The sequence below is a fragment of the Bacillus cereus group sp. MYBK227-1 genome, from assembly GCF_051916325.1.
GTDB lineage: Bacteria > Bacillota > Bacilli > Bacillales > Bacillaceae_G > Bacillus_A > Bacillus_A cereus.
In genome coordinates, this window is sequence record NZ_JBQAGK010000005.1 from 230,685 (window position 1) to 288,355 (window position 57,671).

Consider the following 57,671-nt stretch of genomic DNA (forward strand, 5'->3'; position numbering starts at 1 on the left):
ATTTATCTAGAAAACAGGATAAGTGATAAAGGTAATAAAGAAATAAAGAAATAAGGGCATTGTCATATTGTTAAGGTACTTAAATAAGACAAAGTAGGATGTTATTGATTATGATGAAATGTGGGGAACTCAGCAAGAATATTAATTAGACGTATGAAATCGAGCATAAGAGAGAGAAAAGGGAAATGTCGCATTTCACAAAAGGAGATTATGAATATGTTCGGGAGAAAGAAAAGAAAACCATTACGACAATTAATTACACATAAAGAGCCTAAATCGCGTATTACAGAACAATACCGTAACATTCGCACAAATATTGAGTTTACATCTGTAGATAATCATGTTCGTTCTATTATTGTTACTTCAGCCGATCCAGGTGATGGGAAAACAACAACAATCTCAAACTTAGCAGTTGTTTTCGGACAACAAGGAAAGAAAGTTTTATTAATTGGAGCTGACTTGCGTAAGCCGACGATACAAAACTTATTTGCCATTCATAGTTCAAATGGGCTAACGAACTTATTATCAGGACAAGCAAAACTTATGCAATGCATTCAAAAAACAGATATAGAGAACGTATACTTAATGGCAGCAGGTCCAATCCCGCCAAACCCAGCAGAACTATTAGGAAGCCGGGCAATGGACGAGGCGTTGCTAGAAGCATATAACATGTTTGATATTATATTAATTGACACACCACCTGTCCTTGCGGTTACGGATGCACAAATACTTGCAAATAAATGTGATGGAATAGTACTCGTTGTACGAAGTGAAAAGACGGAAAAAGATAAAATCGTAAAAGCGAAACAAATATTAGATAAAGCATCAGGCAAACTACTTGGAGTCGTTCTAAACGATAAAAGAGAAGAAAAAGAGCAGTATGGTTATTACTAAAATATAAAAAGCCAACAAAATTTTTGTTGGCTTTTTTGTTTTCTGAAAATTATTTATCAAGTTATACAGTGTAAAAAGCATGATATGATAAAATTTTTGGGAAATCATTGGAATGTGTTGTCATATTTAAGATTATTTTGTAAGATTAAACTTGTTTCTTGTGAACAAATATAGAACTGAATTATTAAAAATAAAAAATGTAAGATTTATATGTTATAATTTTTCCTATGTGTAAATTTTAGAAAGTTGGAGGAACTTATGGAAGAAACAATTAGTTTAAAAGAGTTATTTCATATCTTAAAAAAACGTTTAGCAATGATCCTCGTAATCGCCTTTGGTGCAGCTATTGTAAGTGCTATCATTAGCTTCTTCTTTATGACACCAATCTATCAATCTTCGACGCAAATTCTTGTTAATCAGAAGAAGCAAGAGGGATCGATGTTTCAAGCTGGTGAAGTTCAAACGAATATTCAATTAACGAATACATATAAGGTTATTATTAAAAGCCCAGTAATCTTAGAACAAGTGAATGAAAAATTAAATTTAAATATGACAGCGCAAGAGTTAACGAAAAAAGTTAATGTTGCGAATGAAAAGGATTCACAAGTAATCGCTGTAACAGCTGAGGATAAAGATCCTAAAATAGCTCGTGATATTGCGAATGCAACTGCAGATGTGTTTAAAGGTGAAGTTGCAAAAATTATGAATGTTGATAACGTAACAGTAATATCTAAAGCAGAAGTTGCAGAAAATCAATCTCCGATTAAACCAGCGCCAATGCTTAATGTAGCAATTGCTTTCATTGTTGGTTTAATGGCTTCAGTTGGCCTTGCATTCTTACTAGAATACTTAGATAATACGGTGAAAAAAGAAGAAGATGTAGAAACCTTACTTGGCTTACCAGTGTTAGGAATTGTAGCTCGTATGGATGAAGAAACAATGAACGTGAAATCACACGCTCCATCATCAAGAAAAGTGAGGGGACAAACAATTGGCTCTTAATTTATTTAAAAAGAAAAAGAATCATCGTCAACGCCGTCAATTAATTGCTCATCAACAACCGAAATCACCGATTTCAGAACAATATCGTAATATTCGAACGAATATTGAATTTGCAGCTGTTGATACGAATTTACATTCATTAATGGTCACGTCTGCAAACCCAAGTGAAGGGAAAACGACAACGACAGCGAATATGGCAGTTGTGTTTGCTCAACAAGGAAAAAAAGTATTATTAATTGATGCAGATATGCGTAAACCAGCAATGCATCAAATGTTCCAAGTAGATAACATTTTTGGACTTACGAATGTACTAACACATAGTGAACGTTTAGAAAAATGTGTACAGACGACATCTGTAGATAATCTACACTTTTTAGCTTGTGGCCCAATCCCACCAAATCCAGCAGAATTATTAGGTTCAAGATCAATGAAAGAACTTCTTGGACAAGCATACAGCATGTACGATTTAGTTATTTTTGATATGCCTCCAATTTTAGCTGTTACCGATGCACAAATCATGGCAAATGTATGTGATGCTTCTGTTCTTGTTGTTCGTAGTGAATCAACAGAGAAAGAAACAGCAGTAAAAGCAAAAGGGTTATTGGAGTCTGCAAAAGGTAAATTGTTAGGTGTTGTTTTAAATGACCGTGAACGTGAAAACGGCTTATATTATTATTATGGCGCAAACTAATTAAAAGGATGAGATATGTTTCAACCATATCTCCTTTTTTCCCTTGAATATGAGATGTCTCATATTCAAGGGAAAAAAGACTGATAGGAGAAAGGAAGGTTGAAAGAATGATTGATTTACATTGTCACATTTTACATGGTATCGATGACGGTGCACAAACAGTAACAGATAGTTTAGCAATGGCACAACAAGCCGTATCAGAAGGAATACATACAATTGTCGCAACGCCGCACCATCAAAATGGCAAATATGTAAATGAACGTACCTCAATTATTCATCACGTAAAACAACTAAATGATGAACTACAACAACATAATATCCCACTTACCATTTTACCGGGGCAGGAGATTAGGTTATATGGTGATTTATTAGAAGACTATGAAGCTGGTAAAATCGTTACTTTAAACGAAACCAATAAATATATATTCATTGAATTCCCATCTAATCACGTACCGCGTTATGCGGAACACCTATTATATGAATTGCGTGTTAAGGGAATGATTCCAATTATTGTTCATCCGGAACGTAATGCCGAGTTAATCGAGCGGCCAGATAAGTTATATAACCTTGTAAATAAAGGTGCACTGACGCAAGTAACGGCAGGTAGTTTATTAGGGAAATTCGGTAAAAAAATCAAAAAGTTTTCACTTCAACTTGTAGAACACAACTTAACACATATGGTTGCTTCAGATGCACATAACATAACGTCAAGAGGATTTCATTTAGCGGAAAGCTATGAATTAATTGAGAAAGAATTCGGAATGAATGTTATGAGTGATTTGAAAGAAAATCCGTACTTATTAATTAGCGGGAAGGCAATTTACAAAGAAGATCCAGAACAAATTCGTCGTAAAAAATTGTTCGGTATTTTTTAAATAAATAATTGGTGATGTCTCCTAACCGTTATCAACGGGGGCACTCGGTCGTGCTGTGGGTAGAAATTTTATTTCATGCCTACCTTAGACGCTTGTCGTCGGGAGTATGGCGTGAGGATGGGTTAGATGCCCATAATTTATTTGTAATAGAAACTCTACCTATGGAGTTATAAAAATGACTCTATAGGTAGGGTTTTTGTTATTGTTACATACAAATAAATAGATTTATAGGGGGAGTATAATTGAAAAAAGTAAGAAAAGCGATTATCCCAGCTGCTGGTCTTGGGACAAGATTTTTACCAGCAACAAAGGCAATGCCGAAAGAAATGCTACCTATCGTCGATAAACCGACAATTCAATACATAATAGAAGAAGCGATTGAATCAGGAATTGAAGACATTATTATTGTTACTGGAAAAGGAAAACGTGCCATTGAAGATCATTTCGATCACTCTTTCGAATTAGAACAAAGCCTTTTAGAAAAAGGGAAGTATGAAATGCTTGAAAAAGTACAAGCTTCTTCAAAAATTAACATTCATTACATAAGACAGAAAGAACCAAAAGGTTTAGGGCATGCAGTATGGTGTGCACGTAAATTTATTGGAAATGAGCCATTTGCGGTATTACTTGGTGATGATATAGTACAAGCTGATACACCATGTTTACGTCAATTAATGGATCAATATGAAGGTACACAATCATCCGTTATTGGTGTACAAACAGTGCCAGAAAATGAAACACATCGTTACGGTATTATCGATCCAGTTGAACAAAATGAACGTCGTTATCAGGTGCGTCAATTTGTAGAAAAGCCAGTTCAAGGAACAGCGCCATCTAATTTGGCAATTATGGGACGTTACATATTAACACCAGAAATCTTTATGTTCCTAGAGAATCAGCAGACAGGTGCAGGTGGCGAAATTCAATTAACAGATGCGATTCAACGTTTAAATGAAATTCAGCGTGTATTTGCTTATGATTTTGAGGGAACTCGTTATGATGTTGGTGAGAAGTTTGGGTTTATTAAAACGACAATTGAGATGGCGTTACAACATAAAGAATTAAAAGATGAATTATTGGAGTATATGACTGAACTTATAAAAATAGAAAATATACATGTGTAAAGGTGAGGTGAAAAGGTTGGAAGAAAGAGGATTAATACATAAATCTGTGGAGAAAGAAATAAGTGTAGTGAAAAAAACATCAATTTTACATGCATTTTTTAAAAGGACACTGGATATTATAGGTGCTATTGTGGGTTTGATAGTATTTTCTCCATTTTTTATTATAATTCCTATCCTTTACATGCGTGGGGATGCGAAAGGACCAGTTTTCTTTAAACAATCCAGAATTGGTAAAGATGGTAAAGTATTTGGTATTTATAAATTTCGTTCTATGGTAGTTAATGCAGAAGAGAAATTAGAAAAAAATGAAGTTTTATATAAGAAATATGTAGATAATAACTATAAGCTTGAGCCAGAGGAAGATCCACGTATTACAAATATAGGGCGCTTTTTACGAAGAACAAGTTTAGATGAACTACCACAGTTTATCAATGTCCTTAAAGGTGATATGAGTTTAGTTGGTCCAAGACCAGTAATTCAGGAGGAATTAAAAGAATACGGCTCTAAAACTTCAGACTTTTTATCTGTGAGTCCTGGTTTAACAGGTTATTGGCAAGTGAGTGGTAGAAGTGATGTAGGATACCCAGAAAGGGTGGATATAGAATTATATTATGTATACAATCAATCTTTAAAATTAGATATTATTATCTTATTTAAAACAGTTTTATTGGTCGTATTACGTAAGGGTGCTTATTAAACATAATAATCACGTTTTTGAGATTATTCATAAATAGATTCCTTGAGAGAGTTATAGCTTGTTCTATCTGAGGGATCTATTTATTTTTTTATGTCAAATTTTTAGAAAGCTGAATAATATTAGATATATCATTATAAATATTAAATCTGATACATTTAATGGAATTAAGAGGTAATGTAAAATATGAACGGAAAATATTTTCTTATAGGTCCTTATCCTCCTCCATTGGGGGGCGTGAGTATATATATATATAGGTATAGTAAATTTTTAGAAAAACAAGGTGAAGAAGTAGAATTTATCGATTTTGATAAAATGGGGCGTTTAGAAAAGTTTAAATTTTTAATGCGTTATTGTTTAATATCACCACAAAAGCATACTTTCCACCTTAATGAATTTAATACATTAACTATGATCGCTTTATTGTTACGGCCATTTCAATGTAGGATTATTTTACAAAATCATTCTATAAGAATTTTAGATAATTTTCGTAATATAAAAAAAATAATGACTAAATTATTTATAAAAAAAGTAGATTATTGTGTGTTGGTTGGAGAACATTTAAAAGATGGATATAGAAAGAATAACATACAACTACCAAAACGAGTCGTGGTAAAATCACCCTTTATACCACCTCCATTAGAGGATGAAGAACATATTTTATCGACGTATAGTGAAGAGGTTATAAGTTTTTTAAATAACCACGAACAAATATTAATAGGCAATGCCTCAAAGATTACATTTTATAAGAATATAGATTTGTATGGAATTGATATGTGTATAGAAGTAATAAGAATTTTAAAAAACAAGTATCCCAAAATAGGATTGATTTTTGCTTTGGCAGAAATAGGCGATGAAGAGTACTTCAAAAGTATTTTAGAAAAAATTAAAGAATATAAAATAGAGGGAAATATATTATTTCTTACAGGACAAAAAGAATTATGGCCTCTATTTAAAAAATCAGATATAATGATTCGACCAACTTATAGTGATGCTTACGGTATAAGTATTGAAGAAGCAATTTACTTTAATTGTAGAGCTATTGCAAGTAATGTTTGCAATCGACCAGAGGGTACGATATTGTTCGAAAATCGAAATATAAATGATTTGGTATGTAATATTGAAAAGTGTATTGAAGATATGGATTTTAAGGAGAAATCATTATGATGCAGCCATTAGCAAAGCTGAAAGGGAAAATCCATAATAATATAATTCAACTAAGAAAAAAAGGTTTTTTTAGTTTATTATTAACAAAATTTTTAGTACAGTTTGTTGGGTTTGGAAGTGTTATTTTAGTTGCAAAATTTATTTCTCCTGAAAGTATGGCACAGATAAAAAGTTTGCAGACTTATTTAATACTAGCTGTTCTAATAGGTACTTTTGGACTCGATACGGCAATATTGAAATATTGTTCGGAACCTAGGGAGGACAGCGAAAAAAATTATCTCCTCTCATATGCGATTCGGAAAAGTATAATTTTTTGTGTGATTTCTGTAATATTATTTAACTTGTTTTTAATTTTTTCTCCGAAATACTCTGTATTTCAGTGGGGTGTATATACACTGTGTATTCCAATGCTTACTATGACAAATCTTTTGATGAATTATTTGTTAGCCCTGAAAAGGGTAAAAAGAATGGCTGTTATACAATCAATAATAAAAATTCAAAATGCAATATTTATTATTATAGGTACGTGGTTTTTCGGTATTAAAGGATTTATAATCGCAACAGTTCTAGGTTTAATAGTAGGATTATTTCCGCTGTTTAAAGAAGTAAATTCCATAAAAGTGACTTATAATATGTCTGAGAAAATACCGTTTACATTTTGGAATGTTGCATTTTTTAGTTTTTTGGCGAATTTTACTAACAGTATAGGGAATTATACAGATATTATTATTATGGATAGTTTTATTACAAATCGAGTTGAGATGGGATACTATGCAATAGCAACTATATTTTTGTTAGGGGCAACGCAAGTTACCGCTACTTTACAGAATATCTATACACCTTATCTGACTGAAAGTAATAAAGATATTAGTAAGTTAAAACAGATGACTTTTAATATACAAAAAAAGACTTTAGTAGTGAGTATTTTTGTAGGGATTACAGTTTATTTAGGGGCAAAAATATTTGTTCCTATTTTTTATGGGAACTCTTATATAAATACTGTTACATATACTGGAATATTAATGATTAAATACGTAATATATTCATCCTATGCAATTGTAGCAATTATGTTAATTGCCCTAGGAAGAATGAAAGAGAATTTTTTAGTAAACCTTATTTCTGTTCCCATCATTTTGTTAATTAATTATTTTATTGGAAACCATTTTTCTATCATTGGAATAGCATGGGCGCAAGTATTTAATGCTCTATTGGTATTGGTTATACAATATGCTTTTGTTTTTATAGTGATAAAGAAAGAGAGAAGATACGTTTAAGTTGTTTCTAGAAAAAATAGAGAGTTTTTATAGTAAAGAGGCAGGTGATAGCATATTGAACTATTTCAAAAAAATAGAAGGGTTGTCTGTAAAAGAAGTCCTAGAGAAAGCGAAAAGAAAAGTAGTTTATAAATCGTCAAGAAAGGCCGAATGTTGGAAAGATAGTATAGCTTCTAGTTACTCAAAAGAATTTTTTAATTATGAACTAGAGGAGATTTTATCAAAAACCTTGGAATATGAATTTGACAAAAATGAAGTGTTACAAATTAGGGATTTAACTTCACTGTATATGAACCATTATTTTGATTTATTAGGATCAGGTTGGTTAAATGTTAAATATAACATGAAGTGCCGGGGATTGGAAAAATATCAGTATACTTCAAAGAAAATTGAAGTTGATAAGAATAGTGATTGGATAAAAAACTTAATTAATAAAGGAAACCAAAATTATAGTGAGTATGTTAGGAGTCATATATCTAGTAGTTATGTACCTATAGATTGGCGAATTGATTTTAAATCGGGGTATACGTGGGACTCAAAAAAACATTATTCAGAGTTGGCTCTTAATACAGTACCAGGGATTGATGTGAAAGTTCCTTGGGAACTTTCTAGAATGCAACATTTAATTCAATTTGTTTGGGCCTATATGCTAGCAGGTAAAGGAAACAAAGAATTTGAAAATCCTAAAGTATATGAAAGAGAATTTCAAGATGAAATTCTTGATTTTATATCTGCAAATCCTCCTAAATTTGGAGTGAATTGGACATGTACTATGGACGTTGCAATTCGAGCCGCTAATTGGATTTTAGTTTATGATTTATTTAAAGTACAGGGGGTAGAATTTAATAAGGAATTTAAAAAAATATTTGTACTTTCTATATATGATCATGGGAAATTTATTTTTAACCATCTAGAACGTAATAAAGGTATAAGAAATAATCATTATTTATCTAATATTGTAGGATTATTCTTTATTTCTGCATACCTTCCTGTTACAAAAGAGGTATCGACATGGTTAAACTTTTCATTCCAAGAATTAATTCAAGAGATGGGCTTCCAATTTTATGAAGAAGGTTCAAACTTTGAAAATTCTACTACTTATCATCGCTTATCTGGCGAACTTATGCTTTATGCAACAGCGGTAGCTCTAGCGTTGCCTAGAGAGAAAATAAAGATATTACATAGTTATAAATTGCAAGATCATATTGGGGTTTGTAAAAAACTAGGTTTTGAAATTGATCCGGATAAATTTTGGGATTTTCATAGCGGGAAAGTATTTCCTGAATGGTACATGGAGAGATTAGAAAAAATGGCTGAATTTACAGTTGATATTACTAAGCCTAACGGAGAAGTTGCGCAGTTTGGTGATAATGATAGTGGGAGATTCTTTAAGACACAGCCAACGTATAATTTATTAACAGTTGAGGAGGCTAAGCAAAAATATTTAAATTTAAGTACTTATAATGAATTAAGTGATACAGAAAAGTACTGGGATGAAGACTTTTTAGAACACCGCTCTTTAGTCGCGGGAATTAACGCTTTATTTAAAAAGAAGAAATTTTTTAGCTTTGTAAATAAACCTTCTATAGAACATACATTAATTAAAAATATAGTGAAAAATAACATTAAACGATATGAAGAATCTATTTCACAGAATTTAAAATATAATGTGTTAGAAGTTTCCATAAATGAGCACGAGAAAAATGAAATAAATAAATTAGAGCAACAAGAAAAATTTGTTCAATATATTTTTAATTCTAAATCAAATTTAGTTGAAGGTTTAAAAAAGATAGCATATCCTGAATTTGGTATGTATATCTTTAAATCTCAAGATTTTTATTTAGCTATTAGGTGCGGGAAATTAGGTACTAATGGAAAAGGAAGTCATGATCATAATGATCAGCTCAGCATTGAATTAGTAATTGATGGGGAAGATATTATAAAAGATCCTGGAACATACTTATACACCCCAATACCAGAGAAAAGAAATTTATTTAGGTCAACAAAAGCACATTTTACAATTCAATTAGGTGATATAGAACAAAATAACTTTTATGATGGATTGAGTGGCTTATTTAACTTAGAGCATAATACAAATAGTCAGTGCCTGGAATTTAAAAATAATAGTTTTATAGGGTGCCATAGTGGTTATGGTCAGAAAGTGTACAGGAAAATAGTGATATCTGACAAACAGATAGTGATAACCGATTTTGGAACGAGTATTGTTAATCAAGAATTCATTTACTATTCAAACGGCTATGGGCGGATTATGGAAAATAAATAAAGAGCATTTAAAATTAACATTTATAGGGCATAACCCTAGTGGATTAATGGGCTAGGGAGAAAAATATTATGTTATATGATGTATATTAAATGAATTTTAGAAGGGATTTATTACAAGAATATGAAGAGAGTAATGGTAATTAGTTATTGGTATTATCCGGAAAATGTGGCCCGTGCTTTCCATGTGAAGGGTATTGTATCTTCTTTGATACAAGAGGGTTATCATGTTGAGTTAATAATTCCTAGAAATAATATGTATCAAGAAATCGATGCTAGAGAATCAGATAATATAACTGTACATCAAGTGAAACCGGGCATTTTACTTCATAAAGAAAAAAATAGATGGGATGTGAATAAAAATATACTAAATAATTCCCAAAGTAATTTCCTTATTAAAGGTTTGAAAAAACTGTATGATGTACTTGTTTGGCCAGATCGAACAGTTGAGTGGGCAATAAATGCATACCGTTATGTGAAAAAAAATAAACTGCATATTAATAGTGAAGCTATGGTGACTGTTGGATTGCCGGTTTCTACTCATATTACAGGACATCTATTAAAAAAAGATGCTTCACATTTAAAGTGGATAGCTGATTACGGAGATCCATTCTCTTATAATCCAGATCGAGAAATAAGAAAATATGATAAGTTTTTAGAATCAAAGATACTTAAGAATGTCGATTCCATAGTAATCCCAACAGAAAATGCGGTAGATTGCTATACTAATTTAGGTGTCAATAGGTCGGAAATTCATGTTATTCCTCAATTATTTGAAGAACAACAAGGTGAAAGTAGCTATAAGATAGATAAGGAAAAATTTAATATAATGTATGCAGGATCTTTTTATAGAGGGATTAGAAGTCCAGTGGAGTTTATCCATGGTCTAGTATTAGCTAGTAAAAAGAATCCAAAGCTACATTTTCATTATTTTGGAAATGTCAATGCGCTAGAGGAATTTTTGGAGATGGAAGGGCTTGATATAAAAACAATTCCCATTACAGTCAACACCTTTAAAGATAGAAGTGAAATTATTAGTATTATGAAGAATATGGATTTATTAATTAATTTAAATAATAAAAGTACAAGTCAAATACCTAGTAAAATTATTGATTACTTGTACGCAGATACGAGAATTTTGAATGTAGGATCAAATTTAACTGAGCTATTTGATAATGTTGATAATGAAAAAGAAAAAATCGCAAAAAAATTAGTGGAGATCAGTAAAGCCCCATCTAATTTTGATTACTCTGAATTGAAGAGGTTTTATAGTTATAATGTTAATTCAAGTAAATATAATAGTATTCTTCAAAAGGGAAATTCTTGATTTATGAAGAATTTATCAATTTTATATAAGGTGTTTGAGAAAATATGAATGTAAAAATCAATAATTTATTACTAGTTTATGTAGCAGTATTAGTTTTGGCGATTTTTGTAAGCGGCGTGGCGCAGAATATAACAATAATTTTTAGTTTATTAGTGTTGAATATACTGGTATACAGACGTTTGAAATTGAATAAACCAATAATTTGTTTATTAGGGATAATGTTGACGATTATATTTGTAATTATAGTATATATTCAATACTATAATGCCATCAACTTAGGCTTTAGCGATGGGAATTTATTTGGGAAAATCGGGGAGAATTATTATGCTGATACAAAAAATTATTATGATGAATCCCAACAACTTGTACAGATACTTTTTAGTCAGAACTTTAAATATTGGTTAACAGGTGATTTTCCTCATTTTGGATTTTATGGCCCGTATAATGCCTATAATATACTTAATGCTGTCTTAATTAGTATATTTGGACCTAACCTTTTAACTTTGATATTATTAAAATTAAAAGTAAGTATTTTAGGTTATTACGTATTATATAAGATAGTAATTAAATACTTAAATGATAAATGGGCTATTTTCTCAATAATGTTATATGAATTATACCCAGCCAATTTACTTGTCGTATCCACTCTTTCTAGAGACAATATAAACTCTTTTTTAGTGATACTAGTATGTTATTACTGTATATATTTTGTTGGAAATAACTTTGAAAATAAAGTAAAGTATACTATTAAAATTTTAATTACATTAATATTTCTGTTTTTATTTAGGGCATATGCCGCTCCTATTACTATTATTTCGTTGAGTTGTGCGTATTTTTTCTCAAAAAAGCAGCCTGTTAAAAATTATTTATTGGTAGCTATGTTGATGGTTGTTGTAGTTATAGGATGCTATGTTTATGGATTCGAAAATGTACAAAATAAATTTACACTAAATGATGGAACTCAGCCATGGATAGCAGAGCGTTCTAAAGGATGGAACTTAGTTATATATAGTGTACTGTATAGCTTTTTGGGACAAACAACAATTTTAAATAATTATGATTTATCTGCGTTTTCTGAGTTTTTGAATCTATCTTCTTTTTATTATCAAAATTTCATTTTGATGTTCAGCTCTGTAGGTATAATTATTCTTATGATTATTAGAAAAAAACAAAAGGATACTTGGATTTGGCTGTTATGCTTTATAATGCCTATTTTGTTTATCCTTTTAATTACAAGTGTATATGGACTTCCAATACCTAGATTATATAATATGTGGATATGGTTAAATTGCTTGTTAATAGGAATCATAATCAACAGATTTAGGGAGAAGTTATTGTTCTTAGGCTTAGTTAGTTTTAGTCTTATTGTTATGTTGATAGTTTTTTTGGTTAAATAATCTATACGTTAAATACAATTAAAGCATTTGTTTATATAAAAATTTAAAATGCTCAAACATAGATAATTATTACATGTGTTTTATATAATGATTATCTATGTTTTTTATTATTATACGAAGTATGAATTGGAGAGGTCTTATGTCAGAAATAGCGTTATTAATTCCTGTATATAACGATCAGGTTGGTTTAAATCAAACCTTAGAATCTTTATTAAAGGAAACAAAAGAGAAAGTAGATGTAGTAGTTGTTGATGACGGTAGTAAGGAACCAATCTATGTTCCTGAGACTGTGGGGATTCACCATATTATTTTTATAAAATCCGAAGTCAATAAAGGAATTGAGCATGTCTTAAATTTAGGATTAAAGTATATTTGTGATAATGGCTATACATTTGTTGCCAGGATAGATGCAGGAGATACAATTGAACCTAATCGATTTTATAAACAGAAACAATATATGTTAGATAATCCAAATTATATGTTGATAGGATCGAACGTAAGGCATACAGATATGGATGGTAAAGAAGTGTTTATAGAGCGTGTGCCGCTTTCAACAGAAGAGATAAAAAAGAAGATGCATATTAATAGTTGTTTCCCACACCCATCTGTTATGTTTAGAACAGTGATTATTGAGGATATTGGTGTATATCATACGGATTTTCCGGCAGCAGAAGATTACGAATTTTTCTTTAGGATAATGAATAAGTATGAGGTTTCAAATTTAGATGAAGTTCTCATTTGTAAAGAAATTAATCCTAATAGTATCTCATTAAGTAGGCGAAAGAGACAGTTATATAGCAGAATTAAAATTCAAAAAAAATATTTTAACCCCCTAGTTTTAGAAAGTTATATGGGATTAGTAAAATCTTTTATCTTGCTAATAGCTCCTAATAAACTAATTATTGGTATTAAGTCTTTACTAAGTAGATCTTCTAACTAATGATAAAAGGGGTCATGAGCAATGAAAAAGGTTGTTTTTATATGTGAGGCGTTAGGTGGAGGAGTTAGGAGACATTTAGTGGACATACTCTCCAATCTAGATTTAGATGAATATGAGGTACATGTTGTACATGGTACTCAGCGGGTAGATGATGTATTTCTATCGGCAAAAAATAAGCTTATGAAAAAAGGGCTTTATTTTTATGAAGTCACAGAAATGGTAAGGGAATTATCAATTAATAATGACATAAGAGCTACAAAATCAATTATAAAAATACTAAGAGAAATTAGGCCACAAATTGTTCATTGTCATAGCTCTAAAGCAGGTGCAATAGGCAGGATAGCGGCAAAAATATGTGGGATAAAAAGGGTATACTATACACCACATGCATATGTATTTCAAAACCCAAATTTATCCCTAAAGAAAAAATTTGCATATAAAAATATTGAAAAACTATTAGGCTTCTTAACAACAAAAGTTCTTCATGTTTCAAAAGGTGAAGAAACATTTGCCTTGGAGCATAAAGTCATTTCGTTAAATAAGTCAATGGTAGTATATAATGGTATTTCATTTCCCGCTATAGATAGTAAATTTCCTTTAAAAGATTGTGAAGAGAAATTGATAGTAGGAACGATTGCGAGAATGGATTATCAAAAAAATCCATGGTTATTTATTCGTATAGCTGAACAGGTAATTAGGGAAAATCAAAACGTTGAGTTTGTGTATATTGGGGACGGAGAGTATTTTAAAGAAGTTTTCGATTATGTTCAAAAAAATAATTTAGATAAATTTATTAAATTAAAAGGATTTCATTCGAATCCAGATATAGAATTAAATCGCTTTGATATATTCCTATCTACCTCCTTATATGAAGGTATGCCTTACTCATTAATAGAGGCGTTATCATATAAAAAACCTATTATTGCGACGGATGTTGTAGGTAATAATGAAATAGTGCTTGATAATTATAATGGTTATCTTTTTGATAAAGATAATGCTGAAGAGGGAACACAAAAAATATTAGAAATTATAAAAGATCCTATATTATATGACAAGCTATCTAAAAATAGTCTTAGGACATTTGAAGAAACCTTTACAATTGAAAAAATGCTATCTTCAATAGAAGAGTTATATTCCAAATGAAAAAATTATAGGTAGTGCAATGAGTCTTTATAATTAAAGAATTAATCATCATTAATACGTAATAATAGGATTTGATTAATTGAAAGAATAATAAAGTATAGTATTTTTATATGAAATGTTCTAGTAAGTATAAGTTTGTATGATTTTATATTTATTATAATTTTAATATATGAGCTAAATAATAAAAAGATAAGGATTGGTGAAAATGAATAAGAAAGTTTGTGTAGTAGGTTTAGGTTACATTGGTTTACCAACTTCAGCTATTTTTGCAAAAGCGGGATATGATGTTATAGGGGTAGATGTAAACCCTGTTGCAATTGAAATGATTAATCAAGGTAAAGTTCATATTGAAGAGGTTGGATTAGGAGAATTAGTTAAAGATGTAGTAGAAAAGGGGAAATTGAGCGCTAGTGTAGAACCAACCAAAGCCGATGTGTTTATTATTGCTGTTCCTACACCACACAATGCTGATCATACTGCAAATTTAGACTATGTCGTAGAAGCTACTAAGTCTATTTTACCATTCTTACAGAAGGAAAGTATTGTAATTGTAGAATCTACGATTCCACCAAGAACTATTGATGATATAGTGGCTCCAATTATTGAGGAACAGGGATGGAAAGTAGGGGAAGAAATTTACCTTGCACATTGTCCGGAACGTGTGTTACCTGGACGTATTTTAATTGAATTAGTAGAGAATACAAGAATAGTTGGTGGGATTAATAAAAAATCTACGCAAAAAGCAGCCGAAGTTTACGGTTGTTTTGTAAAAGGAGAAATCCTTGAAACTACTGCTGTAACAGCAGAAATGTCTAAGCTTATGGAAAACACATTCCGCGATGTAAATATTGCATTAGCAAATGAATTAGCAAAAATCTCTGAAAAACTTGGCGTAAATGCTTTAGAAGTTATTAAATTAGCTAACCATCATCCTCGAGTAAATTTACATCTTCCAGGACCAGGGGTTGGAGGACATTGTTTAGCAGTGGACCCGTATTTTATTATTGAAAAGGCACCCGAAGAGTCTCAATTAATTTCTAATGCGCGCTTTATAAATAATTCTATGCCTGTATTTGTTGTAGAGCAATTAGCAAAAATTATTCCAGATAAAAATGCAAAAGTTGCAGTTTTAGGAATTACATATAAAGGTAATATCGATGATGTCAGAGAAAGTCCAGCTATGACAATTGTAGATTTACTTAAAGAACAGGGTTATGAAGTTGCTGTACATGATCCTCATGTTCATGAAAATCAGGTCCATTTTAATTTATATAGTCTAGAGAATGCTGTAAAAAATGCAGAATGTATTTTAGTACTAACAGACCATAATGAGTTTAAACAAATAGATGAACAAGTCATTATTGATAACGCAAGAAAGGCTATTATATTTGATACACGTAATTGTATGAATATAAGCAGTAAACAAATTTCTTATTACAATTTTAATAATCTATATGAACTAAGAAGTTTAGCAAGCATAAGAGTATAATGAACTAATTGCAAATGGTTGGTTAAAAATATGTTTATTAAATTAGATATTTTATACGAATTGTATATAAAAATTTGAATTATTGCAATTGAATGCATAAAGGAATTTGATTATTTATGATGACTATAGATATTTTGAATGTATTTAGGCTATAATTGTAACTATGTTTTTTGAGAAATGATTTCGATTTTCGAAAGAAGGTTAAAAAATGAAAAAGAAAATTTTATTCTGGGTTCTAGGTATTATTGGAATTCTTATTGTCGGTGGTGGAGTATATGCTTATACTGTTTATTCTAACGTTTCTAATACATTAGATGCTGTTCATAAACCATTAGATCGTGAGAAATCTGAAAAACGAGAAAAGAAGGTAGATATTTCAGATCAAAAACCAATATCTATTTTAATGATGGGGGTAGACCAACGTGGTGAAGACCAAGGAAGGTCGGATTCATTAATGCTATTTACATTAAATCCTACGACGAAATCTATGAAAATTGTTAGTATTCCACGTGATTCTTATACAGAAATCGTTGGAAAAGGTACAAAAGATAAAATTAATCATGCTTATGCTTTTGGCGGAATTGATATGGCTGTAAAAACAGTAGAGAATTTTCTTAATGTACCAGTTGATCATTATATTGAAGTAAATATGGATGGATTTAAAGATATTGTAGATGCTGTTGGTGGTGTAGATGTAAATAATGATTTAGATTTCACATATGAAGGAATTCATTTTGAAAAAGGAAACATTCATTTAGATGGTAGAAAGGCATTACATTATTCTAGGATGAGAAAGCTTGACCCACGTGGTGATTTCGGACGTCAAATGCGCCAACGTCAAGTAATTCAAGGAGTAATTAAACAGGGTGCTACAGTTTCTTCTCTAGCAAGTTACGGGGATGTATTAAAAGCAATTGAGAAAAACGTTAAAACAAGTTTAACGCAAGACCAAATGTTTGATATTCAAAAGAATTATAAAGATTGCATGCAGAATAGTGAAGAAATCCAAATTCCAGGTGATGGCCACAAAGCTGCTGATGGTATTTGGTACTATTATGTTCCAGATGCAGCGAAACAAGATTTAACGAATAAGTTAAGAGCGCATCTTGAATTGACTAAGTAATATGTAATAACCCAACTCCTTTGGAAGGAGTTGGGTTTATTTTTGCATGGATTTATATTAGTATTATATATTGTGAGATTAATAGATGAGGTGAATCGATGAATAAGAAAGCAGTACTTGTCCTTGTTATTTTTGTATTGTTTGTAGCTTCGATTGTGAGCGGTAAATTGTACTGGAATAAGAAGATTGCAAATGCAACAGGACAAACGAGTGAAGTAACGAAAACAAAAGCTGAAGTAAAAGATAGCGGAGCAAAGAAAGAAGAGAAAAAAGAGGAGAAAAAACAAGATGCAAAGTCATCTTTTAATGAGGCATACGCGAAGAACTTGCCAGATGCAGTGAAAGAGAAGTTAAAGAAAGCTGCTGAGGATAAAAAGGCAGTAAATCTTGTTATTGTTGGTGATGAAGCTTCTTCATCTGAAAAAGGTGCTTGGGCAGCTAAGCTAACGGCTAATTTAGAAACTGCTTATGGTAAAGGTTTATGGAATGTGACTGTAAAGGAATATAAGGGTGAAAGCACAGAAGAGTTAATTACGAATAAACGTGATAAAGAGATTGCAAAAGATAATCCAGATGTGATCTTATTTGAGCCACCATTTATTACTGATAACGGTAAAACTGGTAATGGGAACTCTGTTGTGAATACACAGAAGTTCGTTCAAGCACTTTCTACTAGTGCAAAAGGTGCTACGATTATGATTCAACCATCAAATCCAGTTTATGGTGCGAAAAATTATCCGAAATCGATTGAAGCATTAAAACAATTTGCGACGCAAAATAATTATACATATATTGATCATTGGGGAGCATGGCCGGATGCTTCAACGAAAGCAATTTTACCATACCTACAAGAAGAATTCGGTTTCCCAAGTGCAAAAGGACATGATGTTTGGGCGAAACATGTAACTGATTATTTTGTAGCTAAGTAATAAAGGAGAGATAAAAGGTGTACGAGTTCCCGTATACCTTTTCCTTTTATAATTAAGATATCTGAAAATAGTAGGAGGAAAACAATGAATTCAATTTTAATCTGTGGCGGAGCTGGCTACATCGGTTCTCACGCTGTGAAAAAATTAGTAGACGAAGGTTTATCTGTAGTAGTAGTAGATAACTTACAAACTGGTCATGAAGATGCAATTACGGAAGGCGCGAAGTTTTATAATGGCGACCTTCGTGATAAATCATTTTTAAGGGATGTTTTTAAACAAGAAAATATTGAGGCGGTTATGCACTTTGCAGCTGATTCTTTAGTTGGAGTTAGTATGGAAAAGCCCCTTCAATATTATAATAACAATGTGTATGGTGCACTTTGTTTATTAGAGGTAATGGATGAGTTTAAGGTAGATAAGTTCATTTTCTCTTCTACTGCGGCAACGTATGGTGAGGTAGATGTTGATCTTATTACTGAAGAAACGATGACGAATCCAACGAATACGTATGGAGAAACGAAGTTAGCAATCGAGAAGATGCTTCATTGGTATAGCCAAGCTTCAAATTTACGTTATAAGATCTTTAGATACTTTAATGTGGCTGGTGCAACTCCAAGTGGTATTATTGGAGAAGATCATCGCCCAGAGACACATTTAATTCCTCTTGTGTTGCAAGTGGCTTTAGGTCAACGTGAGAAGATTATGATGTTTGGTGATGATTATAATACACCAGACGGTACTTGTATCCGTGATTATATTCATGTTGAAGATTTAGTAGCGGCTCATTTCTTAGGGCTTAAAGACTTGCAGAACGGCGGAGAGAGTGATTTCTATAACTTAGGAAATGGTAATGGTTTTAGTGTAAAGGAAATTGTTGATGCAGTTCGTGAGGTTACAAATCATGAAATTCCTGCTGAGGTAGCACCGCGCCGTGCGGGCGATCCAGCGCGTTTAGTTGCTTCTTCTCAGAAAGCGAAAGAGAAGTTAGGATGGGATCCTAATTATGTAAATGTGAAAACAATTATTGAGCATGCTTGGAATTGGCATCAAAAGCAACCGAATGGATATGCTAAATAAATATAATAAGTGAAAGAGAGGGTATCGTCGACAAAATATGTTCGACAATACCTTCTCTTTTTTTATAGGATTTTTGCTATACTAAACTGTACTATAATACATGATGGAAGGAGGAGAATGATGAAAATACTTGTGGTTGATGATGAATCGAGTATTCGTAATTTGATTCGGATGCAGTTGGAGATGGAAGGTTATGAAGTATTGGCAGCGGCTGATGGGAGGGAAGCTTTGGAGCGATGGAATGAAGGGCCAGATGTATTGATTTTGGATGTTATGCTTCCGGATACGGATGGGTATGAGTTGCTTCGTTTGTTCCGTGAGAGAGATAGGGATATTCCGGTGCTTATGTTAACGGCAAAGAGTCAGATGAATGATAAGTTGCTTGGATTGCAGCTTGGTGCTGATGATTATGTGACGAAGCCGTTTAATTATGCGGAGCTTATTCTTCGGGTTAAGAATATGGCGCGGCGTGTAAAGAAGACGGAGGCGGCTGTAAGTCATGAAGTAATTGAGGCTGGAGAGATAGTGATTTGTCCTAAGGAAAGAAAGGTACATGTGAGTGGACAAGAGATTCAGTTAACGTACCGAGAGTTTAATTTATGTCAGTTGTTTGTTTCAAATCCGCAGCGTGTATTTATGAGGGATGAGTTGCTTGAGAAAGTATGGGGGTTTGAGTATATCGGAAATACGAGAGCAGTTGATATTATGGTGCAGAGACTTCGAAAGAAGCTTGGGACGAGCGGAGAATATATTAAGACAATTTATGGCGTTGGCTATAAACTGGATTGTTAAGTGGTGATGGTATGTCTTTAAAGCGAAATATGGTGTTTGGAATAGTTGGGCTGTTAATTCCGATTTTTGTTCTTTTATATGCAGTTGTTTATATTACGTTAGAAAAGAATATGTATCATAACGCAGCAGATTCTTTAGAAAAGTTAAGTGTAGAAGCACAAATTTATACGATGAATTATTTAGAGAAGGAAGCAGAAGTGGATACGCTTGGTCCGAATTCACTTTTAATTGCGTCGTATTTAGCGAAGCGTATGGATGTCCGTGTGCAGATGATTGGGAAGAATGGCGATGTTGTTGCAGATACACAAAAAGGAGCATTGCTTCACCGTAACATCGACATTGAGAGTTCCTTGAAGGGGAAAAAGTCTTATGTTTTCGAGGAGGCGGATCCCGCTCCCATTCTTTTGTTTTCAAGCCCAGTATATTATGGAAACGATGTCATTGGAAGTATTCGTTTTATAAATGAGTTAACGGGTGAGAAGGAAGTTTTAACAAATGTGAGTTGGACGTTCTTAATGACATCTCTTTGCCTAGTTGCTACCGGTATTTTCTTTGCAATTCGTTTGGCAAAGTCTCTTCATAAACCAATTGATCAGTTGAGACAAATGGCACAGAGGCTCGCGAATGGTGATTATAAGAGTAAGATTGAGTTAAATGAGTACGTGGAAATCGCTCAGCTTTCAGCATCTTTTAACGCGATGGCCGATGGAATTGAGCTGCATATTAAGCAATTGCAGGAGGAGAAAGAGAAGCAGAAAGATTTCCTAGACCGCATTACGCATGAGCTAAAAACACCGCTAACGGCAATTATCGGTTATGTTGATTTAATTCCGAAGTTACAATCGAAAGAAGATGTACAGGAAAGTCTTCGTTATGTGGCTGTGGAAAGTGAGCGGTTATTATCACTTGTAGAGGAACTGCTTAAGTCCTCGAAATATGGAACGAGTACGTTTGAAGTGTCTCCTACAGTTGTGAATATAAAGGAATTGGCAGAAGAAGCAGTTTCAATTGTGAAACCCCGTCTAAATCAGTTTGAAATTGAAGTGATAAATGAGTTAACAGATGTACATGTTGTGGCGGATTTTGATAAGACGAAGCAAATTTTCTTAAATGTACTTGATAATGCAATTAAGTATAGTGATGCTTCGCACATTCGTATGAATGTAATTGTGAATGAGCAGGAGGCGAAGGTTTTTGTTCATGATGATGGGATCGGTATAGATGAAATGGTGCTTGCAGAGTGGAATGAGTCTCCGAAAGGAAAAGCACTTCCTTCTAGTTACGGGAATGGGTATGGTTTGTATATTTGTCAGGAGATTATGAATAAGCAGGGCGGAAGCATGCGGATTGAGAGTAATGAAGAAATAGGTACTACAATATTCATTACATTTTTGCTTCCGAGAAGGATGGAAGATATAAAAAACTTGAAAGCGGTTAAATGATACATTTATGAAACAATTATGCGGTATTTTCGAAACAACGTTTTTTTATCTTGGAGGTAGGCAGAAATGAAAAGGCTATCATTTCAAATTCTTATGTTTGTCATTTGTATGATTGTTTCTCTTGTTTTGTTTTATGTTATGGAGAAGCAAATATATAATCGAATCAACATTGTAAATGATAAACAAGCCGTTTTACAAAGGGTGAATGAATCTCTTCCAATTGAAGTGAAAGTAAGACATGAAAAGTGGGGAGAAATCGTTGTAACGGATGAAGTTCGTTTGCATACAATTGTTTCATTCTTTGACCGAATTCGAATAGAGCCTGGGGACGTTAAGAGCCAAGAACAAGTATTTACTGGAGAAGTAACGTACTTGAATGGACATAAGCGTACTTTTGCAGTAGGTGACTTGTTCCAGTATGGGGAAAATGTATACGGAAAGAATGGCATGGATCCGATGATTTCAGCACTTCAAACGTATTTATTAAGCCTGTATTACACACCAGAGCGTATTAGTGATTTCTTTGCTTCAGCAAAGGATGTCGTAGTACGTCAAGGTGATGTGGTACGTACTATCAATCTTACGCACATACTTGATTCTATTCGATACGCAAAGCAAATTACAGATTACGGAGAAATTCAGAAGTTATTACAATCGCAGAATGAACCGATTGCTTATATTACAGCTTATAAAACAGGTAAGCGTGTAAAGAATGATCGTGAAGATATTCTTACGATTTCTGTGTATCCATCGTACTTTGTTGTGCAATATCTCGGTGATAATAACGGAAATGTCATGTATATGAAAAGCTCTCTAGCAGAGTTATTCGTAAAGGAGAATGCGTCATGAGAAAGATAGCCTTTTTCTTCTTTTTGCTAGTAATTGGAGGAGCGATGTCTAGTTGCTCTCGAGATACAACCTCTATTAAATATAGTAAAAATGGTCTCCCTATTTTGGATGATCGTCATATTGTTGCGTATGTGGCGGCTCGTGAGGAAGTTGGTGAAGCGTTACTTTCATCATTTTGTAAGCCGCGCGGATGTACGTATGAATTTATTCGTCTTTCAACAGAAGAACTTCTTCGTAGAGTGGAAGAAGAAGCTGGAAATCCGAAGGCGGATATTATTATTGGCGGTACAGTAGATGCGCATCAAATGATGAAGCAAAAAAATCTTTCTATTCCTGTGATAAGCCAACATGCAAATCGTATTTCAAAAACTGTTAAAGATAAAGATGGTTATTGGTACGGTTATGAAGTGGAGAAGCTGGCAATTGCGATTAATAAAGAGCGGTGGAACGAGGAAATAGCGCCGCTCGGTCTCTCGTATCCGTTAAGATGGAAAGATTTATTGAATCCAGTATATAAGGGAAAGATTGTCATGCCCGATCCAAATGTTTCAGGTACAGCATATACGTTTTTCCAGTCACTTATTGATACGTTAGGTGAAGAGGAAGCGAAGGAATATGTGAAGAGTCTGGCAGAACAAGTTGGAGAAGTAACAGTGAATGGTTACATCCCAGCAGAACTTGTTGCGAGCGGTGAATATATGATAGGCATCAACTTTATGGGAGATCAGAGAATGCTTCAAAAACAAGGTTTTCCGATTTTAAGTAACGAACCTGAGCAAACAGGGTTATCTGTTAATGCGATTTCTAAACTAAAACGTGCACCGAGTGGTATTATTGCGGATTTATTTATTGATTATTGTTTATCAGAAGAAGCGGGGCATATTTTAGAAAAAGTGTCGTTTGGCGTACCAACGATGTTTGCGAAGAATGAGAAAGAAATAGAAGGACAGCCGGTTAGAAGGACGAACCAAAATATATCAAATAGCGGAATAATCGAGATATGGAATAGACAGCGTCTCTCTCTGAAGTGAGAAAAGGAGACGGAAATATATGTTTAAATGGCTCAAGCCAGCACCTGCAATTGAAAGATTGCCAGCGGATATGATCGATCGTGTATATCGATTACTACGTATTCGTGTGTTAATCGGGATTTCAGTTGGATATGCTGCTTATTATTTAGTTCGTAGTAACTTTACGTTATCAAGTACGTATTTAGTACAAGAATATGGTTTTAGTACAGCTGAAATTGGTCTACTAGGCTCAGTAATGGCAATTGTTTATGGATTTAGTAAGTTCTTTATGGGGAATTTATCAGATAAAGCTTTCGCCCAGCGCTTTATCGCAGTCGGTTTATTCTTATCAGGGCTTGTAAATATTTGTTTCGGCTTTGCATCATCATTTGGGATGATTGTTACATTACTTGTTGTTAACGGTATTGTACAAGGTATGGGAGCACCACCTTGTAGTATTGTTATGACGAAATGGTTCTCGAAGAAAGAACGTGGTACGAAAACAGGTCTTTGGAATATTTCACATAACGTTGGTGGAATGCTTGTGCCACCACTTGTCGGAATTGGTGTAGGTATTTTCGGTGAAAATCATTGGCAAGGCGGCGTGTTTATTTTCCCTGCGATTATCGCAATGGTAATTGCAGTTCTTGTTTGGATCAATGCGAAGGATACACCAGAATCTGAAGGTCTTCCTCCAATTGATGAGTATCGTAATGACTATGAAAATCTTGAAAAAGCAGATAATGCTAACAAGATGTCACCAAAAGAAATTTTAATGAAGTATGTAGTGAAAAATAAATTTGTATGGTTCTTATGTATTGCGAATGCTTTTGTTTATTTAATTCGTTTCGGTGTTATTAACTGGGTTCCACTTTATTTAACGACAGTTAAAGGATTTTCAAAAGCAGAAGCGCATGCGGCATATGCAATCTTTGAAGGTATGGCAATTCCAAGTTCATTAATCGTTGGTTTTTTAAGTGATAAATTATTTAAAGGAAAACGTATGCCATTATGTATTATTAGTATGGTTGGAGTTGTTATTGGTACGTTTATATATTGGCAAGCAACTAGCGTACTTGTTGTAAGTATTGCAGTTTCTATTATCGGTTGTTTAATTTATGTACCACAGTTCTTAATCGGTTTAAGTGCGATGGAATTAGTACCGAAATTTGCAGTAGGTACGACAGTTGGTATGTGTGGTCTATTCGGTTATGTAGGCGGAAGTCTTGTAGCTAACGCAGCAATTGGTGTTATTGTTGATAGTTCTGGCTGGGATGGTTGTTTCATCTTACTATTAACAGGAGCAATTTTATCAACAGTCTTCTTATTTATTGTTCAACGTGGACATGAGAGAAAAGATCCTAAAGTAGCGTAATATTTTGTTTGAAAAGCTATCCAATTGTGATTGGATAGCTTTTATATTAGAAAAAACAAACAGTATGTAAAATTGCAGTTTAATATGTAAAAGACTTTTGTTACTTAATATAATTTTTTTAGATTCCATAAACCAAATAGATACATGGTTGTACCGAAAAATCCGCCGGCGCAGCCCCAAAGCATAACATCAAATAAAGAAATAGAGATTTCTTCTGAACCTACATAGGGAAGGATATAATTCATAAAAACAAACATTTGAAAGCCCCAAAGCACACCTGCTTTTAAGCCAGCTTTTCTTAATTTTTTCTTGTGTTGTAAATATTCTTCTTTTGTTGCACATTCAGTATCACTTAAACCTTTTTTCTTGAATTTAAAGACTAAATAATTAGCATAAATCATATTAGATAGAAAAATGAATATTGTTCCTATAGATATTGTGTGGTTCATAGTATCAACAAGTAACATAATAAGCATTACCAACATATTTAGCCACCATAAACCAATTCCAGCTACAGATAATTCTTTATTGATTTCTTGTTTTTGATATTCATCTCTCTCACTCAGTGTTCCAACAAAACTATTATAAACTCTTTCTTTCCATTCAATTTTCATCATTTAATCTCCCTCCCAAAATAGACTGTTTAAATCTGTTTTTAGTGCTTTTGCTAATTCGATACATAAGGCTAAAGAAGGGTTATATTTATTATTTTCAATTAAATTTATTGTCTGTCTCGCCACGTTAACTTTTTTAGCTAACTCTAGCTGCGATAGCCCTTCAGATTTTCGATATTGTTTAACGTTATTCAAATATAACCCTCCCATTTATGGTTGTAGACCTCGTGTACCAAAATGTCATTTATATGTGACATTTTATAATTGAATAAATGAAATGTCAAATATATATGACAAAAATGATAGTAGTACAATTAGGAAAATGATTTTAATAATTTATCTTGGTAAGAAGTTTATTAATAAAAGATGGCTTACATTCATATAAAAAGTACTTGAAAATTCAATTTAAATTATCCTTTTTCCTTTCCTTAAATCTATCTTAAAAGATATAATGTCATATTTCTAATCATTGGAATTTTTGTTACAATATAATTGGATGTGTAAAACTTTGTAAAAATAATGTAATAATATGTAATATATTTTCAGAAAGTTTTATACAATTTTATATTAAACTATTAAGTTGTAAAAAGGAGAGAGACTATGTTACCAAATACGGTTCGTACTCCAAACAAGAAGAAGAAATGGATTATTATTGGGGTTATTGCACTAATTGTTATTGTAGCGGCAATTAATATTTTTGTTATGCAAGGTAAGAAGAAGGGTGCATCAACAAATGCTGATGCTGTAAGTTTTGAGAAAGTGACAGAGCGTAAGCTGAATAATACGAAGTTAATTTCTGGTCAGGTGAAGCCTGGTAATATTGAAAGCTTCTATGCAGATCCGGCCAAAGGGAAAGTGAAAGATATTGAGGTAAAAGAAGGGCAAGAGGTAGAGAAAGGCACGAAGTTATTCTCTTATGATAATGAAGAGATTAACCTTCAAATGAAGCAAGCTGAGCTTGATCAGAAGATGGCGGATATGCGTTATGATCAAGGAAAAAAGAAGATTGATTCGTTAAAGAAAGAAATTAAGAAGGCGAAAGATAACGGAGCTGGGAAAGAAGTAACAGATCCGATGGAAGAGCAAGTAAACGAGTTAGAGATAGGACAAAAAACAATTGACCTTGAGAAAGAAAAAGGAAAGTTGCAGAAAGAAGAGTTAAGTAAGAAGCAGAAAGAACTTACGATTTATAGCAATTTCGCTGGTGTTGTTCAAAAGTTAGATAAAGATGCGGCACAAAGTTCATCTCAAGCGTTAGGTGGTCAAGGAAAAGCGTTTTTACAAGTAGCTTCTAAAGATCCATTCCAAGTTCAAGGTACGTTAACTGAGCTTCAAAAGTCACAAATTCAAAAAGATCAAACATTCACTGTAACTGCAAAAGCAAATAATAAGAAGAAGTGGACAGGTAAGATTACAGAGGTAAGTGAGTTCCCAACAAGTGCAGAGATGGCGCAAGCTGGCGGCATGGGTGAAGCAACTCAAAATATGTCTCAGTATACATATAAAGCTAGCCTTGATAGTCAAGATGGTTTATCTCCAGGTTATCACGTTTCTCTGCAAGTAAACTTAGAGAATAAGACGATGGTTGCTGTTCCAAGTAAAAGCATTGTAGAAAAAGGCGATGATGCATTTGTTTATGTTGAGGATAAAGGAAAGCTTCGTAAACAAAATGTGAAAAAAGGTTCTACTGATGGAGACTGGACAGAGATTACTGAAGGCGTAACAGTGGGGCAAAAGGTGGTTAAAAATCCTTCCGACGATGTGTATGACGGAATGGAAGTGAAAGAGAAATGATTACGTTAAACCATATTGCTAAAACGTATTATCAAGGAAAATTGGCAGTGCCGATTTTGCATGGTATTAGTTTAACAATTCAGAGCGGTGAGTTCGTTTCGATTATGGGACCGTCTGGTTCTGGTAAATCAACGCTTATGAATATTATCGGTTGTTTAGATCGTCCAACAGAAGGCGAATATATGCTGAACGATGTGAATATCTTAACAGCAGACGAGTCAAAGCTTGCTTTAATTCGTAATGAATATATTGGCTTTGTATTCCAGCACTTTAATTTGCTTCCGCGTCTTTCGGCAGTGGAAAATGTTGAGCTTCCGCTCGTATATGGTGGCGTGAAGAAAGCGGAGCGTCGCAAGCGTGCTTTGGAGGCACTAGGTAAAGTTGGATTGGCAGATCGCGTGCATCATTTACCAAATGAGTTATCAGGTGGACAGAAGCAGCGTGTAGCGATTGCAAGAGCGATTGCGAATAATCCAACGTTCATTATGGCCGATGAACCGACTGGTGCACTTGATACGAAGTCTGGTGAGCAAGTTATGGATATTTTCACGAAGCTTAATGCAGAAGGTACGACGATTGTTATGGTTACGCATGAAGAGGAAGTAGCAGCTTATTCTTCCCGCCGCATTGTACTGCGAGACGGGAAAGTTACAGAAGATAGAAGGTGTGCGGTATGAGTTTACTAGATAGTATAAAAATTGCCCTGTCTTCTATTTTAGCTCATAAACTGCGTTCAGCTCTTACGATGCTCGGTATTATTATCGGGGTAGGTTCGATTATTACTGTCGTTGCAATTGGGCAAGGCGGGGAAGCGATGCTGAAGTCGAAAATCGCTGGTTCTGGTAATAATCTTATGCCAATTCAATTTAAACCGGATATTAATGATGAGTTCAGTATGGGGGGGCATCAAGTACCGAAATTAACAGAAGAAGATATTATGGAAGTAAAGCAAGTTAAAGATGTTTCTCATGTTATTACGACGAATAATACGATGGAAACAATGGATATTAATGATAAAAAATCAATGATTAATGTTATTGGACTTGATAGTGAATATTTTGAAGTAAATAAAGTGAAAGTGGTTAAAGGTCGTTCATTAAATGAATCTGATATTTCACAAGGAAATAACGTTGTTATGATTAGTACGAAATCAGAAGAGACGTTATTTAAAGATGAAAATCCAGTAGGGAAAATTATTGAAATGAAAGGACAACCGATGCAAATTATTGGTGTCTATAAATCAGATAATGAATTTATGGGGTTCGAGGCTGAGGAAATGTTAATTCCTCTTACTTTATGGCCTGTTTTATACGGAACGGATGAAATTCAAAGTATCGCCATTCAATCTAAAAACGTAGATAATTTAGAAACGGCAGGGAAAAAAGCTGTTGATGTATTAAATAGTCGTAAACCAAGCGATATTCCAGGTAAATATGAATTGGTGAATTTAAAAGAATTCCAAGAAGGTGTTTCTAAAGTTACTAACATTATGACGATGATCATTGGTGGTATCGCGGGTATTTCATTAGTCGTTGGTGGTATTGGTGTTATGAATATTATGCTTGTATCTGTAACGGAGCGTACACGCGAAATTGGGATACGTAAAGCACTTGGAGCAACACGTAGTAAAATTTTATTACAGTTTTTAATTGAAGCCGTTATGTTAACACTTCTAGGTGGTTTAATCGGAATTGGTCTTGGGTATGGCGGAGCATATATCGTTTCTACATTCGCAAAATGGCCGCCACTCGTTTCATGGGAAGTTGTCGTTGGAGGCGTACTGTTCTCGATGACACTCGGTATTATTTTTGGATTAATTCCAGCAAATAAAGCTGCGAAATTAGATCCAATTGAAGCATTGCGTTATGAGTAATTAATAGTGTAGTAGAACTACACATTACCGTTCTAGTGGGCGGTTCGTAGCCTCTATATGAGGAAGTGAACCGCCCACTAGAACGGGTTATATAAATAGAAGGAGGCGTTATAATGGGAGCAAATATTAATACGCAAGATGTAGGTGCGAAGAAGCCATCATTATTAGGAATGATTACTTCTCCAGGTGAGCAGTTTGAGAGAATGAAGACGAAAAGTCCGGTTTGGGGGGCATTTGTCTTATTTGTTATATTAGGAACGATTATAGCAACAGCAGTGTCTTACTTAACATTAATTAGTACTCCAGAATTGGCAAAAGAATTAAATGGTGAAGCAGGGGCAATGGTAAAAGGATTTACCCTTGGTGGAGGCGCACTTGTTGGTCTATTAGGAACACCTATAGGTCTCTTTATTGCGGCAGGTTTTTATAAAATTATTATGATGTTTATGAGCAATGATACACCATACATGAAAATATTATCGATTTACTTATATGCTAATCTTGTTTATTATATCGGCGGATTGTTAAATGCAGGATTAGGCTTTATTTTTGATGGAAATGGCACTGATGTTTATACAAGTTTAGCTCCTTTATTTGAACAAGGGACAGTAGCACATGGAATTGCCTCTTCAATTGAAATTTTTAATATTTGGAGCCTCATTCTAACAGGACTAGGCTTACACATTGTAGCTGGTTTAAGTAAGAAACAAGCTACGATTTTAATTGTAATCTTCTTTATCCTAACAATTGCATTAGGCGTTGTAAGAGGTTTAGTAAGCGGCTTTGGTGCATAACATATTATTTTAAAAAGGTGACTCTTCAAGAGAGTCACCTTTTTTATTTTTACCCCTATTTCAAATACCACCAACAAAATTTCAAATACTATCTAGTGTAATTTCAAATTCTGTCGGTAGTATTTGAAATTACTCACAGTGAAATCTTTTCTTTATTTTTATATTGTGAAGGTACCGCGGAATACTAGAAAGGTATACCTTTTAGAAACGGGTACTGTGTGAAGCCAGCGACTTTTACAGAGGCAGTTGTTTTGTATGAAGGGATGATTGTAAATCAAATAAAGAAATTAGGTATTCGTAAAGATTATGAAGAGTATTATCAATGTGGTTTAATTGGTCTTTGGCATGCGTATGAAAGATTTGATGCAAAGAAGGGGTATTTCCCTGCATATGCAGTTGTAACGGTGCGTGGTTATATATTAGAGAGATTGAAGAAAGAGTTCGCAGTGCAGGAGAGATGTGTATGTGTAGGTGAGTATGAGGATATCTTTCATTTTGAGGATGTTGAAATAAGAGTGAAGGATTTTATGAGCGTGTTAGATGAGAAGGAGAAGTATATTATTTTTGAACGTTTTTTTGTAGGGAAGACGATGGGAGAAATCGCTTTAGAGACGGAAATGACATATTATCAAGTAAGATGGATGTATCGGCAAGCACTCGAGAAAATGCGAGATAGTGTAAAAGGATAAAAATAGAAAATAGAATGGAAGGTAAGGAAATACTACCTTCCATTCCATTTATTATTAAGGTGATGAATCTTGCATGTTCATTTGGGATAATACATATCCAGCTTTCCATAATTGCTGGCTTAACTTATGGGGACTAATTTGTATCGTTACGGTAGCTCCATTTGAAAAATGAATTTTAGCTTGTTTAGCTTTTTTGAAAAACTCTATTGTATGAACATGTTTGAAGAAAAGCCAAATGCAATTTGGAGAAGCAGGAGATTCTGTTGGGAAAGCACAAATATATTCTCTATGATTGATCGGAATTGGAACGTTTTGTTTAAATTTAAATTTTGTTTTTACGGCATTACGTCTCCCTTGATAAGTAGAATGAATATTTGTTAGACAAGATTTCTGTATAAGTTGGAGAGCAGTTTGACAGGAGTAAAGATGGTTCCCGCTACTGTCGATAATTTTTGTGCGGTAATAAGGGTGTTTACATGGTTCAAGCATCATTGTAGAACTAGAAATAAAAATGTTGTTTTCATTATCCATAATTCTATATCCTCCCTTATAATTTTCATTCCGAATATAATTATATATAAATTAAGTAAATTTACTGTTAATATTCTATTTCATATTGTAAATTTTGGCTATTCGTTTACAATCAATAGGTGATAGTCTTTCTAATTTGCATCGCTTGTACATATATATGAAAATAGAAAAGAGTAGGCGGTGATATAGTATGAAGAAAAAGTATATTATTATGGCTTTAGTTGTCGTTCTCCTAGTATATTTAGCAAACAGTAATCCGAGTAAAGGAGAATATACAGAATGGGCAGCGAAGCAGTTTATGAAGCGTAATGATGTGAGTAAGAAGCTAGATGAAGTTCAAAAAGAGAATGAAGAGGGTCTCCTTGGCGACTTGGCATCGGCCGGTAAAAAGTTAGCGAAAAAGTATGTTGAGCCACAAGTTGGGTTATTAATCAATCATTATACGAAGCGAAATGATTATATATTCTTCTCAACATATACGACTGAGTTTGATATAGGGGAAGAACATTATAAGTATGTATGTGTCGGTTTTTCAAAGATTTTTATCCCGATTGAAATGCCGAAGAAAAAAGACGAATCTGCAAAATGATGCAGATTCGTCTTTTTTATTTTATAAAGTAATTTGAACTTCAGATACATTTTTTTCTATAAGGCGAGCTCCCTTTTTTCTTGTATTTTCATCAATGGATGAAAATACAGATGAGGCGAGGATTGTATCCATTACTTGATTTACGACTTGTGCATCGATTGGTGTGATGGGCGTATCGATAGAAAAAACGACTGTTTTTCCATCTTCTTTTGCGAAAATCAACTCTAGTACTTGCATGTGTTATTCCCTCCTTTGTATTTATCAAGCTATTTATGGGATTCGGGTCTGCCGGTTAAATTGCGGTCTAATAATCAGCGGGGATGAATAAAATCCCCACTGATCCGAGTTTTACTTTATAGTTTAGAAAGATCTGATGTGCTTACAAGTTGTACAGCGTGAAGTGGTGATGCTTGTAAGGAAGCTAGAGCATGAGCTACATTGTGTACTTGATCTAAGCTCGCATTTGTTTTAACACGTTTAAATTGTTTGCTCTTGAAAACTGTTTTTCCGTTCTTATCTAATCCGTTGTTTAAGACAAGACGTAAAGTTAAATCCATTACGATTGTTTCAATTGCCATGTGTATCACCTCCTTTCACTTTATAAATAGGGTACAAATGTCATGTTTTGGCGTGAAATTTTTTCTTTTTTTTGGTACCCTTAAAAGATTAAGAGAGGAGAATTCTGGATAATGAATCGTAAATGGTTATTTTGGATTCCTGTATTACTATGGATGGGGCTGATTTTCTATTCTTCGGCACAACCATATAAAAAGCAGGATATGCGTTCAGATATTGAACAATATGTAAATGTTGAATTTGTGAAAGAGCATTTTTCATGGGTATCTATCGATTATGGTGGAGGAACCCCTGTTAGTATTGCGAATAAAGGTGTAGGCGGATTTATTGAGTTTTTCCTTCGTAAAGGTGCTCATTTTATGGTGTTCTTTATGCTAGGTTCATTGATTTATTACGCTTTTCATCGATCAGGTCATTCGAGGAAAAGATGCTTTATATATGCCCTTCTTTTCGTTGCGGGTTATGCAACATTTGATGAAATTCACCAATGGTATACGGGAGACCGTACACCAATGTGGCAAGATTCATTGCTTGATACGTGCGGCGGATTAACGGGAATTATAATAAGTAATTGGTTTTGGAATAGAAAGAAGCGCTAATCTCAAATAAGATTAGCGCTTCTTTTGCGGGGAGTAAAACCTCCACTGATTAAAGTTTCACTTTATACACCAAGTAATTCTTTTAGTTCGTCTGTTGATAGTTCAGTCATCCAGCTATCGCTTGTGATGACCGCATTGTTTAGAGATTGTTTTCTTTCTAGCATTTCATCAATTTTTTCTTCTAATGTTCCTGTTGTAATGAGTTTGTGAACATGAACAAATCGTTTTTGACCAATGCGATATGCTCGGTCTGTTGCTTGATTTTCCACAGCTGGGTTCCACCAACGATCGTAGTGAATGACATGGTTGGCAGCGGTTAAGTTTAATCCTGTTCCGCCAGCTTTTAAGGATAAGATGAAAATATCATACGTTCCGTTTTGGAACTCCTCAATCATCTTGTCGCGATCTTTTTTCGGTACACTACCGTTTAAGAAGAGGACACGCTGGCCGAATTTTTCTTCTAGCACACGTTTTAGCATGTTCCCCATGCCGATATATTGAGTGAAGATGAGGCAACTTTCATTTTGATCTTTTATATTTTCGATGAGCTCCATTAACGTTTTTGTTTTCATAGAGCGTTCAACGACATTTTGTGGCTCTTCTTCTTTTAAATAAAGAGCTGGATGATTACAAATTTGTTTTAGCTTGTTCAGCATAAGTAATATAAAGCCGCGTCTTTCAATTCCACTTAATCCTTCGACATTTTGCAGTGTATCTTGAACAAGTTGTTCATATAAGGAAGCTTGTTCACCAGTAAGAGGACAGTAAGCTTTTTGTTCTTGTTTATCTGGTAAATTTAATGCGACCGTTTGATCTTTCTTCGTTCGGCGCAGTAAAAATGGTGAGATAAACCGTTGAACTTGCTGAATTTTTCCTTCATCACGATCTTTTTCAATCGGTGTGACGAAGCGACGTTGGAATTGCCCTAAGCTTCCGAGATATCCATGATTAATAAAGTCGAAAATGGACCAAAGTTCAGCGAGGCGATTTTCCATCGGCGTACCAGTTAAAGCGATTTTGTGATTTGCTTGTAAGTTTCGTACTGCTTTCGACTGTTTCGTATGTGGGTTCTTAATATTTTGTGCTTCATCCAAAATAACAGCATCCCAGCATAATGAAGTTAGTTCTTCCTCATCGAGCTGAGCCAATGCATAAGATGTTAATACAACATCTGCCGATTGAAGGAAACCTTCAAATGAATTGCCTTTATCCCTATTACTTCCGTAATGTAATTGAACACGTAAATTCGGTGCGAAACGCTCAAATTCTTTTTGCCAATTTCCAAGAACAGATGTCGGCGCAACGATTAATGCAGGGCCTGTTTTGAGATTGTTTTCTTTTATATATAGTAAGTAAGAGATTGTTTGAATACTTTTCCCGAGTCCCATATCGTCAGCTAGCAATGCTCCAAATCCAAGCTTTCGTAAATATAATAACCATTCAATGCCGTGTTGTTGATACGGACGAAGTGCTGCGTTTAGTGAAGTAGGGACATCTACTTTTGGAATATCTCCAATATGAAGCAGCTTTTGGAATAGTTCCTCATAATATCCATCTAGTTCGATTTCAATATCAGTAAACGGACTATCATCTTCTACAATTTCTGTTTCAGCCGTATTTGATAAATGTTGTTGCAGGACATCTTTCATCTCTAGTCCGTATTTATCGGCACGGTTCATGAGTTTCCTTACTTCTTCGATAAAGGCTGGATCTAGTCGCATCCATTGACCGTTTATATTAAATAGACGTTTGTTTTGTTCAACGAGTTCAAAAAACTCGCTTTCTGATAAATCAATGCCGTTCGTCGAAATGCGCCAGTCAAAATTAACGAGCGTATTCATACCGAAGAACGATTGTGTTTGTACTGCATTTTGCTTCAGCTGGACACGTAATTTCGGTTTTGTTGCTTTTAAATTTTGCCACCATGATGGTAGTAAAATTGTAATGCCGGCTGCAAGTAATTCATTGCTTGCTTCTGTTAAGAAGTTCCAAGCTTCTGTTTCAAAGAGCTCATTTCGGAACGTATCTCCTTCTTTTAACCACGGTATGAGCTTACTAAAACCTTCTTGTGTTTCTGTAATACGTTCTTCGTAATCGTGCCATCTTTTCGGTAAGGAATCGATGTTTTCGTATACATATATGCGATGCGCCCCGCGCTTTGGTGTCACGATTGTTTCAAGCTTCCACATTTCAAATTCTTCTTGTGGTTCTTGCAGTCTTAGTCCGATTGTAAACGGAAGATCATCTTCAATATAACCAATTTTTCGAAGCCAATCTTCTTCATGTAGTGCTGTTTCCAATTGTCTTTTCGTAAAGTCGTAATGTTCATATAGTCTTTTAGCATCTTCCCAGCCGTCATTTGAGCGATTATCTTGTAATATGCTTTCATTAACTGCTGCTGAGAAAAGAGATGCTAATGTGTCATCTTCAATTGGCGTATTTTGAACTTTCCAAGATGGTTGCTTGGGCCAGTGCTCCATATCTGGTACGAAGCTACCACTCGTAAAGGCATCCCATAATTCATTTGCATCTTTTGTAAGTGCTGTAATAGGGCCGTTCAGTTGAATATGTGCAAAGGAATTCATCGGTTTGTTTGCAATGTATTCAAAGGCTTGTGCATTTGTTAGTAGCACACCTTGTTTTCCTTCGAAGGTTGCTTCTTTTAGAAACGTACCGTAGAAAGAAGTGGAGTGCCATGTGAATGCATTTCGTTTCCAACTTGTTACGGATAATGGAGTACCGCTGTCATCTTCTCCCCAAAGGAACCAACCTTGACTAACATGCTGGAGCCTAATTGTTACTTCAGTTTGATTGATCATCGATTAATTTTCCTTTCCGTAATTCCTCTTGTAGTGCACGCAGACGTGAATGGAGATTGGCGATGTGAATAATGAAAGCATCCCATTCATCGGTGCGTTTTAATCGTTTATATAATGTACGTAATTTCTTTAAGTAACGAACTGCGCGTCTATATGATTTACGATTTCGTTCTTCAATTGCCTCTACAGCAGCAAGATGATAAAGAGGAAGTGCTGCTTCTGGTGCTTCTTTCTCAATATCTTTCAGTGGTTCTTTTAACAGTTCAATTGCTTCAAACCCATATAAGAGATGAAGCTCTGCCCATGTGTGATACTGTTTTTTCGCGAGTACGTACTGTTCATAGTTTGTGAAACTATACGGTAATAGTTCTTGTAAAATCATTTCAAAACCAGCTTGTTCATTTGTATGTGTTGCATATGTTTCATACATGATTACAAATAGCCGAACGATATCTTTTATGAAAATCGTATTTTCGTGATCTTGGATCGTTTTCTTTACTTGTTTATACGTAAAGGAAAGCCAGTTTTTTGCACGATCCCACTGCATGGCACTTAATAGTTCTTCTAACCAATAGAAGTATAGACTCACAACAGAAGCAGGTTGTTTCTTTAGTAAGTCCATCGCTAGTAGATCTTCTTCATTTAAAAAGAGAAGGTGAGAAGACGCTAATGCTTTAGATAGTGGATTAATTTTCGTATCGATTCGTTTTTCTTCCTCTTGCATTTTCTCTTTATTGTTTAAAAGTTCACTCCATATGTGGCGATAAATGAAAAATCGCTCTTGCGTATAAGCGTCGGTAGAGAAGAATACTTCATGAACAAGACGAGCTGTTTCTTGCAAAATTATTTCAGATTCTGAAGGAATCGCTTCTGATTGTAAGTCCCGAACGATGGATTCCACTTTATCTACAAATAGGCGAACGACATTAACAGGTTGGTGATAAGAATACGTTTTGTTTGCTTCGAATGCCTGAATTTCTTCTAATAATTTTTGAAAGCAGTAAAGTGCTGCATGTAACCTGAATAATTCATGTATGGCGATGACGCGCGGAGCTTTCCGCTCAAGTTTCGTATAGAAATCTGTAAAGATACTCATAAGAAAATACATTTGTTTATAAGTAAGGCGAGCTTGTTCTTTTTTAAATGATTCATATTCTTTTTCAAAATACGATTCCCAACTTTTATAATCCGTTTCTTCAAAAGCTGATGATTGCAATACTTGTCTTGCAGTTCGAATAGGAGGAAGGGAAGGTTTCGTATTATTTTTAAATAAAGTTAATACATCTCCTACTTGCCCGAAACTAGACGCTGCAGATAGTAATACAGCGAGCATATGCTCACATTGTGTTGGTGCGAAGCAATCACAATAACTTTCAGCGACATTACGAATCGGAATATGAACGCTATATACGTTGCCTTCCGCATCTACAGTTCCTGATAGTGTATAACCATCAAAGTCAACGTTGTAGACAACACCACTACGATATAGGTGCCGAGCTGTAGCGACATGTTCCTGATCAGCTGTTTGCTGTGGATCTAGTCCTTGAACGAACTCATTCGCAATCATCATAATTTCATCTTTCGTAATTGAGTGTTGCAGCATAATATTCCTCCGTACACATATTTCTTTCCTTTACCATTATAAACAAAAAATGCTCAAAACAGAAAAAATGAAATTTGGATTACATAACTTGAAAATCATGGTAATATATAAAATGTTAATTTCGTATATTAATATATACGTATAGGAGGAGAAATGATTTGTCAGATTTACAGACGAAGTTAGGTAGTGGAATGAATAAGTTACAAGAAGGAATAGAACAAGGGAAAATGAAATTGCAAGTTGCACAAGAAATTGCTCAATTGAAAAAGGGGATGCAAGTGCAAATGCAGAAAAAAGCAGAGGTTCTATTAGAGGTTGGACAGCAAGTGTATGTTCAATTAAGAGGAAGTGGAGTAAATGAAGCGAGCTTAAAAGAAATGATTGCTCCAGTTCAAGAATTTGATGTAGCTATTTATCAAGCAAGAAAGCGCATTGTTGAATTGCAAAAACAACAAGGTGAAAAAGCTACATGTGAATGTGGTGGACCTTTATCAATAAATGATAAGTTTTGTGGTTCATGTGGAAAGCCTAACCCGATGTTAGCAGTAGAAAATGAAGGTAAAACGGTAAATTGTATTTCATGTAATGAGCATATCGATAATAACTCTACTTACTGTCCAGTTTGTGGAATTAAGCAAAGTGGGGAGTGAATTAAATGTATTGTCGCACATGTGGAAAACAACATGGTGAAGAAGTAAATTATTGCCCAAATGAAGGTAGTATGGAGATTGCAGGAGCTATAGATGCAGTAACATTAGAAAAAGATACTGCAAAATACTGCAGAGGTTGTGGCAGTGAAAATGCTCAAAAAAATTTATATTGTAAAAAGTGTGGGTATTCTTTATCTGTTGTGAAGAAAAAAGAACAATCTGTAAAATTGCCTACAATGGATGGTGCTCCTAAAGTTGAATTTAAAGCAGATAAAGCCGTTTTACAAAAAGGTTTTATTGGTGGGGCTGTTGCAAGTATTCTCATGTTAATTGCTGGTTGGATTGGTAGTTTATTATTCGCCTCTATGTTAAGTGAGATGTTTAGCAAATTTGCGAAAGAATTAGAAATGTTGCCAAGTTTTTATTCGAGTGCAACTTCTACGATGTTAAGTTACCATTTACTTGGTTTTACAGCTAACGATGATAGTGGATTGATATTTTCTTTATCTTGGCATACTCCATTTACATTATTATTAATCATTCCATTTATTATTTTCGCTGGTACAGGAATTTGGTTAGGGAAACAGCATGTTGCGAAAACGATTAAAGATCAAATCTTTATGGCAGCAACAGTTGGTATTATTTATGGAGTCTTTTTATTCATTATAAGTTTTATAGCATCACAATCTTTTGCAATCCCATTCTCAGAAGCAGGTAAGATTACGGTTGGCTATTCAGCGATGAAGAGTTTATTGAGTGGTTTTGTATGTGGGACATTATTTACCTTATTAGGATTTATTGCTCATACAAGCAAAAACAATATGGCAGCAGCATTTCAAGAGTTAATGCCATATGGAGCGTCTGTTTATTACGGTGTTTCGGCTATGATAAAAGGACTTTTAGTAACAGCAGTAGCGGTTTGTATTATGGCGTTAGTAAGTAAGGAAGACGGTATTGAACCATTAAAAGAAATAACAACTTTAAAATCTGAAAGTACATTATTAGCATTAGAGTTAACACCTCAATTATGGAGTATGGCTCATTTTGCGCCGTTAGAAGTATCAAGTCCAGCACTTAGTAAGGAATTTACTAGAATTGGTAAGAAATCAAATGCATATGAGAGCACACTATCGTTTTCATTTATATCAGGCGTCTCTGTAAATGGCGTAGAGCTTAGAGAGATATTGATTTCAAAAGGAGCAAATGAGGGAAGCCTTGCAGAATTTGATAAAGTGAATAACGTATTCCATTACGGTTTATTACTGCTTATTATTCCATTGTTCTTTATGTTTAGAGCGGGAAGAAAGTTAGCTAAATTACCGACTGCCAATATATATATTACATTAGCGGTATGCAGTGGTTCTTACACAATTATGATGATTGTAATGAATATGATTTCTAAGTTCCAAATTAATGTTTCAGGAACGGTAACAAGTTTATTTGGAACAAGTGGAACGGTATTATCTATGCAAAATTCATTTATATATTTAACTTTGTTTAGCTTGATTGTGACATATGTAGCAGCATTTGCTGGAATGAAATTAGCTAAAAAATAGGAGGAGAGCACGTTGAAGTTTTGTGGAACATGTAAAAAGAATGTTGCAGACCATTTGAACTTTTGTCCTGAGTGTGGGAGTAAAGTAGAAGTAATCGTTGATAACACTGCTGCTTCATATACAGAATTACAAACCGAGACAAAACCAGTGAAAAGTAAGAAAAATTTATTTGTAATCATTGGTTTTGCCATTATTGCTGCATTATTATTTGGGGCATATAAATTTGGAGCATATAAGTTTTCAAAAGAAAAGCAAGTAAATGTAATGATTGAAGCATTCCAAAAGAAAGATATTAATGCAATTGATGAGTTTGTAAAAGCAAATGATTCAAGCTTAAAGATTAAGACAGAGGATCTTAAAGCGTACATGCGTTATTTAAAAGAGAATCCTTCTTACAACAAACAATTACTGTCTTATTTACAGAAAGAGACAGTAGATCAAAAGTTAACAAAAGATAAATCTTCATTTAAGGACGGGGAAATAGTAGAAGAGGGAAAAGAGTGGTTCTTATATCCAAAGTATAAGTTCAGCATGAAATCTTATTATATGAGCGTTAGTACAACTGCAAAAAATGCAGAAATATATGTGAATGACAAAAAAGAAGCAGAGCTTTCTAGTGATAAAACTTCGAAAGAGTTGGGGCCATACTTCCCAGGTACATATGTTGTAAAGGCAACGGCGAAGACAGAACTTACTGAATTAGAAACAGAGAAAGAAGTAGATTTAGCGGATGAACAGAGCGAGAAGGTGAAAGTGGATTTATCGCTTGAAGGCAAGTATGTAAGCATTTCTTCTGATGAAAGTGATGCAACTGTATTTGTGAATGGGAAAAAACGTGGAAAATTAAATTATGGAAGTTATAAGCTTGGCCCTGTATCCACAGATGAAACAGTAGAAGTACATTTAGAGAAAACTACTGATCTTGGTGTGATGAAATCTGAAAGTGTTAAAATTGGAGACCAAAGCACATATTACTTAAAATTCCCGAAAGAAACATCAAGTTCAGCAGTGGGCGAATTTGTAAGAAATCATATTTATGATAACGTACGTGCAATTTCATTAAATGATTTTAGTTTAATTGAAAATAATTATGATAAGAGCGGAAAATCGTATAAGGAAGACCGTGATTATATACAGTATTTACACAAAAAAGGAATTACAGAAGACTTATTAACAATGGAAGTTCGTAATGTAGAGCGTCAAAGTACTACGAAATATAAAGTAACGACATATGAAGAGTACCATATTCGTTACGGTGATGGATCTGTGAAGTTTAAAAGTTTTAATAACGAACATATTGTAACTGTGAATGGAAATGGAAAGATGTTGTATCATTCTCTTGGTGCAAATAATACGTTGAAATCAGAAGATATATCTGGTCCAACTCGTTAATATGAGAGAAGCTGTTCAATATTTGAACAGCTTCTTTTTTGTAGCTAAATCGATATTTCGTGTCGAACCGTTGATATATCGTAAGTTATGATAGATATAATCGAAAAATCGTTGATATATTGCGATTTATGATAGATATAATTGAAAAATCGTTGATATATTTTTTTACAATTATGAGTGTGTTTCCTTTAGTATCGCTTGTACATATGGATCATGTAATATTTGCTCTATAATTGGTAACATGTTTTGTTCAAATGGAATGTCGATAGGAAATGGCTTTTGAGAGCCTGGTTTTATTCCATATTGCACAATTTTGTAATGTGTATTGTTTTCAGACTTGAGCACAATTAACTTATAGCGGTTATCATCGCCAGCGAGTGAAAAATCAATAGAAGTAGCGTTATATGTCACTTCATCTTTATATATGTACGGTTTTGGCGTACCAATCCAGTCTACTTTTGCTTGTACATTCATGGGCGTAGCCTCCTTATATGTATTATAAATAAATAAAAGCCAGCTCTCAATAAAGAGAACCGGCTTGTAATTTAGCAGTCATTGGTTATTTTAAAATTTTCACTTTAACAGTTTTGCGTCCCCATTTTTGAGCAGCGCTATCCGATCCAAGTAAGATATCAATACGGTTACCTTTAATTGCACCACCAGTATCTCCAGCGATAGCTTCTCCGTAACCTTCTACCCATACTTTAGATCCTAATGGGATTACTTTCGGGTCAACAGCGATCATTTTCATGTTTGGATTCGCAGTTAAATCATGACCCATTGCAGTTAATACACGGCCGCCATATGTGCCACCGTTTTCGCTCGGGTGAGCTGTATATGCTGTAGCTACAACTGTTAACTCACGACCACCAGATGGTGTGCTAGTTTCAGCAGCTTTCACAGCAGGCTTAGCAGCTGGTTTTGCTTGTGCTACAGGTGCTTGAGCCTTAGCTGGTGCTGCAGCTTTAGCAGGAGCAGTTGTTTCTTGTTTCTCAATTACAGGTGCTGTACCTGTTAAGAAAGGAACATGAACATAAGCTGTTTTCCCGTTATATTCAAATTGTAACCACTCATTTTGTACTTGGTTCGTTGTTTCGATTACATCGTCTTTCTTCAACTTTCCAAGAACCTCTGAGTTTGTGTTCGCTTCAGCACGTACGTTTAATACGTTAGCTGTTACGTAGTAGATGCTTTTTGTGAACTCTGCACTTACGAATGCGTCTTTACCGTCTAAAGTAATTTTTGACCATCCGTTCTCTGTATTTTGAACATCTATTTTATTACCGTTTAGTAATTTACCGACAACTTTTGATTCAGTAGTAGGGTTTTCGCGTACGTTTAGTACGTCTGTTGTTACAACAGTTTCTGCATTAGCAGATGATGTGAAAATCCCAAGACCAAAAACTGCTGCTGTTGCTATACCAATTAATTTTTTCATGATAGCCTCCATTGCGTTTGTTTTCGTGTCCTCATTATAGCAACAGATTTTTTCGGATTTGGGGAAAACACACAATTACAAACCATTCGTAATAAGTCGTTAACATCCTGTAATATAACAAAAAATATAGGAAAGCGTTTTTCATTCTATATGACTCATAGGTTTCTAGTTATATTCAAAATATTTAATACAACATGTTTTTTTCGACGTAAATAAAAATATTACAGGAATGTTACATGATGTTTACTAAATGATTACATTCCTTGAGTATTTTACCGTTTTATGGGTAATATAGTTATATAAACATAAACATTTTGTTTGTGAAGCTATAAACACGTGCTACATACTAGCAAAAAAACCGCATAATTGTTACAAAACGAAAGGGTTGCAAGGAAGAACTTTTCCCTTTTTTACATATGTAACACATCCTTTTTTAGGAAAATACATTCCTATCCGCGTTTTTCTCACACAATTTGACAGCAGTATTTCTAACTTGTAGCTCTTGCAGAGTGAAAAAGTTATACGAAAGGTAAGGCTGTCCATAAGAATTCGAATTGGTGAAGGTGAAAGTAAGAAAATCACCGCAAAATTATAGTTTTCTATCCGATTTTACATATCGGAATTTATGTTATTTACAAAAGCGAAACCTACGAAGGGGGATTTGATGAGGAAACTGACAAAAACATTCATCGTTTCATTAACATTATGTATTGCATTTACAATTTGGGGGATTATTCCCGAATCTATTATTGGAAAAGGTAGCTTAGGAAATGTAACAACCGCAATTCAAACTGCATTAGTTAGTAAGTTCGGGTGGTTTTATATTATTTCCGTGTCTATTATTTTAGGTGTGTCTATCTTTTTAATTGTTTCGAAATACGGTTCTATTCGTTTAGGTAAAGATGATGATGAACCTGATTATAGTTATATGACATGGTTTGCTATGTTATTTAGTGCTGGTATGGGTATTGGCTTAGTTTTCTGGGGCGTTGCCGAACCATTAAACCATTTATACGCACCTCCGTTTGGAGATAGTGCAACTGAGGAAAGTGCGCGCCTTGCACTGCGTTTTTCGTTTTTCCATTGGGGATTACATCCTTGGGGACTATATGCGTTTGTAGCGTTATGTATTGCTTACTTTACCTTTAGAAAAGGAAAAGCAAGTACGATTAGTGCGACAGTAGGCCCGTTATTTAAGGGCGGGGAACACGGGCGTATTGCTCATTCATTTGATGTGTTAGCTGTTTTCGCAACTGTGTTTGGTGTTGCAACGTCATTAGGTCTTGGTGCGAAACAAATTGCAGGTGGTGTTAGTTATTTAACATCTATCCCGAACTCATTAACGACTCAGTTAGTTATTATTGCAATCGTAACAGTATTATTTATGTTATCTGCGCAAACAGGTCTTGATAAAGGAATTAAATATTTAAGTAATACGAATATTATTTTTGCATTTGCACTTATGATCATTGTATTATTTGCAGGTCCAACAAACTTTATTATGAATTACTTCACTTCAACAATCGGTTCTTATATTCAGGAATTGCCAAGTATGAGTTTCCGTTTAAGTCCATTAGACGAAGGGGGGAATCAATGGATTCAGTCATGGACAATTTTCTATTGGGCATGGTGGATTGCGTGGTCACCGTTCGTAGGTACGTTTATTGCTCGTGTTTCACGAGGTCGTACGATTCGTGAGTTTGTTATCGGTGTGTTACTTGTGCCGACCGTAATTGGTGCACTTTGGTTCTCTGTGTTCGGCGGTACTGGTATTCATATGGAGCTGTTTGGTGATGCACATATCTTCGACAAAGTGAAAGAAATGGGAACAGAAGTAGGATTATTCGCTATGTTCGATCAGATGGGCAGCTTTGGATCAGCTTTATCAGTTTTAGGTATTTTACTTATTGCAACATTCTTTATTACATCGGCAGACTCTGCAACATTTGTTTTAGGAATGTTAACGACACATGGTAGTTTAAACCCACCAAATCGTATTAAAATGATTTGGGGTATCGTTCTAGCCGCGATAGCTTCTACGCTATTATATATTGGCGGATTAGAAGCCTTACAAACGGCAGCTATCATTGCGGCATTCCCGTTCGTCTTCGTTATTTTCTTTATGATGGCAGCATTATTTAAAGAGTTACAAAAAGAAGGGCGTATGAAACGTCATTAATAATAGAAGGAAAAGAGCTGATTTCATATCAGCTCTTTTTTTATCCCTCTATTTGCTGAGCAGTAAGAACCCCACCTCAAAATTCAGCAAACGCAAATAAATCGAGCTGCTTGTAAAAACCTGATTGGTGATGGCTAATGAAAGTTTCACTTTATATAGAAGGAATTTGAAATGCGGGTAGGGGAAATAAAATACTTTACCATATAAGTAGTATGCCTTTTATACGAAGAAAAAACGATAGGTTTCGACAATATTCGATCCCTTGCGAATTCTATTCATATTTTTGACAAAAAATTGTCGGAAATGTGTTGTCACGTTTATATATATGTGCTATATTATTTCCTGTAAGCGATTTCAAATAGTTTTAAAGCGCATTCAAGGGGGACATCTAGAATAATGAAACGTTACGAAAGAAAGTGGAAGCATATTTGTTTGAAACGTGTGGCACATCGTAGTGTCCAAGAAAGCACGGAACCTAAGACTGAAACGCGCAAAGAACAGCAAGAGAAGCAATTGGTTCTACAAAAATAGCAATCACTTTTTCGTATATAAATGAAGGTCGATCGTTCGTTGGGGGATGGACGTGAAATTACTTTCAGCTAAGGGGTATTGTCTGATATATAATTTATACGGCAATAAATAAGCACAGAGCATACGGCGCTCTGTGCTTATTGTTATTATTTCTCTTTTTTGAATCGAACTGTCTTATCCCAGCCAATGACTTGTTTCTTGCTCTTTGCACGTAAGTATAAGATTAAGCTACGAATAAATAAGTACGTAAAGAGCTGTGCGTACGTAAAGTACATAATAACGCTAATAAAAATATTAGTCGGTGTAAAGGTTCGTTCGACACTCTGGGCACTAAATAATTGAGAAACATATGTAATATATGCGACATACCACATAAATAGTAGCGGGATGCTATATTGAATTTGGAATATCCCGAGTAGCCCAATTACAAACCAAACGTTCGAAATGATTAGGAATAGCCAAAATACAACATACACTAGAACTTGTTGTAAGGAATGGACGAGAAGTTTTCCTTTAAAGAAACTTAATGATGAGAACATTTTTTCTAAAATGTATAAATTCCCTTGGAGCCAACGTGTACGTTGTTTAATAAGAATTTTTAAATGCTCTGGTTCTTGTTCCCAAGTAACTGATTCTGGGACGATTGGTAAGAGATAACCTTTTTGTGTAATTCTTAATGTTAATTCAGCATCTTCTGCAATTGCATAAGGGTCATAGCCACCAAGCTCTTCTAGTGCGGAGCGACGAAGAAGCATATTTGTTCCTGTCAGTGAGCCTGTTTGGAATAGTAACCAGCGTCCAGATTGCATAAGGAGCTGGAAGATTTGAAATTCCAGTGAAATCATTCGCGTCAGCCAGTTGCGCTTTTCATTTACTGTACGAACATGTCCAACAGCTCCAACAGCATCTTCAGTTGTTTCAGCGTGTTCTACAAGCATTCGCAGTGCGTGTGGTTCAGGCTGGTTATCTGCATCGTACACACAGAAGTATTCACCATCTGAAATACTAAGGCCGTAGTTTAGTACACGTGATTTACCCTTCGGTTCACCGGGTGGAACACGAATATGGCGAATATGAGCATAAGCTTTGTCGAAATCATCGCCAATTTCAGGTGTTTCATCTTGAGAGTTATCATTTAATAAATAAATAGTTAGTTTTCCTGGATATTCAATCTGCGCCATCGCCTCTAAAGTATCTTTAATAACGACGCCTTCATTATGGGCAGGTATGAAAATATCGACGCTTGGATAATGGTCTAATGTACGATCTTTTCGTTTACTATTTCGGTGAATTAAGCCCGCGATTGTTAAGAAAGAGTAGTAAACGAGTAAGCCAGAGAATAGAAAGGCCGTAAAAATAAGTACATATTTAATTGAAAATGTGATACTAATCCAAAAAACGAGTACGCAAAACAGAAGGAATAAAAGAAGTATAACGAGAGTCATCATAACAGTGTCTGTCCTTTGTTTCCAATTTGCTCGCGTGAAATTTTTATATCTCGGATTGCTTCAGCAGCAAGCCATTGCTCCATTTTTGGCTTTAGGCGGTTCATTACAATGTCAGCACCAGCTTCATTTGTGTTTTGTAATAAAATAACTAGCGTATTATTATCATATTCAGCAGCAAGGTCAAAATCATTCCTTACCGTTTCAACTAATAAGGAAGCTACACGGTCCATAACACTTTCCTTCGTATATTTACTAAAGGGAGTGAAATCAAAGTAAATGATAACGCCTGTTTCATTACGACGATTCATTGCAGTTGTTAATAATGCTTGGCGTCTCTCGAATTCTTGTCTTGTTAGTAATTTTGATTCTCCAATATATTGTTCTAACGTTCTCACACGCTCAGTTAAAGTTTTATTTTCATGAATCACTTTTTTCAATAGGTGAGTTGTTATATATACAATGAAGAAGTTAGCTGCCATCAGGAAGTGGATAATCATATATTGCCATTGATCTGATGTACTCCATAAATGAAGCCATGCTTGATAGAACAAATAAAATACGGAAATAATGGTTCCTAGTATGAAGAAAACAAATGCTGTTTTGTCAGCTAAAAATAAGAATAGTACATTTACGATTACGTATATTATTGTAAAAATAAGAGCATGCTCATATTTCGTCACATGTACAGTAGTAAAATAAAATAAAATTTGTAAAATCCACATAGAGAGGATTTTATAGAACTTATCTTTCACAAAACTTTCCTCCTTAAAGCTATTTCATCAATAGATACTTGTAGTATGCGCAATTATTAAGAAATTGACCATGTCGTTACATTCTTTTGAAGGGCAACAACAAGTAGTATCTCTATTTTCATTAGAAAAATAAAAAGACTTAAACATTATTGTATCATAATGTTCTTATATTTGGCATGAAGTGATTAATAGATGCACAAAAGACATTTGGATTGCATGAAAAAAGTCTCCTCTTGTAGAAAGAGAAGACTCTATATAAGTTTATAGGAACATCATACCTGCAACTGCTGCATTTAAGAAGTTCGCTAATGTACCAGCGATAACTGCTTTAATCCCTAATTGTGCAATTTGTTTACGGCGAGTAGGAGCTAGCGTTCCTGTTACACCTAATTGAATTGCGATAGAAGAGAAGTTTGCGAATCCACAGATTGCGAATGTTAAAATTAGATTTGTTTTGTCAGAGAACTCTGCCATGTGTGGTCCTAAGTTTGCGTATGCAACGAATTCGTTGATTGCAAGTTTTTGACCAATAAAGCTTGCTGCTTGTACAGCTTCACCAGGAGAAACCCCGATTAAGATTGCAAATGGTGATAATAAGTAACCGAAGATTAAATCAAGGCTAAGTTTAATATCGAACAGAGAACCAATCAATCCTAATAATCCATTTAATAAAGCGATTAATGCGATGAAAGCCATTAACATTGCTGCTACGTTAATAACAAGTTGCATACCTTCAGATGCACCGCGTGCAGCTGCGTCGATAACGTTTGCGTCTTCACGTTCTGTAGAAAGTTCAACGTTATTATCTACTTTTTCTGTCTCAGGCATAATCAGTTTCGCAATTAATAAACTTGATGGAGCTGCCATTATTGCAGCCGCTAATAAGTGCTCTAACGGAATACCCATTGCTGCATAACCGACGAGAACAGATCCAGCAACAGCTGTCATACCGCTTACCATAATAGCGAAGAATTCACTATTTGTTAAACGTGCTAAGTAAGGTTTAATTAAAATTGGAGCTTCAGTTTGTCCTAAAAATACAGTCGTTACTGAGTTTAAGCTTTCTGCTTTAGAAGTTCCAAGAAGTTTACTTAATGCGCCACCAACGACGCTAACAAATTTCTGCATAATACCAAAATGATATAAGATTGCTACTAATGAACTAATAAATACGATTGGAAGTAGTGCTTGAATAAAGAATACAAATCCCCAAGGTCCTTTTGCGTTGACTAAATCCCCAGCAACGAACTTAATTCCCTCGTAAGAAAAATTAATTAATCCTTGAACACCGTCAGCAGCGTGTTTTAAACCTGCTTTACCAGCATCCCATCGTAATACGATAAATGAAAATGACATTTGTAATGCTAGCGCGATTAAAATTGTGCGCCAATTAATAGCTTTGCGGTTGGAAGATAGTAAGAATGCAATTGCTAATACTCCAATCACGCCGCCAATTCCCCATAAAAGATTCATGCAGTGTATGCTCCTTCCTCATAGTAAAAACAGTGTATAAACCAGTTGTCTATACGTTTACGAATATAACATCTTAAGTAACTTATCATAATGGACATCGGAGGTCAAACGTCTAATGAAAAGTTTAAATAAAAAGAAAATTCTTCAAAAAAACACATATGAAATAAATAGACATGAAATAGGTTATGTTTTTTATGGGAATATATACATTATGATAACGTTATGGATTGTTTTTGCAGAATAAAGTGTATGAAATGGAAGAATGGATACATTATTTTTGTAGAGAGAAGGTAGGAGAAAGGGAGTAATATGTTGAACTCATAGCAAAAAAGCCTTCTAGTAAACTAGAAGGCTTTGAAACTATTAATTAAGGTGCTTTCGTGTATCCTAAGAAGTGGCTCTTCCAATAAGAGTTACTTAATGAAGCGATTGCTACACCTTTATCTCCAGCTTGGATAAATGATCCGCCCCCAAGGTAAATACCCATGTGAGAAGGGCCAGATTTATAAGTGTTTTGGAAATAAATTAAGTCACCAGGTTGTGGACTTGAAGTTTTTGGTAGGCTACTCCAATATCCTGCAACACTTTGGCGGCTAATGTTATGACCAAATTTCTTAAATACGTGGTAGATGTAACCACTGCAGTCAACACCGTTAGCAGAAGTTCCGCCCCAAACGTATGGTACACCTTGCATTGATTTTGCGTATGCAAGTACGGAAGAACTGTCGCCGCTATTATTACCTGTATTATTATTGTTGTTATTGTTGTTATTGTTTTGATTGTTATTTTGGTTATTGTTAGGCTTATTATCTACTGCGCCTCCAACTGGTGTTTTAGATAGGTAACGTGTTCCGATATAACCAGTTTGACCGTTGTAGTTAATTTTGCTCCATCCAGAGTTTTCAGAGATTACTTGAACCTTCTGACCTTGTGGAAGTGCGCCTATGATTCTATAATTTGTACCTTCGCCGCTACGTACATTTAGTGCAGAAGCATTAATGTAGTAGTCACCAATTGCACCTTGGTTAGGTTTTTCAGGTTGTTTTGGTTGCTCAGGAGTAGTAGTGCCACCTTTAACGAATTTTACAAATTCGCTACTAACAAAGCCTGTTTTTCCTTGGTAATTTACTTTAAACCAACCGTTTTCAGATCCAACTACGTTTAATGTTGTACCGTTTAAAACGCCACCAATTACACTATGGTAAGCGGCAGGGCCTGTACGAACACGTAAAGATGTAGCGTTAACTACGTAAGAACCACCAGTTTGAATAGTTCCATTATTGTTTTGCTCTTGTTTGTTGCCTTCTGTAACGTTTTCGTTAGAACCGCCTTTTGTTACGTAGTCTTTGCTTATATAAGCAGTTTGTCCTGCGTAATTGATTTTGAACCAATCTTGAACTTCGCCAACAACTTGTACTACTTGTCCTTTTTTGACAGAACCTACAGTTGTGTGAGAAGTGCTAGGACCTGTACGAACGCGAAGGGAAGATACATTTACTGTATAATTTCCGCTTGCTGGTTTTACTTCTTGGTTGTTATTATTCGTATTGTTGTTTGAAGAACCCGCATTAGAAGAAACGCCAGATACGAATTCGCCACTTACATAACCTACTTGTCCATTATGGTTAATTTTCACCCAACCATTTTCTTGTCCAATTACGTTTAATGTTTGTCCTGCATATACACGTCCAGAAACAGAACTAGAAGTGTTAGGAGCTGTACGTACACGTAATACATCAGCGGTAACTTTATTGTTTCCACCTGTGCTTACATTGTTGTTTGCTGCTCCACTTTTTGATACAAATTCGCCACTAACAAAGCCTGTTTTTCCGTTAATGTTAATTTTGAACCAACCATTTTCTTCGCCAATCACGTTTAGTGATTGACCGTTATAAACACGTGAGATGATGTCGTGAGAAGTGCTTGATCCCGCACGAACATGTAAGACGCTCGCGTTTACCGTATAAGATGAGTTGTTTGACGCAGAAGCTTGGACAGTTGTAGCAGCTTTTTGTGTATTTTGTTCAGGTGCAGCTTGAACACTATCAAGTGTAGGTGCTGCTCCTCCTGCTACAGACACTGCCGCAAGACCGGCAAGATACTTTTTCATAATTTGTCGATTCCTTTCTGTCTGTAATGTAGTGAAGAAATATTTACCAACTGTTAAAAATTCTAAAGAGCATGTCGATTACTGTCAAGGCTTATGTGGGAATCTGAATATGACAAAAAGATTACAAGAAAAAATCAAGGCATAAATTTACACCTTGATTTCCATTTAAATGCATATATTGAATATAAAAGGACAGAAATTATTCGTGTTTAAGAAGATGACATATTGGATTGTAACAAGATTTTATTAAAAGATTTTTGCAGTTTTTTGGTGATAGGTCCAACTTGCCCATCTTGAATCGCGGTTCCATCAAGGTGGGTCATTGGTAAAATTTCAATTGTTGTGCCTGTAAAAAAGCATTCATCTGCTTGATAAACGTCACGAACGCTGAAAAGTTCTTCCTGTACAGGAATGTGAAGAGTATTCGCTAAAGAAAGGACATATTGACGAATAATGCCATTTAAAATAAGGTGATTGGCTGGATGTGTGTAAAGAGTTCCATTTTTAATTAAAAAGAAGTTGGAATGGCTTCCTTCCGTTACAATACCATTCCTTACGAGAAGTGCCTCTTTACAGCCTTTCCGTTCAGCTTTCGTAGCAGCTAGTACGTTTGGTAATAAATTTAATGATTTAATGTCACAGCGTAGCCATCGAGTATCGGGTTCTGATATAGCGCGTATACCATATTTAATCCATAAGGCTGGTCTTTCTTTTTTTGTAATATAGGCATAAATTGTCGGAGGGGTGTCATATGAAAATACATGTGTGCGAGCTTGTACACCGCGAGATACTTGCAAATAAATTGTGCCATCTTCGTGGAAATGGTTTCGTTCAATTAATTTGTAAAGTAAAGTGATGAGCTCAGCTTTTGAGAAAGGGAGCGATAATTCTACTTCTTCCATGGAGCGATATAATCTCGTTATGTGCGGATCTAATAAGTGAAAGTTCCCTTTATATAGGCGAATAACCTCGTAGACACCATCTCCAAACTGCAAACCTCTCTCTTCAAGTTCTATGTACGTTTGTTGTTTTGTTGTATCAATAACTTCATCATTCCAAAGTACAAATTTTTCGTATGCCAATTTCCGTCCCATCCTTTCGTAAGTACGTAAGTAACGTGAAACTTTCATTCATGCGAGATAAAAATCACTATAGTAATTTTTATGTAAGCAATTCTCTACATATGACCGTATATGTATTTGTAAATCATAGAGAAGTAAGGATGGTTTACCCCGCATTAACGGGCAGTAAAACTCCTACTTAAAAATTCGGGTGGAGCAAAGAAGTGAATTGGGCGAATAACTGCCCGTAGCTGCCCAATTGGTGAGGGCTGATTAAAGTTTCACTTTACAGCATTTTGTATATACAAATTCGAAAATAAGAATGAGAATCCTGCTTTTAAATAAAAAAAAGCAACATTCTTATGGAATGCTGCACAAGGAGGGTAGCTATCTTTCATAGGGACATTGTCTCGTTGAATGTTTTGTGTATGGAAACAAAACATGTTGAAAGACAATTATAAGAAAGTAGAAACAAAAGATTTACACACTTCTTTAAGGGATCTTACGAAAGATGAGAGATAAGAAATATGTAGAACCTCGTTTACATATTTTATTATAGAGATTCTTCATTAACACTATGTGAATATTTGGTAAAGGTTATGTAATTTTAAAGTTAATGAATATAAGTAGTTGTATGGAAGAAAATAAAAAAAGAGGCTGAGATTACTCAGCACTCTTCTTTTCTTCTTTAATAACTGTTTTTACTTCACCAGTTTTGATCTTATTACTTTCAGAGAAGCGAAGTAAGTCACCTTCAATGATTTTATCAGACATGTTCAATTCATTTTGGGCGCGATCAATTAGTGGTTGAGATTCTTCTTTCGGTAATTGTACAACTTCGCCAGTAGCACGGTCATAGAATGTACTGTTTGTGTACATGTATTTATCTGTAACGAAGCTACCGTCACGAAGAACAACGAATCCTTTATTATCAGGTGAGAATACATCATGACCGAATCGAACGTCATTTGTAGAATCTACACCAAGTAAGTTTAGAATAGTTGGTTTAATGTCAATTTCACCAGTTGGTTTCGAAATTGTTTTACCTTCTTTTTGACCTGGAACGTGAATAAACATCGGTGTTTTTTGTAAGTTCATATGGTCAAATGCAGTGATTTCTTCTTTTCCTAAGAACTGTGCCATTGCACGGTTATGGTTTTCAGAAATACCATAGTGGTCACCGTAGAATACGATTACTGAGTTGTCGTAAATACCTTCTGCTTTTAGACGCTCAATAAAGTGTTTCATTGCTTCGTCTAAGTAACGAGCAGTTACCATGTAACGGTCAAATACTCCATCACCAGAATTGTATTCGTCGATTAATTTTGTACTGTCATCGTAAGTGAATGGGTAGTGATTCGTTAAAGTAAGGAAGCGAGTATAGAATGGTTGCTTCACTTGTTTTAACATATCAATAGATTGATCGAAGTACTCGATATCTTTTAATCCCCAGTTTAATTTTGTTTCTGGCGTAATCTTGTAGTCAAGTTCGTTGTAGTAACGATCATAACCAAGTGCTGGATACATAATGTTACGGTTCCAGAATGTTGCGTTGTTTGCGTGGAATACCGACGTGTGATACCCTTGCTGACGTAAAATTTCTGGAGTTGCTGTATATTCATTGTTACCGTGTGTGAAGAATACAGCACCGCGGTCTAGTGGATATAACGAAGTATCTACTAGGAATTCAGCATCAGATGTTTTACCTTGACCAGTTTGATGGAAGAAGTTATCAAAGTAATAACTTTCTTTCGTAAATTGGTTTAAGAATGGTGTAACTTCTTGTCCGTTAACTGTTGCACCAATTAAGAATGTTTGTAATGACTCAAGAGAGACAACAATTACGTTTTTCCCTTTTGCAGTACCGAACATATTTGGATCTGGTTTACTTTGTGTTGTTTTTACGTAGTTTTCTGTTTCTTGTAATTTACTACCGTCAGCGAACGCTTTTTGTGAACTTGATTTTGCTTGTAAGCCAAGATCGTATACTTGGTGTACATATAATCCTAAGTTTTTAACAAGCATAACGCGGTCGAATGAACGTGTTAATAGTTCTGGGCGTTCAGCTTCTGCAAGTCCTAAGTTTGCGAAGAAAATAGCAACTGTTGATACGAAGTATAGAGAACGCATCGGGCGTGCTACACGCTCTGTAGGTGCAAAGTTCTTCATTTTCTTTAATAGAACGAAGAAAACGATAATGTCTGCAAATGCAAGGATAATTTTGTAGTTAAATAATTCTTTCACACTAGAACCTAAACTTCCGAAGTTAGATGTTTGTCCTAGCACCGGTAATGTAACGAAGTCATTGTAGAATCCGTAGAACATTACGTTACCAACAAGAACGATTGTTAAGACAAAATTAATTCCAAGTGCTATATAGTTACGTTTTTTCCCTTTTGCAAATAATGCAAGACCAACAAGCAGTAATGATGCTGCTAATGGGCTAAGGAATAAAATGAATTCTTGCATGAAAGATTCAAGTTTTAAGTCAAAGCTTGTGCGTGTAATAAGGTAAGTTTTCAGCCATAAGGCTAAAGCTACGAATACAGTGAAACGCACATTTTGAAATTGTGATTTCAAGGTTTCTTTCATTCATTTCCACCCTTTCTCTATCAGGCTTGGTCGATTTTGGAGCGAAAAATGCTAAAATAAAAAATACATAGTTTTCTTGGCCATAATTAAAGGTTCTATATTCACCCATATACGACTATAACTATGCATACCCTTTTGGTTTCTTTTGTTGCTCATAAGCATAACGTCATTTCTGTATTATACAACAAAATTCATTTCTGAGAAACACTATAACATTTTACATTTTTTGTATAAGATTTGTCACTACCAGAGAAAACTTTAACATTCGTTTATATGTCCGTCAACTAGAAAATATAACAAAGGTAGAGCAGAATGTTAAGTAGAAGTGAAAATTTTCTTTGTTGAGAAATAAGAAACGAAGATGGGTAAGGGTTATCTAGAAATCTATTATATGAAGGAAATCGTGTAAAAATTAACGAACACTTGTTCTTTTTTGGTTTGTTTGTTACAATAAAAGTTCATTGATAGGTTTTGTGTAATTTCCATGAACTTTTACTGATAACATATTGTAGCTTATTTCTTTTTAAAAATAGGGAGGCTTTTTACATGAAACAAAAATTTTCGGTTGAAGCGTTTTGGAAGAAAGTAAAACATGTTGCAAAGCAAGCAGGGCAGTCGGTCATTTATGCAAGTTTATTACTGTTTTACGTTTTGCAAAGACCCGATGTTCCAAAACGAGTGAAAATTATTGTAATTGGAGCACTTGCTTATTTTATTGCACCGATTGATGCGATTCCAGATTTCATTGCTGGAATTGGCTATACGGATGATTTAGGGGCGTTAACGGCCGCACTAATACAGGTGTCGTTATACGTCAATGAAGATGTGAAAGATAAGGCACGAGTGAAGTTGGCAGAATGGTTTGGTTCGGATATAGACACAACATTTATCGATCAGAAATTAGGTCAATAGGTGAAACCTGTCATAAGGTGACAGGACGAACGTAAGCGAGGAAGTGCATTATGCCATCAGGAAGAACGCATACGAAAATAAACTTAATATCCCTTCCGGTTGTTTTGTTTTTGCTCTTTTCGTATGGATTAACAAATTTTGATTTTTTATTAACTTTTGCAATTGGTTTTTTAGTAGGTACTTCATTTTTAACACCAGATTTAGATACGTACAGTAATGCTTATAACAAATGGGGTTTCTTACGTATATTTTGGTATCCTTATAAGAAAGTAATGCCGCATCGATCTTTCTTTACGCATACGATTATACTTGGTGATGTGATTCGTATTGCGTACATGTTAATCGTCTTTTCTCCATTTTTATTTCTATTAAATGTAATCGCACTGGATGGTAATTTAATAGAAATTGCGAAGAAACATGAGGTTGAAATTGTAACGTTCTTAATGGGAATTGTTGTGGCAAGTACGCTCCACATTATAGCGGATAAAGTGAATACGCGCCGAAAGAAAATGATGAGAAAAAAGAAGAAACGCAGAAGATAAAGTGAACGAATTTGAAAAAGGCCCCTTGCAATTTGCAAGGGGCCCTTTTTAAACAAACATTTGTTTAAAATTAAGCTTTCAGTACTTTAATTCCTTTTACAATGTTCCAGATGAAGTAGTATAAGCTGATGATTCCGCAAATAGCTAAGACAATCATTGATCCAATTCCAAGTGTTACATCTGCTTGGTCAGATCCCATGCCCATAATTCCTAAAATGGCTACGCCGATAAATGTAGCAATACTTGGAATGATGTGTGTCCATAGAGCACGTTTTGCATGTGGCTTTGTTTCAGCGTCCCCCACAATCCAAACGATAATTGGGAATAAGATAGGGGCAAATAGTACACTAAAGTACGATAAAGCAGCTAATATTTTGTTTCCATTCATATATATCACCTCATAAATAATGTCCGTTGTTATACTATTATTATGCAATAAATTTTGCAAGCTTTCTATCGATGAACATTACAGGAACATGACGATTTTGTAAGATTTTTTCGTCAAATGATAAAATTTTCAAAAAAATCTTTTTTAATGGAAATTGTTATGGTACAGTATAAATGAAAGTTGTTGAAAACGTTTTCTTAAACGTTTTTTTATTTTAGACTTAAAGGTATGATGACCTGATAGTTTATTGATAAGGTTATTCTATTTAAAAGGGGATTCTTTAGGGGGAGAGAACAATGAACACATGGACACAAGTTTATGATCCGTTTGGAAACATTTGGATTTCGGCAGCGGTCGCACTTATTCCGATTATCTTTTTTTTCTTAGCTTTAGCAGTTTTCCGCATGAAGGGGTATGTAGCAGGATTTATTACAGTTGTACTTACAGTTTTAGTAGCGTTATTCGCTTATAAAATGCCGTTCAAGATGGCAATGGCAGCAACCGGGTATGGTTTTTTGTACGGGTTATGGCCAATTGCTTGGATTATCATTATGTCGGTATTTTTATATAAAATTTCTGTAAAAACAGGTCAATTCGATGTGATTCGTGCATCGGTATTATCGATTACGAACGATCATCGTCTACTCGTTATTTTAATTGGATTTTCATTTGGAGCATTTTTAGAAGGAGCGGCAGGATTTGGGGCACCAGTAGCGATTACAGCAGCGCTTCTTGCGGGTCTTGGGTTAAATCCTTTATACGCAGCAGGTCTTTGTTTGATTGCAAATACTGCACCAGTGGCGTTCGGAGCGATGGGAATTCCGATTACAGTTGCTGGACAAGTAACAGGTATTGATCCACATAAAATTGGACAAATGGCTGGGCATCAATTACCGTTCCTATCATTATTTGTGCCATTCTTTATCGTATTTTTAATGGATGGATTTAAGGGGATACGACAAACGTGGCCTGCGTTATTTGTAGCGGGTAGTTCATTTGCGATTACGCAGTTCATTACAGCGACATTTTTAGGACCAGAACTTCCGGATATTACATCGGCACTTGTAAGTTTAATTAGTTTAGCGCTGTTCTTAAAAGTTTGGCAGCCGAAAGAAATATATCAATCTGGGCAAGCAAATAGTGAAGTAGCAGCAACAACGACAGCGGCATCGATGCCGAAATTAACGTTTGGAAAAGTAGTGAAGGCATGGTCCCCATTTATCGTATTAACGGTTATGGTAGTCATTTGGAGCCAAAGTTTCTTTAAGGCAT

The 57,671-nt window shown here is 34.6% G+C and carries 52 protein-coding genes (1 of these 52 only partly in view); 36 read left to right on the top strand and 16 right to left on the bottom strand.

Going from position 1 to position 57,671, the window contains the following annotated elements; translation table 11 throughout:
• The first annotated feature begins 216 nt into the window (after positions 1–216).
• The 22 genes from ACTFRM_RS22490 to ACTFRM_RS22595 all read left to right on the top strand — a co-directional run bounded on the left by ACTFRM_RS22490 (position 217) and on the right by ACTFRM_RS22595 (position 24,894).
• Positions 217–894 (top strand): CpsD/CapB family tyrosine-protein kinase, encoded by a 678-nt coding sequence (locus ACTFRM_RS22490; protein WP_000467956.1) that lies wholly within the window; start codon positions 217–219, stop codon positions 892–894.
• Between the two features lie 258 nt (positions 895–1,152).
• Positions 1,153–1,896: a YveK family protein gene (locus tag ACTFRM_RS22495; protein WP_000393157.1), complete on the top strand. Its 744-nt coding sequence runs from the start codon at positions 1,153–1,155 to the stop codon at positions 1,894–1,896.
• Positions 1,886–2,587: a CpsD/CapB family tyrosine-protein kinase gene (locus tag ACTFRM_RS22500; RefSeq protein ID WP_001207171.1), complete on the top strand. Its 702-nt coding sequence runs from the start codon at positions 1,886–1,888 to the stop codon at positions 2,585–2,587. Before ACTFRM_RS22495 ends, ACTFRM_RS22500 begins: the two co-directional genes overlap by 11 nt.
• A 107-nt stretch (positions 2,588–2,694) precedes the next feature.
• Positions 2,695–3,462 carry a tyrosine-protein phosphatase gene (locus ACTFRM_RS22505; RefSeq protein WP_000566189.1) on the top strand — a complete coding sequence of 256 codons (768 nt, stop codon included), beginning with the start codon at positions 2,695–2,697 and terminating at the stop codon, positions 3,460–3,462.
• Between the two features lie 242 nt (positions 3,463–3,704).
• Positions 3,705–4,586, top strand: coding sequence for a UTP--glucose-1-phosphate uridylyltransferase BpsC (bpsC, locus tag ACTFRM_RS22510; RefSeq protein ID WP_000757786.1), 882 nt, complete (start codon positions 3,705–3,707; stop codon positions 4,584–4,586).
• Between the two features lie 16 nt (positions 4,587–4,602).
• Entirely contained in the window at positions 4,603–5,283 is a 681-nt protein-coding gene (locus ACTFRM_RS22515; RefSeq protein ID WP_000392624.1) for a sugar transferase, read from the top strand.
• A 183-nt stretch (positions 5,284–5,466) separates the two neighbouring features.
• Entirely contained in the window at positions 5,467–6,447 is a 981-nt protein-coding gene (locus tag ACTFRM_RS22520) for a glycosyltransferase family 4 protein (protein WP_001013660.1), read from the top strand.
• On the top strand, positions 6,444–7,721 hold the full coding sequence (locus ACTFRM_RS22525; RefSeq protein ID WP_000983542.1) for a lipopolysaccharide biosynthesis protein: 1,278 nt from the start codon (positions 6,444–6,446) through the stop codon (positions 7,719–7,721). Before ACTFRM_RS22520 ends, ACTFRM_RS22525 begins: the two co-directional genes overlap by 4 nt.
• A gap of 1 nt (position 7,722) precedes the next feature.
• On the top strand, positions 7,723–10,005 hold the full coding sequence (locus ACTFRM_RS22530; protein ID WP_002164648.1) for an alginate lyase family protein: 2,283 nt from the start codon (positions 7,723–7,725) through the stop codon (positions 10,003–10,005).
• A gap of 120 nt (positions 10,006–10,125) precedes the next feature.
• Positions 10,126–11,328: a transporter gene (locus ACTFRM_RS22535; RefSeq protein WP_000832603.1), complete on the top strand. Its 1,203-nt coding sequence runs from the start codon at positions 10,126–10,128 to the stop codon at positions 11,326–11,328.
• Between the two features lie 44 nt (positions 11,329–11,372).
• The gene (locus ACTFRM_RS22540; RefSeq protein WP_001101150.1) at positions 11,373–12,725 is read left to right on the top strand and encodes a glycosyltransferase family 39 protein; all 1,353 of its coding nucleotides are present in this window, start codon (positions 11,373–11,375) and stop codon (positions 12,723–12,725) included.
• A 139-nt stretch (positions 12,726–12,864) separates the two neighbouring features.
• Entirely contained in the window at positions 12,865–13,665 is an 801-nt protein-coding gene (locus ACTFRM_RS22545) for a glycosyltransferase (RefSeq protein ID WP_001289317.1), read from the top strand.
• Between the two features lie 21 nt (positions 13,666–13,686).
• The gene (locus ACTFRM_RS22550) at positions 13,687–14,808 is read left to right on the top strand and encodes a glycosyltransferase family 4 protein (protein ID WP_000758171.1); all 1,122 of its coding nucleotides are present in this window, start codon (positions 13,687–13,689) and stop codon (positions 14,806–14,808) included.
• A gap of 205 nt (positions 14,809–15,013) precedes the next feature.
• Positions 15,014–16,297 (top strand): nucleotide sugar dehydrogenase, encoded by a 1,284-nt coding sequence (locus ACTFRM_RS22555; RefSeq protein WP_001036872.1) that lies wholly within the window; start codon positions 15,014–15,016, stop codon positions 16,295–16,297.
• A gap of 208 nt (positions 16,298–16,505) precedes the next feature.
• Complete coding sequence (gene tagU / locus ACTFRM_RS22560) at positions 16,506–17,420, top strand: polyisoprenyl-teichoic acid--peptidoglycan teichoic acid transferase TagU (protein WP_000727081.1); 915 nt, start codon at positions 16,506–16,508, stop codon at positions 17,418–17,420.
• Between the two features lie 98 nt (positions 17,421–17,518).
• On the top strand, positions 17,519–18,349 hold the full coding sequence (locus ACTFRM_RS22565) for an SGNH/GDSL hydrolase family protein (protein ID WP_001034163.1): 831 nt from the start codon (positions 17,519–17,521) through the stop codon (positions 18,347–18,349).
• Positions 18,350–18,433: 84 nt separating this feature from the next.
• Positions 18,434–19,426, top strand: a complete 993-nt coding sequence (gene galE, locus ACTFRM_RS22570) for a UDP-glucose 4-epimerase GalE (RefSeq protein WP_001084660.1) — start codon at positions 18,434–18,436, stop codon at positions 19,424–19,426.
• A gap of 120 nt (positions 19,427–19,546) precedes the next feature.
• Positions 19,547–20,218, top strand: coding sequence for a response regulator transcription factor (locus ACTFRM_RS22575; RefSeq protein WP_000699553.1), 672 nt, complete (start codon positions 19,547–19,549; stop codon positions 20,216–20,218).
• A gap of 11 nt (positions 20,219–20,229) precedes the next feature.
• Entirely contained in the window at positions 20,230–21,660 is a 1,431-nt protein-coding gene (locus ACTFRM_RS22580; protein ID WP_000054026.1) for a sensor histidine kinase, read from the top strand.
• A gap of 66 nt (positions 21,661–21,726) precedes the next feature.
• Positions 21,727–22,509 carry a DUF3919 family protein gene (locus tag ACTFRM_RS22585; RefSeq protein WP_000826625.1) on the top strand — a complete coding sequence of 261 codons (783 nt, stop codon included), beginning with the start codon at positions 21,727–21,729 and terminating at the stop codon, positions 22,507–22,509.
• A complete protein-coding gene (locus ACTFRM_RS22590; protein ID WP_001225644.1) occupies positions 22,506–23,540 on the top strand; it encodes an ABC transporter substrate-binding protein in 1,035 nt (344 codons plus the stop codon). Before ACTFRM_RS22585 ends, ACTFRM_RS22590 begins: the two co-directional genes overlap by 4 nt.
• Positions 23,541–23,559: 19 nt before the next feature.
• On the top strand, positions 23,560–24,894 hold the full coding sequence (locus ACTFRM_RS22595; RefSeq protein ID WP_000477600.1) for an MFS transporter: 1,335 nt from the start codon (positions 23,560–23,562) through the stop codon (positions 24,892–24,894).
• A gap of 104 nt (positions 24,895–24,998) precedes the next feature.
• On the opposite strand, the gene ACTFRM_RS22600 is transcribed toward ACTFRM_RS22595, so the two are convergent.
• A complete protein-coding gene (locus ACTFRM_RS22600) occupies positions 24,999–25,511 on the bottom strand; it encodes a DUF3278 domain-containing protein (RefSeq protein ID WP_000975596.1) in 513 nt (170 codons plus the stop codon).
• Positions 25,512–25,703 carry a helix-turn-helix transcriptional regulator gene (locus tag ACTFRM_RS22605; RefSeq protein ID WP_001067016.1) on the bottom strand — a complete coding sequence of 64 codons (192 nt, stop codon included), beginning with the start codon at positions 25,701–25,703 and terminating at the stop codon, positions 25,512–25,514.
• 405 nt (positions 25,704–26,108) lie between these two features.
• Between ACTFRM_RS22605 and ACTFRM_RS22610 the strand changes: the two genes are divergently transcribed.
• The 5 genes from ACTFRM_RS22610 (at position 26,109) to ACTFRM_RS22630 (ending at position 30,658) form a co-directional block, all read left to right on the top strand.
• Positions 26,109–27,302 carry an efflux RND transporter periplasmic adaptor subunit gene (locus ACTFRM_RS22610; RefSeq protein WP_173600714.1) on the top strand — a complete coding sequence of 398 codons (1,194 nt, stop codon included), beginning with the start codon at positions 26,109–26,111 and terminating at the stop codon, positions 27,300–27,302.
• Entirely contained in the window at positions 27,299–27,979 is a 681-nt protein-coding gene (locus ACTFRM_RS22615) for an ABC transporter ATP-binding protein (protein WP_000631603.1), read from the top strand. The genes ACTFRM_RS22610 and ACTFRM_RS22615 overlap by 4 nt, the downstream gene beginning before the upstream one ends.
• Positions 27,976–29,175: an ABC transporter permease gene (locus ACTFRM_RS22620; protein WP_000054380.1), complete on the top strand. Its 1,200-nt coding sequence runs from the start codon at positions 27,976–27,978 to the stop codon at positions 29,173–29,175. Before ACTFRM_RS22615 ends, ACTFRM_RS22620 begins: the two co-directional genes overlap by 4 nt.
• A 113-nt stretch (positions 29,176–29,288) precedes the next feature.
• Positions 29,289–29,969, top strand: a complete 681-nt coding sequence (locus ACTFRM_RS22625) for a Yip1 family protein (RefSeq protein ID WP_173600713.1) — start codon at positions 29,289–29,291, stop codon at positions 29,967–29,969.
• Positions 29,970–30,187: 218 nt separating this feature from the next.
• Complete coding sequence (locus ACTFRM_RS22630) at positions 30,188–30,658, top strand: sigma-70 family RNA polymerase sigma factor (protein WP_070180687.1); 471 nt, start codon at positions 30,188–30,190, stop codon at positions 30,656–30,658.
• 54 nt (positions 30,659–30,712) lie between these two features.
• On the opposite strand, the gene ACTFRM_RS22635 is transcribed toward ACTFRM_RS22630, so the two are convergent.
• Positions 30,713–31,189 (bottom strand): competence protein ComK, encoded by a 477-nt coding sequence (locus tag ACTFRM_RS22635; protein WP_000368309.1) that lies wholly within the window; start codon positions 31,187–31,189, stop codon positions 30,713–30,715.
• A gap of 190 nt (positions 31,190–31,379) precedes the next feature.
• Between ACTFRM_RS22635 and ACTFRM_RS22640 the strand changes: the two genes are divergently transcribed.
• On the top strand, positions 31,380–31,778 hold the full coding sequence (locus ACTFRM_RS22640) for a DUF4359 domain-containing protein (RefSeq protein ID WP_173600712.1): 399 nt from the start codon (positions 31,380–31,382) through the stop codon (positions 31,776–31,778).
• A 21-nt stretch (positions 31,779–31,799) separates the two neighbouring features.
• Here the strand turns inward: ACTFRM_RS22640 and ACTFRM_RS22645 are convergent, their stop codons facing one another.
• The gene (locus ACTFRM_RS22645) at positions 31,800–32,015 is read right to left on the bottom strand and encodes a DUF2922 domain-containing protein (protein WP_001197591.1); all 216 of its coding nucleotides are present in this window, start codon (positions 32,013–32,015) and stop codon (positions 31,800–31,802) included.
• A gap of 116 nt (positions 32,016–32,131) precedes the next feature.
• Positions 32,132–32,356 carry a DUF1659 domain-containing protein gene (locus ACTFRM_RS22650; protein ID WP_000963861.1) on the bottom strand — a complete coding sequence of 75 codons (225 nt, stop codon included), beginning with the start codon at positions 32,354–32,356 and terminating at the stop codon, positions 32,132–32,134.
• 111 nt (positions 32,357–32,467) lie between these two features.
• On the opposite strand from ACTFRM_RS22650, the gene ACTFRM_RS22655 reads away from it, so the two are divergent.
• Positions 32,468–32,953, top strand: a complete 486-nt coding sequence (locus tag ACTFRM_RS22655; protein WP_001080707.1) for a VanZ family protein — start codon at positions 32,468–32,470, stop codon at positions 32,951–32,953.
• 62 nt (positions 32,954–33,015) lie between these two features.
• Here ACTFRM_RS22655 and ACTFRM_RS22660 read toward each other — a convergent pair whose 3' ends face one another.
• Together ACTFRM_RS22660 and ACTFRM_RS22665 are read right to left on the bottom strand one after the other, a co-directional pair.
• Positions 33,016–35,772: a DEAD/DEAH box helicase gene (locus tag ACTFRM_RS22660; protein WP_440043603.1), complete on the bottom strand. Its 2,757-nt coding sequence runs from the start codon at positions 35,770–35,772 to the stop codon at positions 33,016–33,018.
• Positions 35,756–37,375, bottom strand: coding sequence for an SWIM zinc finger family protein (locus ACTFRM_RS22665; RefSeq protein ID WP_000939142.1), 1,620 nt, complete (start codon positions 37,373–37,375; stop codon positions 35,756–35,758). The genes ACTFRM_RS22660 and ACTFRM_RS22665 overlap by 17 nt, the downstream gene beginning before the upstream one ends.
• 158 nt (positions 37,376–37,533) lie before the next feature.
• Here ACTFRM_RS22665 and ACTFRM_RS22670 point away from each other — a divergent pair, with 158 nt between their 5' ends.
• From ACTFRM_RS22670 to ACTFRM_RS22680, 3 genes are read left to right on the top strand one after another with little or no spacing between them, the layout of a single operon-like run.
• A complete protein-coding gene (locus tag ACTFRM_RS22670) occupies positions 37,534–38,025 on the top strand; it encodes a zinc ribbon domain-containing protein (protein ID WP_440043604.1) in 492 nt (163 codons plus the stop codon).
• A 5-nt stretch (positions 38,026–38,030) separates the two neighbouring features.
• On the top strand, positions 38,031–39,581 hold the full coding sequence (locus ACTFRM_RS22675) for a zinc ribbon domain-containing protein (RefSeq protein ID WP_017656384.1): 1,551 nt from the start codon (positions 38,031–38,033) through the stop codon (positions 39,579–39,581).
• A gap of 12 nt (positions 39,582–39,593) precedes the next feature.
• Entirely contained in the window at positions 39,594–40,973 is a 1,380-nt protein-coding gene (locus ACTFRM_RS22680) for a zinc ribbon domain-containing protein (RefSeq protein ID WP_149287831.1), read from the top strand.
• Between the two features lie 171 nt (positions 40,974–41,144).
• Here ACTFRM_RS22680 and ACTFRM_RS22685 read toward each other — a convergent pair whose 3' ends face one another.
• The gene (locus ACTFRM_RS22685) at positions 41,145–41,447 is read right to left on the bottom strand and encodes a DUF3910 family protein (RefSeq protein WP_001102539.1); all 303 of its coding nucleotides are present in this window, start codon (positions 41,445–41,447) and stop codon (positions 41,145–41,147) included.
• An 85-nt stretch (positions 41,448–41,532) separates the two neighbouring features.
• Positions 41,533–42,411: a cell wall-binding protein EntA gene (locus ACTFRM_RS22690; protein ID WP_000733328.1), complete on the bottom strand. Its 879-nt coding sequence runs from the start codon at positions 42,409–42,411 to the stop codon at positions 41,533–41,535.
• A gap of 664 nt (positions 42,412–43,075) precedes the next feature.
• Between ACTFRM_RS22690 and opuD the strand changes: the two genes are divergently transcribed.
• Positions 43,076–44,590: a glycine betaine transporter OpuD gene (gene opuD, locus ACTFRM_RS22695; protein WP_001229103.1), complete on the top strand. Its 1,515-nt coding sequence runs from the start codon at positions 43,076–43,078 to the stop codon at positions 44,588–44,590.
• Between the two features lie 677 nt (positions 44,591–45,267).
• Here opuD and ACTFRM_RS22700 read toward each other — a convergent pair.
• The 6 genes from ACTFRM_RS22700 to ACTFRM_RS22725 form a co-directional block, all read right to left on the bottom strand.
• A complete protein-coding gene (locus tag ACTFRM_RS22700; RefSeq protein WP_000988746.1) occupies positions 45,268–46,569 on the bottom strand; it encodes a glycosyltransferase family 2 protein in 1,302 nt (433 codons plus the stop codon).
• On the bottom strand, positions 46,566–47,321 hold the full coding sequence (locus ACTFRM_RS22705) for a dGTP triphosphohydrolase (protein ID WP_173600710.1): 756 nt from the start codon (positions 47,319–47,321) through the stop codon (positions 46,566–46,568). Before ACTFRM_RS22705 ends, ACTFRM_RS22700 begins: the two co-directional genes overlap by 4 nt.
• A gap of 261 nt (positions 47,322–47,582) precedes the next feature.
• Positions 47,583–48,794 carry a NupC/NupG family nucleoside CNT transporter gene (locus ACTFRM_RS22710; RefSeq protein WP_001051015.1) on the bottom strand — a complete coding sequence of 404 codons (1,212 nt, stop codon included), beginning with the start codon at positions 48,792–48,794 and terminating at the stop codon, positions 47,583–47,585.
• A gap of 367 nt (positions 48,795–49,161) precedes the next feature.
• Entirely contained in the window at positions 49,162–50,904 is a 1,743-nt protein-coding gene (locus tag ACTFRM_RS22715; RefSeq protein WP_173600709.1) for a C40 family peptidase, read from the bottom strand.
• Positions 50,905–51,113: 209 nt separating this feature from the next.
• A complete protein-coding gene (locus ACTFRM_RS22720; protein ID WP_173600708.1) occupies positions 51,114–51,998 on the bottom strand; it encodes a D-amino-acid transaminase in 885 nt (294 codons plus the stop codon).
• 630 nt (positions 51,999–52,628) lie between these two features.
• Positions 52,629–54,557, bottom strand: coding sequence for an LTA synthase family protein (locus ACTFRM_RS22725; RefSeq protein WP_000665358.1), 1,929 nt, complete (start codon positions 54,555–54,557; stop codon positions 52,629–52,631).
• 546 nt (positions 54,558–55,103) lie between these two features.
• Here ACTFRM_RS22725 and ACTFRM_RS22730 point away from each other — a divergent pair.
• Positions 55,104–55,469 carry a YkvA family protein gene (locus tag ACTFRM_RS22730; RefSeq protein WP_000810369.1) on the top strand — a complete coding sequence of 122 codons (366 nt, stop codon included), beginning with the start codon at positions 55,104–55,106 and terminating at the stop codon, positions 55,467–55,469.
• A 50-nt stretch (positions 55,470–55,519) separates the two neighbouring features.
• Entirely contained in the window at positions 55,520–56,011 is a 492-nt protein-coding gene (locus tag ACTFRM_RS22735; RefSeq protein WP_001139059.1) for a metal-binding protein, read from the top strand.
• 70 nt (positions 56,012–56,081) lie between these two features.
• On the opposite strand, the gene ACTFRM_RS22740 is transcribed toward ACTFRM_RS22735, so the two are convergent.
• A complete protein-coding gene (locus ACTFRM_RS22740; protein WP_001014096.1) occupies positions 56,082–56,399 on the bottom strand; it encodes a DUF4870 domain-containing protein in 318 nt (105 codons plus the stop codon).
• A gap of 296 nt (positions 56,400–56,695) precedes the next feature.
• On the opposite strand from ACTFRM_RS22740, the gene lldP reads away from it, so the two are divergent.
• Positions 56,696–57,671 carry the 5' portion of an L-lactate permease gene (gene lldP, locus ACTFRM_RS22745; protein WP_173600707.1) on the top strand. The gene runs 686 nt beyond the window's last position, so the window shows 976 of its 1,662 coding nt (coding positions 1–976); its start codon is at positions 56,696–56,698; the stop codon falls past the right edge of the window.

Bases quoted from the DNA above. Each gene is read 5' to 3' on its own strand.
- ACTFRM_RS22730 (WP_000810369.1), top strand. From the start codon at position 55,104: ATGAAACAAAAATTTTCGGTTGAAGCGTTTTGGAAGAAAGTAAAACAT.
- ACTFRM_RS22640 (WP_173600712.1), top strand. From the start codon at position 31,380: ATGAAGAAAAAGTATATTATTATGGCTTTAGTTGTCGTTCTCCTAGTA.
- ACTFRM_RS22555 (WP_001036872.1), top strand. From the start codon at position 15,014: ATGAATAAGAAAGTTTGTGTAGTAGGTTTAGGTTACATTGGTTTACCA.
- ACTFRM_RS22650 (WP_000963861.1), bottom strand. From the start codon at position 32,356: ATGGCAATTGAAACAATCGTAATGGATTTAACTTTACGTCTTGTCTTA.
- tagU (WP_000727081.1), top strand. From the start codon at position 16,506: ATGAAAAAGAAAATTTTATTCTGGGTTCTAGGTATTATTGGAATTCTT.
- ACTFRM_RS22545 (WP_001289317.1), top strand. From the start codon at position 12,865: ATGTCAGAAATAGCGTTATTAATTCCTGTATATAACGATCAGGTTGGT.
- ACTFRM_RS22675 (WP_017656384.1), top strand. From the start codon at position 38,031: ATGTATTGTCGCACATGTGGAAAACAACATGGTGAAGAAGTAAATTAT.
- ACTFRM_RS22740 (WP_001014096.1), bottom strand. From the start codon at position 56,399: ATGAATGGAAACAAAATATTAGCTGCTTTATCGTACTTTAGTGTACTA.
- ACTFRM_RS22610 (WP_173600714.1), top strand. From the start codon at position 26,109: ATGTTACCAAATACGGTTCGTACTCCAAACAAGAAGAAGAAATGGATT.
- ACTFRM_RS22710 (WP_001051015.1), bottom strand. From the start codon at position 48,794: ATGAATCTTTTATGGGGAATTGGCGGCGTGATTGGAGTATTAGCAATT.
- ACTFRM_RS22575 (WP_000699553.1), top strand. From the start codon at position 19,547: ATGAAAATACTTGTGGTTGATGATGAATCGAGTATTCGTAATTTGATT.
- ACTFRM_RS22585 (WP_000826625.1), top strand. From the start codon at position 21,727: ATGAAAAGGCTATCATTTCAAATTCTTATGTTTGTCATTTGTATGATT.
- ACTFRM_RS22645 (WP_001197591.1), bottom strand. From the start codon at position 32,015: ATGCAAGTACTAGAGTTGATTTTCGCAAAAGAAGATGGAAAAACAGTC.
- ACTFRM_RS22720 (WP_173600708.1), bottom strand. From the start codon at position 51,998: ATGGGACGGAAATTGGCATACGAAAAATTTGTACTTTGGAATGATGAA.
- opuD (WP_001229103.1), top strand. From the start codon at position 43,076: ATGAGGAAACTGACAAAAACATTCATCGTTTCATTAACATTATGTATT.
- ACTFRM_RS22495 (WP_000393157.1), top strand. From the start codon at position 1,153: ATGGAAGAAACAATTAGTTTAAAAGAGTTATTTCATATCTTAAAAAAA.
- ACTFRM_RS22590 (WP_001225644.1), top strand. From the start codon at position 22,506: ATGAGAAAGATAGCCTTTTTCTTCTTTTTGCTAGTAATTGGAGGAGCG.
- ACTFRM_RS22535 (WP_000832603.1), top strand. From the start codon at position 10,126: ATGAAGAGAGTAATGGTAATTAGTTATTGGTATTATCCGGAAAATGTG.
- ACTFRM_RS22620 (WP_000054380.1), top strand. From the start codon at position 27,976: ATGAGTTTACTAGATAGTATAAAAATTGCCCTGTCTTCTATTTTAGCT.
- ACTFRM_RS22635 (WP_000368309.1), bottom strand. From the start codon at position 31,189: ATGGATAATGAAAACAACATTTTTATTTCTAGTTCTACAATGATGCTT.
- ACTFRM_RS22665 (WP_000939142.1), bottom strand. From the start codon at position 37,375: ATGCTGCAACACTCAATTACGAAAGATGAAATTATGATGATTGCGAAT.
- ACTFRM_RS22725 (WP_000665358.1), bottom strand. From the start codon at position 54,557: ATGAAAGAAACCTTGAAATCACAATTTCAAAATGTGCGTTTCACTGTA.
- ACTFRM_RS22600 (WP_000975596.1), bottom strand. From the start codon at position 25,511: ATGATGAAAATTGAATGGAAAGAAAGAGTTTATAATAGTTTTGTTGGA.
- ACTFRM_RS22715 (WP_173600709.1), bottom strand. From the start codon at position 50,904: ATGAAAAAGTATCTTGCCGGTCTTGCGGCAGTGTCTGTAGCAGGAGGA.
- ACTFRM_RS22625 (WP_173600713.1), top strand. From the start codon at position 29,289: ATGGGAGCAAATATTAATACGCAAGATGTAGGTGCGAAGAAGCCATCA.
- ACTFRM_RS22700 (WP_000988746.1), bottom strand. From the start codon at position 46,569: ATGATGACTCTCGTTATACTTCTTTTATTCCTTCTGTTTTGCGTACTC.
- ACTFRM_RS22690 (WP_000733328.1), bottom strand. From the start codon at position 42,411: ATGAAAAAATTAATTGGTATAGCAACAGCAGCAGTTTTTGGTCTTGGG.
- ACTFRM_RS22505 (WP_000566189.1), top strand. From the start codon at position 2,695: ATGATTGATTTACATTGTCACATTTTACATGGTATCGATGACGGTGCA.
- ACTFRM_RS22660 (WP_440043603.1), bottom strand. From the start codon at position 35,772: ATGATCAATCAAACTGAAGTAACAATTAGGCTCCAGCATGTTAGTCAA.
- ACTFRM_RS22580 (WP_000054026.1), top strand. From the start codon at position 20,230: ATGTCTTTAAAGCGAAATATGGTGTTTGGAATAGTTGGGCTGTTAATT.
- ACTFRM_RS22595 (WP_000477600.1), top strand. From the start codon at position 23,560: ATGTTTAAATGGCTCAAGCCAGCACCTGCAATTGAAAGATTGCCAGCG.
- ACTFRM_RS22490 (WP_000467956.1), top strand. From the start codon at position 217: ATGTTCGGGAGAAAGAAAAGAAAACCATTACGACAATTAATTACACAT.
- ACTFRM_RS22550 (WP_000758171.1), top strand. From the start codon at position 13,687: ATGAAAAAGGTTGTTTTTATATGTGAGGCGTTAGGTGGAGGAGTTAGG.
- ACTFRM_RS22565 (WP_001034163.1), top strand. From the start codon at position 17,519: ATGAATAAGAAAGCAGTACTTGTCCTTGTTATTTTTGTATTGTTTGTA.
- ACTFRM_RS22615 (WP_000631603.1), top strand. From the start codon at position 27,299: ATGATTACGTTAAACCATATTGCTAAAACGTATTATCAAGGAAAATTG.
- ACTFRM_RS22735 (WP_001139059.1), top strand. From the start codon at position 55,520: ATGCCATCAGGAAGAACGCATACGAAAATAAACTTAATATCCCTTCCG.
- ACTFRM_RS22685 (WP_001102539.1), bottom strand. From the start codon at position 41,447: ATGAATGTACAAGCAAAAGTAGACTGGATTGGTACGCCAAAACCGTAC.
- ACTFRM_RS22540 (WP_001101150.1), top strand. From the start codon at position 11,373: ATGAATGTAAAAATCAATAATTTATTACTAGTTTATGTAGCAGTATTA.
- ACTFRM_RS22520 (WP_001013660.1), top strand. From the start codon at position 5,467: ATGAACGGAAAATATTTTCTTATAGGTCCTTATCCTCCTCCATTGGGG.
- ACTFRM_RS22525 (WP_000983542.1), top strand. From the start codon at position 6,444: ATGATGCAGCCATTAGCAAAGCTGAAAGGGAAAATCCATAATAATATA.
- galE (WP_001084660.1), top strand. From the start codon at position 18,434: ATGAATTCAATTTTAATCTGTGGCGGAGCTGGCTACATCGGTTCTCAC.
- ACTFRM_RS22655 (WP_001080707.1), top strand. From the start codon at position 32,468: ATGAATCGTAAATGGTTATTTTGGATTCCTGTATTACTATGGATGGGG.